Here is a 57,671-nt window from a genome sequence, read left to right on the forward strand (position 1 = left end):
ATCGGCAAGCCGTAACTGACGCGTTGTTGCAGGTCCTTGAAATTTGCCAGTACCGCCTGCGGATCCACCTCTTTATCGTGCTCGACGGCAATCCACAGCGCCGCTTCGAACAGCGCGGGCGGTGATCGTTGCAGGCAGTCGAAAAAACGTTGGCGGGGCGTCATCAAAATCTCCGGGACATGCCTCGTTTTAGCCTCCCCTGCGGCATTCGTCCAGTGCCGCGCAGGTTATGTCCGAAAGCCTGAATGGCGGCGCCGCTTATTCCGGTGCGCTTCTGCAAATTTTGGGCGCAAGCCTATACTGGCGACTACAAGAAGTGATTCGGGAGCCCCTACGATGTTCGCTCTCATGCAAAGCACTCGCCTTGAATCGCTGCATCTGAGCGTCGACTCGGTCACCGGGTTGAAGGCGGTCATTGCTATTCATAACAGCCGTCTGGGGCCTGCCCTGGGCGGGTGTCGTTACCTTGCCTATCCAAGCGACGAGTCCGCGGTCGAGGATGCCATTCGTCTGGCTCAAGGCATGAGTTACAAGGCGGCACTGGCCGGCCTGGCTCAGGGTGGCGGCGTGGCGGTGATTGTTCGACCGGTCCATGTGGAAAACCGCGCCGCGCTGTTCGAAGCGTTCGGGCGCTGCATCAATCAGCTCGACGGGCGCTATATCACGGCCATCGACAGCGGTACCTCCGTGGCGGACATGGATTGCATCGCCCAACAGACCCAGCACGTCACCAGCACCACTTCGGCGGGCGATCCGGCGCCTCACGCGGCGATGGGCGTATTCACCGGCATTCGTGCCACCGCCATGGCCCGCCTGGGCAGCGACAACCTCGAAGGCCTGCGCGTGGCCATTCAAGGCCTGGGCAATGTCGGTTATGCCTTGGCCGAGCAGTTACACGCTGCCGGTGCCGAACTGCTGGTCAGCGACATCGATCACGGCAAGGTGCAACTGGCGATGGAGCAACTCGGCGCTCACCCGATTGCCAACGAGGCGTTGCTCAGCACGCCCTGCGACATTCTCGCGCCGTGCGGCCTCGGCGGCGTGCTCAACAGCAACACCGTTACGCAACTGCGATGCTCGGCAGTGGCCGGTTCGGCGAATAACCAACTGACTCATCTGGATGTCGCGGATCAACTGGAACGGCGAGGCATTCTTTATGCGCCGGATTATGTGATCAATGCCGGCGGGCTGATTTACGTGTCGCTCAAACATCGTGGCGAAGAGCTGACGACCATCACCGCGCACTTGTCGAAAATCAGCTCACGGCTGACCGAAGTGTTCGCCCATGCCCAGGCTGAGAAACGTTCCCCGGCCCGGGTGGCGGACGAGCTGGCAGAGAAAGTCTTGTACCGGTAAAGGCTCGCCGCGCCCTTCACTTCGCTGGCAAATTCTAAAGACCTGACTACGCTGCAAGCGGGATGGCGCAACGCCACCCGCCCGGTTGATGAGGGCCTGCCAGCGTCTGGGGCAATCATGACTGGCGCACTGCTTTTTCGTGATTTCAAGGAGCGAATCATGTCTTCCAGTTCTTCTCTCACCTGCAATTTCACGATCAACTCCAGCCTTGATATTGGCGTGTCGTTTGTCAGCGACGATAACGGCGCCAATTACGGCGGGCAGATCACTATTTTCACCCCCGGCACCGCAGGTCCGGTGAGCACCGGTTTATGGGACAACGACGGCAACGTCTTCTTCACCCTCTACCAGTCTGAAAACCCGGCCATCAACTGCGTTATCAATTCGGGATCGACGCCCGGTACCTGGGACCCCTACGTGGAGGTCGCCCAGCAAAATGGCCTGATCTGCACCATCACCGGCCCGGTGCAGCAGCCCGGTGAAAACACGTTTGGTTATACCCTCAATGTCGCGCAGGGCACGGGCGTTGGTCAGGGTGCCGTTACGGGACAGGCAGCAGGATCGCCAACGCCGCAATACGTTGCGCGAATGACGCTTCCTGCAGGCGGTAAAGAGGCGTGGACGCTGATCATGCAGGGCAATACCCCGGTGCCCGATGAAATCAGTGTTGGCTCGCCGGTTGTCATGGCATGGGCGCGGTTTGACGACGGGACGCAGGTCGCCGGCGGTGTCTACAAATCGCCCACCCCGACAGACTACAACGTCAAGTTCATGTGGGTGCTGGACGCCAACGGTAATCAGTATCCGGGTTGGCCCATCGATGTCAGCGATCACGAGGACTTCCTCAACAATGGCTACCTGTTTTCACTGACGCCTGACAGTGAAGAGGTCTACCTGTTGAACGTCGTTGAACGGCCATGGGTGAAATCATGAGCACTTCTTACACCTTCTCCGTCAGCCTGTTCGACGCGAGCGCCAACCCGAACGGGTTGCAGGTTTGGCAGAGCGGCACGTTGACGTTCGACACCGATTCGGTGACAGGCGCATTGGCGCTACCGGATTTCTACCAGGATCCGATCCCGTACGAGGGAAGCACCGTATCGCCAGCAACGTTGGCGGGCACGATCATCGAGGCCTCGGGCAAAAGTGCCGAGGCACAGATCACCTTCACGGTGACCTATAACTTTGATGGTTTCCTTTACAACGGTAGCTATGTCGGCGGTTTGATCAGTGTGCTCGACTACGCTGCGCAAGAAACGTATCTCTACGTCATCCAGGGACTTTCTCCGCAGTCGCCATGGGGTGCGTCAATACGTGGAAGCTCGACAGCTGCAGACGAGCGAACGCCGCGAACGGTTTGAGCCGCGTTTTTCGCAGGCATGAAAAAGGCCCTGAGTCATTCGACTCAGGGCCTGTTCAATTCGGCTGTTGCTTACTTCGGCGTTTTAGCGGCTTTGGCTGGCTTGGTCGGCTCAGCTGTTTCTGCCACTTCAACCTGTTCCGCGACTTCAACAGGCGCGCTCAGCAGCTCGGACAACGCATCCGGCTGGCTCTTGAACGCCTTGGCGAACACATCGCGATTCTTCGCCATGTAGATCCCGGCTTCTTCCACTTGCTGCTCGGTCAGGGACGGAACGGCTTTTTGCAACACTTCAGCCAGCAATTCGGCCAGTTCGAGCATTTTGTCATGACGGTCAGCTTCGGCTTTATCCATGAACAAGCGCTCCAGATCTCGGCTGCTGCGGTATACCACTTCGACGGCCATTCACCACCTCACATGCCTTCACGATAGTTGTCTGTTTCGACCACTGTGTTTTTATACAGCGAAAAGGATAAGCGAATCCCTGCGCTTTGGGTAGTGGCTTTTTAATGTAGACCGAAATCAGCGTTTGTCAGGTGGACCGCGTTGCTCCATTCGCGGGCAAGCCTCGCTCCTACAGGGCAATAACGCTAGGTAGGAGCGAGGCTTGCCCGCGAAGGCGCCCGTCCAGACACCACAAAAGTGTCCACTGGCAGCCTATCGCCATCTCACCATCAGCCTCTGGCCTTTTTTCTGCATGCAGAACAACCGTCACGTCCAACCCGCATCATCCGCTCGAACCGAGCTAAGGAAGAATCATCGTGAAAATCAACTGGGCCGAGAACCTGCGGCAGAACGTGCACCAACTGGCCGAATCCCTGGGCAATCTGTTCGTCGAGACCTTCCACTACCTGGCGTTGTTCGCCATCGGTGCGGTGACCGCGTGGGCGGCGGTGATGGAGTTTCTGGGGATGATCGAAGCGGGGCACATCAAGATCGATGACATCTTGCTGCTGTTCATCTACCTCGAACTGGGCGCGATGGTCGGGATTTACTTCAAGACCAATCACATGCCGGTGCGTTTCCTGATCTACGTGGCGATCACCGCGCTGACGCGGCTGCTGATCTCCAACGTCTCGCACCACAATCCGCCGGACCTGGGCATCATTTACCTGTGCGGCGGGATTCTGCTGCTGGCGTTTGCGATTCTGGTGGTGCGTTACGCCTCGTCGCAATTCCCTTCGGTGAAGATCGAACACCCGCAACGCAAGACCGGTGCGGGTTCCAGTGAGCATCCCGAAGTGGAGAAGGGCGAGATTTAAAACCGCATGGCGGGGCGCGGGTGGGCTTTGGTCGATGGCGGCGGCGGGGTGCGATTGTCGCTGTCGGTCATGGCCTCGAGGATGGTCATTGCGCTGTGACCCTGCTCGATGGCGATGCCGAATTGAATACTTTGCACCAGGCGTTTGAGGCGCTTGGGGTCATTGCGTTGTTCGGCGCTGATCATTCGCTTGGCCACGACGCGGCCGCTGTTGGAGAGGGTCAGCATGATGCTGCCGTCCAGCCCCTGAATGCTCAGGTTGATCTGGTAATCCGGTGCAAAGGCATCGGTGATGAGCTGAAAAGGGTTGTCCATGATGCGTCACCGCCTGATTGAACGTGCAGTAGTTGACCGGCCATGATCGGGTTGGTTCGCAACACCGGACCATCGGCCTGTCGCTCGCGGAGGTATTCAAACATTCCTTTTTGCCTCGTCAGGGATGTAGCAAGGGGCATGCCGGAAAGATTGTCGAACAATGTAGGCGCGAGCTTGCTCGCGATGTTCGTCAACGATAACGCGTGTTTACCGGGTAAACGTGGCGCTCTCGAGACCATCGCGAGCAGGCTCGCTCCTACAAGAACGTTGCCCGTTTCAGGGCATGAATGAGTAGATGATCGCAGACAGTGCAATCAGACCGATCAACACCACAAACACGTTCGACGCCTGGCCCGAATACTGGCGCAAAGCCGGTACGCGGCGGATGGCGTACATCGGCATCAGGAACAACAGGCACGCAATGATCGGCCCGCCGAGGGTTTCGATCATGCCAAGGATGCTCGGGTTGAAAGTGGCCACGGCCCAGCAGCTGAGGATCATGAACAGTGCAGTCATGCGGTTCAGCCAGCTCGCCGACATCACCCGGCCACGGCCACGCAGGCTTTTCACGATCAGGCCCTGAAAGCCTTCGCTGGCGCCGATGTAATGGCCGAGGAAGGATTTGGTGATCGCCACCAGCGCAATCAGCGGCGCGGCGTAGGCAATGACCGGGGTCTGGAAGTGGTTGGCCAGGTACGACAGGATCGAGATGTTCTGTGCCTTCGCCGCCGCCAGATCAGCCGGGGACAGCGCCAGCACGCAGCTGAAACAGAAGAACATCACGGTCACCACCATCATCCCGTGGGCGATGGCGAGGATGCCGCTGCTCTTGCACTCGGCTTGCTCGCCGTACCGCTGCTTCTGATCGACAGCAAAGGCGGAGATGATCGGCGAATGGTTGAACGAAAACACCATCACCGGGATCGCCAGCCACAGCGTTTTGAAGAACAGTGGCATCGGCATGCCGTCACCGGCGGTGGCGAAGAACGCGCCGTTCCAGTTCGGAATCAGACTGATACCGAGCAGCAGCAACGCCGCGACGAACGGGTAAACCAGCACGCTCATGCATTTGACGATGACGCCCTGGCCGCAGCGGACAATCGCCATCAAACCAAGGATCAGCCCCAGCGACAGCACCGCCCGAGGTGGCGGGGCGATGTGCAACTGGTGCTCCATGAAACTGCTGAGGGTGTTGGTCAGCGCCACGCTGTACACCAGCAGAATCGGGAAGATCGCGAAAAAATACAGCAGCGTGATCAGCTTGCCGGCACCGATGCCGAAGTGTTCTTCCACCACTTCGGTGATGTCCCCGGAGCGTCCCGACAGCACGAAGCGAGTCAGGCCCCGGTGGGCGAAGAAGGTCATCGGAAACGCCAGCACCGCCAGGATCAGCAGCGGCCAGAAGCCACCCACGCCGGCGTTGATCGGCAGGAACAGCGTGCCGGCGCCAATCGCCGTGCCGTAGAGGCCCAGCATCCAGGTGGTGTCGTGTTTGCTCCAGCCCTTGTGGGCTGTTTCTGTATTGCGTGTCAGGTCTACAGCAGGATTATCGGCAGCAGGTGTACGTACATCGGTCATCGTTATTGGCCTCGTTATTATTCTTGCTCGGGCTCACGTGTTGCGGACGGTCGGGAATGCTCCTCAGCACTCCACCCAGCTGACAGCCAGGCCGCCCCGTGAAGTCTCTTTGTATTTGTCGTGCATGTCGGCGCCGGTATCGCGCATGGTGCGGATCACCCGGTCCAGGGAAATGAAGTGTTTGCCGTCGCCGCGCAGGGCCATTTGCGTGGCGTTGATCGCCTTCACGGCCGCGATGGCGTTGCGCTCGATACACGGCACTTGCACCAGGCCGCCGACCGGGTCGCAGGTCAGGCCCAGGTTGTGTTCCAGGCCGATTTCGGCGGCGTTTTCCAGTTGCTCGGGCGTGGCGCCCAGTACGTCGGCCAGACCGGCGGCGGCCATGGCGCACGCCGAACCGACTTCGCCCTGGCAGCCGACTTCGGCGCCGGAGATCGAAGCGTTTTTCTTACAGAGAATGCCTACGGCCGCGGCGCCCAAAAAGAACGCAACGACGTCATCGTCCGACGCGTCCGGGTTGAATTTCATGTAGTAGTGCAGGACGGCGGGAATGATCCCGGCCGCGCCGTTGGTAGGCGCGGTGACCATCCGTCCGCCGGCGGCGTTTTCTTCGTTCACGGCGAGGGCAAACAGGTTCACCCATTCCATCGCAGACAGTGTCGAAGTGATGACATTCGGCTTGCCGATTTCCAACAGGCTGCGGTGCAATTTCGCTGCGCGGCGCGGAACATTCAGACCGCCGGGCAGGATGCCTTCGTGGCGCAAACCCTGCTCGACACACTCGCGCATCACCGACCAGATGTGCAGCAAGCCCTGACGGATTTCGGCTTCGCTGCGCCAGGCCCGTTCGTTGGCCATCATCAACTCGGAAACCCGCAGGCCATGCTGATTGCAGAGCTTGAGCAATTCGGCGGCGCTGGAAAAATCATACGGCAGCACCACGTCGCTGGTCGGCGCGATGCCGGACTCGGCTTCGGCGGCTTCGATGATGAAACCGCCGCCGATCGAGTAGTACGTTTGCTCCGACAGCTCACCGGTGTCGCCGAAGGCTGTCAGCGACATGGCGTTGGGGTGGTAGGGCAGGCTCTCGTCGAGCAGCAGGAGATCGCTTTGCCAGTTGAAGGCGATTGTTTTTTGGCCGGCGAGATTCAGTTCGCCGGTATCGAGCAGTGTTTTGATGCGGCTGTCGATGCTGGTCGGGTCGATGCTGTCCGGCCATTCGCCCATCAGGCCCATGACGCAGGCGCGGTCGGTGGCGTGGCCGACGCCGGTGGCGGAAAGGGAGCCGTACAGGCGGATTTCCACTCGGCGTACGGCGTCCAGCAAATGCTGGTCAATCAGTGCCTGGGCAAAGGTCGCGGCGGCGCGCATCGGGCCGACGGTGTGAGAACTGGACGGACCGATGCCGACTTTGAAAAGATCAAAAACACTGATAGCCATGCTAAAGCCTATACAAGCAATGGAAGAGAAATCGCTGCCATTTTTGTAGGACAAGCGCAATGTCGGCGATACTGCCTACCTCGGTCCTACGTGACCAACGAAACTTCCTAAGACAGCCTTTAGCAGGACTAAACAATGAGTCGCCAATTGCACGCCCAGACTTACGTCTGGCTGCACGTGTTTTCCTGTGCCGCACGGCACTTGTCATTCACCCGCTGCGCCGAAGAACTGCACATCACGCCGGGGGCGGTCAGTCAGCAAATCCGACAACTGGAAGAACGGCTGGGGTTTCGACTGTTCCACCGGCGTGCCCGGGGCGTGGAGTTGAGCGCGCAAGGCCAGCGACTGGCCATTACGGTCAACGAGGCTTACGGCAGCATCGACGCGGAATTGCGACGACTGGACGCGGGAATGATCAGCGGGATTTTGCGGGTGCGGTCGATTCCATCGTTCCTGAGCAAATGGCTGACCCCGCGTCTGCCGCGCTTGCAGCAGCGTTTTCCGGACATTCAGCTGCGCCTGGTGGCCGAGGACAGCAGCGTGCCGTTGCATGAGGGCGACTTTGACCTGGCCATCGACCTGAACGACGGCAGCTACCCTGGCTTGTTATCCACAACCTTGCTCGACGAACAGATCTTCCCGGTGTGCGCGCCGAGCCTGTTGCGCGGACGGCCGCCGTTGCATGGCCCGGCAGACCTGTCGCACTTTCCGCTGTTGCACGACATTACGGCCTGGCGCGGCAGTTACGAGTACGCGGAGTGGGAGTTCTACCTCAACGCCATCGGTTTCGAAGGCGCGGACGTGCGGCGCGGGCACACGTTCAATCGCAATCACCTGACCATCGAAGCGGCGATTGCCGGCATGGGCGTGGCGATTGCGCGGCGAACGCTGTTGAACGATGAGCTGGAGCGCGGGACGTTGATTGTGCCGTTCGGTCTGGCGGTGCCCAATCACAAACGTTACGTGTTGCTGTATGCGCCGGGGGCGCTGAGCCATCCGGGCGTGCGCGCGGTGCATGACTGGCTGGTAGAGGAGGCGGGTGTTTTTCGCAGCCTGCACCCGCTGGCGGAGCGGCAGATGTGAGTAATTATGACAAAGAAGTGAAGCGACCCAACTCCCGACCTTAACAGCGCTTTTGCTCCTTGTCCGGCTTTTTTTGCGTATGAAAATTTATCTTTTTTCAGGGGTTGAATTGTTCGTCGTACAGACCGATTGTGTAACCAAGAGGTCACGGTGATGACGCCCAAGGGCCAGCCGAGGGGCCTCTCGCGAGCTAGCTGAAATAAGGGATGAACTATGCAAATCCAAGTCAACAGCGATAACCATATTCAAAGCAGCATCCGACTGGAGGAGTGGGTACGTACTACCATTGAGAGCACGCTCGAACGTTATGAAGAGGACCTGACACGCGTCGAGGTCCATCTGCGGGACGAGAACGGCGACAAGCCCGGTCCCCATGATTTGCGCTGCCAGCTGGAAGCGCGGCCAAAAGGCCACCAACCGATTTCTGTCACCCATAAAGCCGAAAACCTGGAACTGGCGATCGACGGTGCGGCTGAAAAACTCGAACATGCACTGGAACACCTGTTCGGCAAACTGCGGGGCAAACCACGTGCCGCTGTGGTGCCGTTCGAGAGGCGTGCAGCCGATGCGCTGCTGGAAGACGAGTTTCTCGAGAACGAACAGGCTGCACAAAACGGCTGACGCCTGATTTAACGTCCCAACGAAAAACGGGCCTGCATTGCAGGCCCGTTGTTGTTTGTGCCGATTATCGCGGCGCCGCGATTCCTTGTAGGAGCGTGGCTTGCCCGCGAAGAGGCCCGGAAGTCCAGCGCATATGTCGCTCGTTAAATCGCCTTCGCGGGCAAGCCTCGCTCCTACAGGGGTGAATTGCAGCGAGGCTGTTCAGTTTCAGATCAGAACGCCACCGACGTCTGCACATACACCGTCCGCGGTTCTCCGACGTACTTGCCCTTGTTGTTGTCATCGAACGAGCGTGTGAAGTACTGGTGGTTGAAGATGTTTTTCACCCCCACCGCCACATTCAAATCCGACAACTTCGGCCCGAAGTCATACGCCGCGCGGCTGCTGAACAGCATGTAGCCAGGAATCGTGCCCGTGCTGCCGTCGGCACTTTCTTTCGACGTATTGGCGTTGTCGGCAAACTGGTCGCTCTGATAGCTGCTGTCCAGGTTCAACTTCCACGCGCCCTCGGTATAACCGACGCCCACGGTGCCCTTGTGTTTCGAGGAGAACGGCACACGATTGCCCTTGTTCGGCCCGTCTTCGCGGATGGTCGCGTCCACATAGGCGTACGTGGCGTAGACATCGAAACCGGCCAGTGACGGGCTCAAATCATCGAGTGCGTAATTGACGCTGGTTTCGATGCCTTGATGGCGAGTCTCGCCCCGAGCGATCACCGAATCGTTGGTCTGATTACTTTCGTACTGATTGTCGAAGTTGATCAGGAACGCGCCGATTTCCGCGCGTAACGCACCGTTGTCGTAGCGGGTGCCCAGTTCCCAGGTGCGCGCCTTTTCCGGTTTGACTTCGCCGCTGGTCACGCGGTTTGGCATCTGGCTGTATTGCACGCTGCCGAACGAGCCTTCGGTGTTGGCGTAGAGGTTCCAGCTGTCGCTCAGGTGATAGAGCACGTTCAGCGCCGGCAGGGCGGTGTTGTAGTCGCCCTTGTATTTCTCGTTCGTCAGGTTGTTGGTCTGTTGCGATTCGATCATTTCGTAGCGGATACCCGGCGTCACAGTCCATTTGCCGATGTCGATCCGGTCATCGACGAAGAACGCGTTGGCCTCGGTGCCGCCGCGCGTATCGCGGTCGTTGCGGCTGTTGGTGGTCGGGTATTGGTTGCTGGCAATCGGCGTGCGATAGCGCAGTTCGTGGCCGGCCTCGTTGATGTAGCGATAGCCGACACCGACTTCATGGCTGGTCGGGCCGACATCAAAACCCTGGGCGAAGCGGGTTTCCAGGCCACGTACCCAGTATTCGCGCGGTGACAGCGACAGGAACGTGCCCTGATCCAGATAGCCGCTGCGCAGGGTTTTGGTGAAGAAGGTGTTGGCGGTGAATTCGCGGCGATCTTCCTGATAGCGATAGCCGAAATTGAACATCGTCCGGCGACCCCAGAACTGATCTTTCGGGCGGGTCGACTGGTACGGATCGGCATCGTAATCGGCAACGTTCAGGCCACCGGGCATGTCGGCCTTGCCTTCGTAATATTGGGCCATGGCGTTGAAGCTGTTGGCGTCGTCGAGCTGGTATTTGCCTTTGAGAATCAGGTCGTCGATCTCGGTGTCGCTGTGTTCACGCCAGTCGCCACCGCGTGTGCCGGAATACAACAACGCGCCGCCCAGGCCGTTGTCGCCAGTGCCGCCGGCCAGCAGGTTGCCGGTGGTCTTGAAACCGTCGTGGCTGGAGGAGGGGCTGGTTTCGGTCTGGAAACCGCCTTTCACCGTAGGCTCGTCGGGAATCGCGCGGGTCACGAAATTGACTACGCCGCCGACGTTTTGCGGGCCGTAACGCACCGCGCCGCCGCCGCGCACCACGTCGACCGCGTCCATGTTGCCCATGCTGATCGGCGCGAACGACAACTGTGGCTGACCGTAAGGTGCGAAGGGCACCGGGATGCCATCCATCAACACCGTCGAGCGCGATGCCAGGCGCGGATTGAGACCACGAATGCCGAAGTTCAGCGCCATGTCATGGCTGCCGGTGCCGTTGTTGTCCGGCGCGTTGACGCCGGGGATGCGGTTGAGCACGTCCCTGGCCTGGGTTGCGCCCTGGCGTTCGAATTCCTCGCGACGGATCACGTCACGCGCGCCGGGATGCTCGAAGACGTTGATTTGCTGCGCATCGCCGAGCCAGTCGCCGACCACTTTGGACGTGTCCAGCTCCAGCGCAGCATTGCCCACCGGTTGCAGGCTGAACGCGTTGTTGCCTTCGGCGCGGGCCTGCAGGCCGGTGCCTTCGAGCAAGGCGTTCAAGCCCTGTTCGGCGGTGTAGTTGCCCTCCAGGCCACGACTCTGCACACCGCTGGTGACTTGCGAGCCAAACGAAATCAACACGCCGGCTTCACGGCCGAACTGGTTGAGGGCGTTTTCCAGCGACGATGGCGCGATGTGGTACGGCTTGGCATCGTCTGCGTGGACGAGTGGCAACGCGCCGAAGCTCAGGCTGGCGCCCAGCAAGAGTTGGCGCAAGGTGCGGGCCAGCGGGGTGAGGCGGGTGGGGTGCATGGAGGACGATCCTGAGAAGGTGGAATCAAGGTGGCTTTCCTTCTCTGTCACGCCAGATCTGAAAAACGGCTCACGGTTGTGTGAATATTTTTTGGGGCTTTCGCAAGCAACCCCGCTGCCACAGGATTTCTGAACAAACACCGTAACTGTAGGAGCCTGGCTTGCCGGCGAAGGCGGTGTATCAGACAGACCGCGGCGTGCCGATCGTCGGAACGCCGCCCGCAGCAAGCCGGCTCCTACAAGAGTCAGGCGCGCGATTCGACGGTTACCCAATACCGCGTAAAGCGCTTCACCTTCACCGGCAAACTGATTTCCAGCAGATCCAGAATCCGCTCGCTGTCGTCCAGTGGATAAGTCCCGGAGATCAACAAGTCCGCAACTTTCGCATCGCAGTTCAACTGCCCGCGACGATAGCGGCCAAGTTCCTCAAGGAAATCGCCAAGACGCATGTGCGCAGCCACCAGCATGCCGTCCGCCCAGGCGCCGCTGTTGGCATCCAGAGGCGCGGGGTTGCCGACTCCGCGAGCATCAAAACTCAACTGCCGGACGCTTTGCAGTACCCAGGGAGAACCGCCATCAGGCGTCAATTCAACATGGCCTTCAAACACCGCGACCTGAGTGCGATCCGCAAACTGCCGAACGTTCAGGCGCGCCCCTTCGGTTTTCAACAGGCCTTGTGCCGTGCGCACTTGAAACGCTTTGGACGCCGTCAGCAGCATCTCGCCTTCAAGCAAACGGATCAGCCGTTGCTGACCCTCGACCCGCACATCCGCCGAACTTGCGGTATTGAGTTGCAATTGGCTGCCGTCTGCGAGCGCGATCTTGCGCCGCTGGCCAATGGGGCTGCGGTAGTCGGCCAGTAACGGTGGCAGCAGGTTGTGCTCGCGCATGCCCCAGGTGACGGCCGAACCGGCACCAAGAATCAGCAACAACTTCAGCGCCTGACGCCGGCTGCTGGACGTCGGTGCATTCAGGGCCGCATGCGCCAGCGGCGAAGACAAACCGCGCAGGCGCTGGTTGACCCGCTGAATATGCTCCCACGCCCGTTGATGCTCGCTGTGCGCATCGAGCCATTGCTGCCAGGCGTTTTGCTGGCGCGGGCTCAACGGCCCTTGATGCATTTTCATCAACCACTGCACCGCCTGCTCGGCGACTTGCGGTGAAAAATCCGGGGTGCCGTTCATAGGGCGAAGTAGCAGCGCATCGCCGCTTTATTCAGGTGCCGCTTGACCGTGGCGATGGAAATCCCCAGCTCGGCGGCGATCTGTGGGTACGTCAAGCCATCGACCTGGGCCAACAGAAATGCGCGCTTGACCAGGCGCGGCAAACCGTCGAGCAACTGGTCCAGTTCCATCAGGGTTTGCAGGATGATCGCCCGTTCTTCTTCCGACGGCGCGACCCTTTCCGGCATCTGCGCCAGGGCGTCGAGGTAGGCGCGCTCCAGATCCTGACGGCGGTAATGATTGAACAGCACGCGTTTGGCGAGGGTGGTGAGGAACGCTCGTGGCTCGATGATCTGCGGCGTGTCTCGTGCGGTCAGCACCCGCATGAACGTGTCCTGGGCCAGATCTGCCGCGCTGTCCGGGCAGCCGAGCTTGCGCCGCAACCAACCGGTGAGCCAGTTGTGATGGGCGTGATAAAGGACTTCGACGGTGTGGGCTGGCTGCAACGGTAACTCCGAGCGCGGTTTAATGCGTTAGAGAACAAGAATTGTTCGCATTGTAGAGGTGCGAACCCGCTCCGGCAATCGGCGCTGATCGTATCTCTTTTGCGTATGAGAATATTTATCATTAATATTGCCGCCCTGGCCTCGTGATTTTCCCCAGGCCTCACCGGTTTCAAGGTCGAAACATGAAAGTAATCCCCGTGTCCTATCGATTGGCCGTCACCTCCCGGGTGCTGGCCGCCGTGCTGGGCGGCTACATCGTTGCGGCGCTGGCGAGTGTCAGCCTGACGCTGTGGGTGCCAATGGCCCGCGCCGACGCTGTGGTGACCGGGATGATGACTTCGTTTCTGGCCTACCTCGGCGCAGTGATCTGGTGCTTCGCCTGCCGCAGCGCATGGCGGGCCTGGCTCGGGTTGATCGTGCCAAGCCTGGTGCTGGCGGCTATTTCGGGCCTCGCGTACTGGATGGGCCGCTCATGAAAGAGGGCTTTCGTCAGGCCATGGCCTGGTTGCACACCTGGGCCGGGTTGATCTTCGGCTGGTTGCTGTTTGCGATTTTTCTCACCGGCACACTCGCGTATTTCAAGGATGAGATCAGCCACTGGATGCAGCCGGAAATCCCTGCGCGTTCGGTGACCTCCGAAGCCAGCCTGACCGTGGCGCAAAACTACCTTCAGCAACACGCTGCCGGCGCCTCGCGCTGGCTCATCGACCTGCCCGATGCCCGCGAACCCGGCCTGTCGGTACGCTGGCAGCAGACCCCGGCCAAACGTGGCGAACGCGGCCAGTTCACAGAAAAACTCCTCGACCCGCAAACCGGCGCCGAAGTGCAGGGCCGGGCAACCACTGGCGGCGAGTTTTTCTACCGCTTCCACTTTCAGCTGCAAATGCCGTATCCGTGGGGTCGCTGGTTGTCGACCATCGCCGCCATGGTGATGTTCGTCGCGCTGATCAGCGGGATCATCACCCACAAGAAAATCTTCAAGGACTTCTTCACCTTCCGCCCGCGCAAGGGCCAGCGTTCCTGGCTCGACGGGCACAACGCGGTGGGCGTGCTGGTGCTGCCGTTTCACCTGATGATCACCTACAGCAGCCTGGTGATTTTCATGTCGATGGTGATGCCGGCGAGCATTCTTGCCGCGTACAACGGTGATGCGCGGGCGTTTTACGATGAGGTGTTCCCGGCCTCCACGGCTCCGGAACGTGCGGACAAACCAGCGCAGTTGGCGCCGCTGGCACCGCTGCTGGAAAAGGCGCGCGAGCAGTGGTCGGGCGGGCGCGTCGGGCGGCTGACGGTGAACAATCCGGGCGACGCGAATGCCTCGGTGGTGCTCGTGCGTGACGGTGCCGACCGTGTGGTCCATGACTTCGGCAGCGCGGTGACCTTCAACGGCGTGACCGGGCAATTGCTCGGCACGACCCCGGAGCAATCGCTGCCGAGGGCGATTGCCGGCAGTTTCTATGGTTTGCACATGGGCCATTTCGCCGGCCCGGTGCTGCGCTGGTTGTACTTCATTTGCGGGTTGGCCGGCACGGCGATGATCGGCACCGGGCTGGTGATCTGGCTCGGCAAGCGTCAGCTCAAACACGCGAAAAGTGCGGTGATGCCGTTCGAATTGCGACTGGTGGAAGTGCTGAATATCGCCAGCATGTCCGGGTTGATGGTGGCGGTGGCGGCGTTCTTTTGGGCCAACCGAGTGTTGCCGATCGACATGGCCGGACGTGCGGATTGGGAGGTGAACAGCTTCTTCATCGTCTGGGGTTTGAGTGTGCTGCATGCCATGGTCCGCCGGGGCCGCACGGCGTGGATCGAGCAATTGGCACTGGTGGCATTGCTGTTTGGCGCGATGCCGCTGCTGAACGCCATGACCACGCCGTTTCACTTGGGAAACACGCTGGCGCAGGGCGATTGGGCGATGGCCGGTTTCGATCTGACGTGCCTGGGCAGCGGTGTGTTTTTCGCCTGGGCTGCGTGGAAAATGCAGCGTTCGGGACAGGCCAGGATCGTCATCCGGCAGCGTGCACAACCGATCACCCTTGAGCGAGAGGCGAACTGAATGTTGCTGTCGCTGTTGCTCTGTTACAGCGGTTTCACCGCACTGTGTTTATCGATGGACCGACATCACGCCGAACTGTTGGGCGGCAAACCGACGGCCCATCGTCGCCGGTTGTTGAAACTGGGTGGCTGGCTGTTGCTGGTCTTGTCTCTGTGGGCGGCGGTGTCTTCGACCGGCTGGGGGCTTGGCCTGGTGGAATGGTGTGCGGTGTTGATGCTCAGCGCGTTGCTGCTGGTGCTGTTGATGCCGTATCGCCCGCGCTTGGCGCTGTCGATGGCTGCTTTGAGCCTGCTCGTCAGCCCCGTTGCCGCGTTTGCGCAGTATTGATCCGATGATGACTAGCCCTCCGGATTCCCATGACGACGAACCTCGCGGAGCACGTGCGCATTTCCTGCAAGTGTTCTTGTCCCAGCGTTCGCAGATGGAAGCGCTGGTGAACCGTCGCGTCGGCTGCCGGGCAACGGCGGCGGACCTGGTGCAGGATTTGTTTTTGCGCTTCTGGCGTCGGCCGCTGGTGCAGGTCGAAGAGCTCAGCACCTACCTGTTGCGTTGCGCTGGCAACATTGCCATTGACCACTTGCGCAGCGAAGGCACGCGGGTGCGGGTCACTGAAGGCTGGCAACCGGATCAACCGGACAGCCACGGCAGTGAGCCGCAAGCCGCGCTGGAGGCCGGCAACGATTTGCGTCATGTCGAAGCGGCGTTGCGGGCGTTGCCCGAGCGCACGCGGCAGATCTTTTTGCTCAATCGCATCCATGGCCGCAAATACGCCGAGATCGCCAAGGCCATGGGTTTGTCCCAAAGCGCCGTGGAAAAACATATGATGCGCGCCCTCGAAGCCTGCAAGGCCAGCCTGCGGGACCCCGAACCGCGCACGCCAGGGAAAGCACCGTGAATCACCTCGAACGCGTCACCCCGACGCCCGCTCAGGAACAGGCCGCTTTCGCCTGGCTGAGTCTGCTGCATGACCAGCCGAGCAGCGGTGATCAGGCTACTTTCAGCCATTGGCTGCAGGCCGATCCCGCGCATGCCGAGGCCTATGCCCAGGCGCAAGTGGTGTGGGAATTGAGCGAAGGCCCGGCGCGGACGCTGGCCAACGAAGACGCGTTTGCCTTACAGGGTTACCTCAATGCGATGAATCGCTCGCGGCGCAGCAGCGTTCGGCGCTGGTCCGGAGCGCTGGCAATGGCGGCGTGCCTGTTGTTGATGGTCAGCCTCGGTTCAGGCTGGCAGCCGATGCGCTGGGTGGATGATCTGGGCGCTGACTATGTGTCGGCACCGGGGGAAGTTCGCACCGTCACGCTGGCGGATCAATCCCAGGTCACGCTGGATGCCGACAGCGCCATCGCGGTGGATTTCAGTCGCGGTGAGCGTCACGTGCAGTTGCGTCGTGGCGCCGGTTTTTTCAGCGTGACGCACACCGGCGAGCCGTTTGTGGTTGAGGCTGAAAAGGGCCAGGCGCGGGTGCTGGGGACGCAGTTCGAAGTGCGTTTGCAACCTCACGGCGCGCAAGTGACGGTGTTGTCCGGCCGGGTCGGCGTGACGGCGGACAAGCATGCCGAGCAGCAGATTCTGACCGCCGGCCAGCAAGTGGCTTACGGCGACGGTACGGCGGAAAAACTGCATGCGGTGGACAGCGAAGCGCAGTTGGCGTGGCGTCAGGGTTGGCTCAATTACTACAAGGCGCCGCTGGCCGACGTGGTGCAGGATTTGCGGCGTTACTACCCAGGGCGGATTGTGCTGCTCAACGATGAGCTGGCGGCGCGGCGGGTCAGTGGCAGTTTTCCGAGCAAGAATCCGCAGGCGGTGTTGAGTTCGTTGCAGGGGGTGATGGGGTTTGAGCAGCAGGCTGTGGGGCATCTGATTATTTTGCGTTGAGGTAGCGGGCCTCTTCGCGGGCAAGCCTCGCTCCTACAGGTTTCACGATCCCTGTAGGAGCGAGGCTTGCCCGCGAAGGCGTCAAATCAAACACCCCATCACTCAAATAAAAATATTTTCAAAATGATGGTGAGGTAAACCCAAGCCCCATCCGTGTAGTGACTGAAACTGCGAGTCATTCGCATCCGTAGCGGTTCTACACAGGTCATGAGCAATGAAGTCCAGGGCAAAATCGGGTTCGGTCAAACAGTGGTTGGGTGCTTCGGCGCTGAGCATTTCGGCATTGGCATTGCTGCCATTGAGCGTGGCATTGGCCGCTGAAGCGGGCACGACGCAGCAGCGCACGCAGTTCAGCTTCGCGATGGCTGCCAAACCGCTGCCCCAGGCCCTGAGCGACTTCAGCCGGATCACCGGCATCAGCGTGGTCTACACCGATGAAGCGCCGTACGGCATGACCGCGCCAGCGGTCAGCGGGCAGATGAGCGCCGAACAGGCGATCCAGCGTTTGCTCAGCGGTTCGGGTTTGACCTTCCGTCGCACCGATGCGCACACCATGGCGCTGGAACCGCAGCCCACCGAAGGCGCCTTGAACCTCGGCGCCACCACCATCACTTCGGTGATGGATCAATCCATGAGCTACCAGCCACCGCCGACCAGTTCGGTGATGCGCTCCTCGGCCTTGCTCCAGGAAATCCCCCAGACCGTCAACGTCATCCCGGCCCAGGTCATTCGCGATCAGGCGCCGCGAAATCTGGATGATGCGCTGGCCAACGTCAGCGGCATCACCCAGGGCAACACGCTGGGCAGCACCCAGGATTCGGTGATGACCCGCGGCTTCGGCGACAACCGCAACGGCTCGATCATGCGCGACGGCATGCCGGTGGTGCAGGGCCGTGGCCTCAACGCCACGGTCGATCGGGTCGAAGTGCTCAAGGGCCCTGCCTCGTTGCTTTACGGTATCCAGGACCCGGGCGGCGTGGTCAACATGGTCAGCAAGAAACCTGAGCTGGAACAGTACAACGCGTTGACCGTGCGTGGCTCGACGTACGGCGACGGCAAAAACGGCAGCGGCGGCAGCTTCGACAGCACCGGCGCGCTCGGTGATTCCGGGTTGGCCTACCGCATGGTGCTCGACCACGAAGACGAAGATTACTGGCGCAACTTCGGCACCCACCGCGAGACGCTGGTGGCGCCGTCCCTGGCCTGGTTCGGTGAAAGCACCAAGCTGTTGTTCGCCTACGAACACCGTGAATTCCTCACCCCGTTCGACCGTGGCACGCTGATCGACCCACGCGACAACCATCCGCTGGACATCTCCCGCGAGCGTCGCCTGGACGAGCCGTTCAACAACATGGAAGGGCGCTCGGACCTCTATCACTTCGAGGCCGACCACGAGCTCAACGACAACTGGAAAGCGCACTTTGGCTACAGCTGGAACCGTGAAACCTACGACGCCAGCCAAGTGCGCGTTACCGCCATCGACACCAAGAAAGGCACGCTGACCCGCAGCATGGACGGCACGCAAAACGCGATCAGCACCGACCGCTTCACCACGGCCAGCCTCGAAGGCAAAGTGAATGCGCTGGGCATGCAACATGACCTGGTGTTCGGCGTCGATGACGAGTACCGCAAGATCTACCGAGAAGACCTGATCCGCCAGAAAAGCCTGACCACTTTCAGCTACCTCAACCCGGTCTATGGCCGTGAAGTCGCCGGCACCTCCGTCAGCCCGGCGGACAGCGCACAGACCGATCTGCTGCGCAGCGATTCGCTGTTTCTGCAGGACTCGATCCACCTCACCGACCAGTGGATTCTGGTGGCCGGCGGCCGTTTCCAGGAGTACGACCAGTACGCCGGCAAAGGCGTGCCGTTCAAGGCCAACACCGACAGCAACGGGCAAAAATGGGTGCCGCGTGCCGGCCTTGTCTACAAGTACACCGACGCGTTGTCGTTCTACGGCAGCTACACCGAATCGTTCAAACCGAACTCGACCATCGCCCCGTTGAGCGGCAGCAGCACCGTGCTCGACGGCAGCATCGCGCCGGAAGAAGCCAAGTCCTGGGAAGTCGGCGCCAAGCTGGATATTCCGGGGCGTGTGACGGGTAACGTCGCCCTGTTCGACATCAAGAAGCGCAACGTGCTGGTGGCCAATGCCGAAGGTCCGGTGACCCTTTACAGCGCCGCCGGCGAAGTGCGTTCCCGGGGGCTGGAAGTGGACCTGAGCGGTCAGCTCAGCGACCGCTGGAGCATGATCGGCAGCTATGCCTACACCGATGCCGAAGTCACCGAAGACCCGGACTACAAAGGCAAAAAACTGCAAAACGTGGCGAAGAACACCGGCTCGCTGTCGGCGGTCTATGACTTCGGCACCATTGTTGGTGGCGATCAATTGCGGGTCGGCGCGGGCGCGCGATATGTCGGTGAGCGGGCGGGTAACGCGGTGAACGATTTCGACCTGCCGAGCTACACCGTGGCCGATGCATTCGCCACCTACGACACCAAGGTCGAGGGGCAGAAGGTCAAGTTCCAGCTTAACGTGAAGAACCTGTTTGACCGCACTTACTACACCTCGGCGGCTAGCCGGTTCTTTGTGTCGATGGGGGATTCGCGGCAGGTTTCGTTGTCCAGCACTTTGGAGTTCTGATCACAGACCGCGTTATCGTTCTTCGCGGGCAAGCCTCGCTCCTACAGGAATCGTGTCGAGTCCAATTTTCGCAATCAACACACATCCCTGTAGGAGCGAGGCTTGCCCGCGAAGGCGGCTTCCGGGTCAGCGCAAAAACGCCTGCCGATACTCGCCAGGCGTCCCACCGAGAACCTGCCGAAACCGATTGGTGAAATGACTCGCACTGGCAAACCCGCACGCCAATGCAATCTCCCCCAACGGCTGCGATGTCGAACGCAACAACTCCCGCGCCCGACTCAGTCGCCTTGCCAACACATACTGATGTGGCGGCAAACCAAAGCTCTCCCGGAACATCCGCGCAAAGTGATACTCCGACAGCGCACACAACCCCGCTAACTGCCCGAGGCTGATGGCTTCGGCCAACTGATTGTCGATGAACTCGACCAGCTGCCGGCGCTGGTGCGCCGCCAATCCGCCCTTGAGCCGCAAGCCGTCGCGCATGCCGACCTGGCCGAGCAACACGTGGCTGAGCATTTCATGGGCCAGGCTGCTGGTGAGCAGGCGTTCGCCGGGTTCATTCCAGTTGAGCGTGAGCATCTGGCGAAAGCGCCGGGCTTGCTGCGGGTCGTCGAGAAAAGTCCCTTCGCGCAACTGCAATTCGCGAGGTTCGCGGTCCAGCAACGTGACGCAACCGAGGGCGAACTGTTCCGGGCTGAAATACAGATGGGCCAGACGAATGTCGCCATTGATCACCCAGCCTGACTGATGGTCGGCCGGCAGAATGCACAGTTTGTCCGGACCGCCCTTGGTGCCGGGCTGGTCGCGGCGAAAAGTGCCGGTGCCGCCCGCGATGTAACAGGACAACGTGTGATGGCTCGGCGCTTCGTAATCCTGGGCGTCGTGATGGTTGCTCCACAAGGCTGCAGCCATGCCGTCACCGAGCTCGGCGCTGTGCTCGAGGCGAGCATTGGGCGAGCGGTTGAGGGCTTGAAAGACTTGCAGGGAATCAAGTGTCCTGTCTCGCAAATACTGTTCCTTTGTGACGGTGTCTGTTGCCGTCATGCTGCGTTGCCGCTCCTCGCCATAGCGAGCTATGACTCGTCGCGGCGCCTTGCCTGACAGCAACAGCCCCTCGTCACAAAGGAACGTATTCGCGAGACAGGACACTCGTGCGGGCATGATCGTTTCTCCAACGCTTCGCATCCTACTCCGTAGACGTTGGCCTGCCAGCCTCCGGGCCGACAAAAGCGCAAGTTTATGCAAGTACGAAAAAGTTTGGCGCAGGACACTGGGCACCTATTGAGGAGCCTTCGCCATGAACCTTTCGCTGTATTTGCTGACCGTGCTGATCTGGGGCACCACCTGGATTGCCTTGAAATGGCAACTGGGCGTGGTGGCCATTCCGGTGTCGATCGTCTATCGCTTCGGCCTCGCCGCGCTGGTGCTGTTCGTGATGCTGTTGCTCAGCCGCAAGCTGCAAGTGATGAACCGTCGCGGACACCTGATCTGCCTGGCGCAGGGCCTGTGCCTGTTTTGCATCAACTTCATGTGCTTCCTGACGGCCAGCCAATGGATCCCCAGTGGCCTGGTAGCCGTGGTGTTTTCCACTGCCACGCTGTGGAATGCCCTGAATGCGCGGGTGTTCTTCGGCCAGAGAATCGCCCGCAACGTCCTGTTGGGTGGCGCGCTCGGTTTGTTCGGGCTGGGTTTGCTGTTCTGGCCGGAGCTGGCCGGCCACACCGCCAGCCCGGAAACCTTGCTGGGCCTGGGCCTGGCCTTGTTGGGCACGCTGTGCTTCTCGGCGGGCAACATGCTGTCCAGCCTGCAACAGAAGGCCGGGCTCAAGCCGCTGACAACCAATGCCTGGGGCATGGCCTATGGCGCGGCGATGCTGTCGGTGTGGTGCCTGGTCAAAGGCATTCCGTTCGAGATGGAATGGAATGCGCGTTACATCGGCTCGCTGCTGTACCTGGTCATTCCGGGTTCGGTGATCGGCTTCACCGCCTACCTGACGCTGGTCGGGCGCATGGGCCCGGAGCGCGCAGCCTATTGCACGGTGCTGTTCCCGGTGGTGGCGCTCAATGTCTCGGCGTTTGCCGAAGGCTACCAATGGACCGCACCGGCGCTGATGGGCCTGGTGTTGGTGATGCTGGGCAACGTGCTGGTGTTTCGCAAACCCAAGGCACCGATGGTGCAGGGGAGCGGCAAGCTGGCTTGAATATGTTGCGGATCGGGTGCGTGTGCACTCAGCGCTCGATCCGGATGGCCACATAGATCATTAACGGCATGATGAAATCAACGATATGTCGGGCCCAATCTTTATAGTTCCATTGTTGTGATTCATCCATGTTGAACCATTCGACACCCATAACCTGAAAACACACGTAGTAGATGAATACGGCAATCAGTAAGCCAATCAGTGCATATTTCTTTGCCTCGTGAAACTTTTTGGCGCTGGTGTTTATATTCTTGAATAGTTGGTAAGTGCCCATCATGCAAAAGGCTGTGAAGAGAACTTCGAGTGTAATGATCAGCCAGTAAATCCTGTGATGGGCCATGGGTGAGGTAATGGCGCGATAACTGTATTTCTCTGCCTCGCGGGTGGTGTCCATGCTGAGGATGTGGGCGATGTAATTGTAGTTGGTGGGGTAGTCGGTGAAGTTGCTAAACAACATTAAAAAACCAAAGAAGCTTATAAACAGCATCAGTGTGGCTTTGCTGATTCTAATTGTTTGATCGGTCGTCAAGTGGTTCAAAGTAATAGTTCTCCAGAACGGGTTCCCGTCAGGGCGGGTAAGTAAGGAGAGTCTATAGCGAAGTGTATTTGTTAAGGGCTGGACTAAATTACAAGTTGTGTATTTGTTGTCTTGTGACGTGTGAGGCTTAGTTGTAATCGGGCAGGCGCTTTAATCGCCTGCCCGTTTTTTTTCAGCCTTTCCAGACTTGCGGGTTCACCAGGTCCTGCGGTCGTTCACCCAACAAGGCGCTGCGCAGGTTGGCCAAGGCGCGATTGGCCATCGCTTCACGGGTTTCATGGGTGGCGGAGCCGATGTGCGGCAAAGTCACTGCGTTTTTCAGTTGGAACAGCGGCGATTCGGCCAGCGGTTCTTTCTCGTAGACATCCAGCCCGGCGCCACGGATCTGGTTGTTTTGCAGTGCTTCGATCAGCGCGGGCTCGTCCACCACCGGGCCGCGTGCGATGTTGATCAGAATCGCGTCCGACTTCATCAGCGCCAGTTCACGGCGGCTGATCAGGTGTTTGGTCTTTTCGCTGAGCGGCACCACCAGGCAAACGAAATCGGCTTCAGCCAGCAACTCATCGAGGCTACGGAACTGCGCACCGAGCTCTTGCTCAAGTGCCGTTTTGCGGCTGTTGCCACTGTAGATAATCGGCATGTTGAAACCGAGCCGACCGCGCCGGGCGATGGCGGCGCCGATGTTACCCATGCCGACGATGCCCAGGGTCTTGCCATAGACATCGGTGCCGAACAGCGGGGCGCCGACGGTGGCTTGCCATTGACCGGCCTTGGTCCAGGCATCGAGTTCGGCGACGCGGCGGGCGCTGCTCATGATCAGGGAGAAGGCCAGGTCGGCGGTGCTTTCGGTCAGCACATCCGGCGTGTTGGTCAGCATGATCCCGCGCTCGTTGAAGTACGCGACGTCGTAGTTGTCGTAGCCCACCGAGACGCTGGACACCACTTCCAGGCTGCTCGCGTTCTCCAGTTGTGCGCGACCGAGCTTGCGACCCACGCCAATCAAACCGTGGGCATGGGGCAGGGCCTCGTTGAATTGGGCGTTGATGTCGCCTTTTTTCGGGTCAGGCACGATGACGTCGAAATCCTGCTGGAGGCGTTCGATCATGGCGGGAGTGACGCGGCTGAAAGCGAGGACGGTCTTTTTCATGGGAGGCGGGCTCGTCGGGCGTGGAGAATGCCAAGCACGCTAACATTCTTCCGCGCTTTTGTGCGAGTGCCCGGATGGTTCGGATGCACGCATTTCCCCTGTTGGATGGGTGATGCGCAAAAGGCACTTCGTACGCAAATTTGTAGGAGCCGGCTTGCTGGCGATCCAGGCACCTCGGTCCGTCTGATGCACCGCGTTGCCTGGATCGCCGGCAAGCCGGCTCCTACAGATTGGGGGGGCCTAATCCTGCGGGTCGATGTTATCCAGCGCGCGGTTGACGGCCAGTTCGCCGAGCATTATGACTTGTTGAATGCCCAGCAGGGTGTTGCGGTGGGGGCCGTCGAGAAATCCGGCGAGGTCGCTGGCCATGACGCTGGCGGAGGCGAGGGATTCGCTGGCGTGGACCAAAAGGGTTTCGGTGTTGATGTCGGGGACGACGGTGAATAGATGGCTGGGGGTGTGGGGCGGGATCAAGGCTTTCAGGGTGAATGAGTTTTGGGGGGAGGTGATTTCCGCATCTGGCGGATTGGGTGAGGGCTTTTTCATGGCAACGATCCTTAGAGGCTAGGAGCTGCCACTTTTCGTTTTCCAGACAAAGGGTGGCAGCTGTACGCAAGCTGGAAAAACCGAGAAGGATCAAACCCGGCAGACCCGAAGGTCTCCCACGTACAGCCGCCATAACTCAACGTACAGCGCTGAAAAAGCGCCGCATTATGTCATGTGCGGTGATCCTGTTCTTCGGGTTTTCCAGGCCCGGTCGCTGATTTCTCAGCGACGCCCAAAGCCTACCCATCTCGCTTCCCACCCGACAACCGACAGAACGCGTCGGAAACAGCCTAGGACACCACGCTTTTTGTAGGAGCGAGCCTGCTCGCGATAGCGATCATTCATTCAACATGAATGTCGACCGACACAACGCTATCGCGAGGAGGAGTCAGCGGTTTGCTGCAGTCCCATGTCTGCATGGTGTAGAACGTTTAAACTATTGCAGTTTTAAACTGCTTTCCCCAATCTCTGGCAATATTTTCACGTACTCCATACCTTGACCATTCACGATGTTGCCCACAACTTGGCGCGAGTTGTGTTCGAAGGTGTAATTGAAGGCCGCCTCTAATGTGCCATTTTCTTTGTCAAAAGTGATGTCTACGTAACCTTCATCAGGTTTAGCTGGGTAAGGCTTACCGCTATTCCCGTTATTCGATATTTCTGAAAAAAGCGGGGGGGCGGCTTCACTGTTTGAGTTGAAAAAATGTCGTCCATTTACAATGTCTATCTGGAACGTTAAGGACATGTAGTTCCATTCGGTTGGAGAGATTGGGTGTTTGCCCATGAATATAACGTGTTTTTTGTCGGTTTCAAATTTGAAGGCCTCTCCTTCAAATTTTCCTAGCTCATTAAGGTCAGCGGTCATTTCTCCTGAGGTTGAGGTATTTTTTGGCAGATCTGCTTTGGAAATGCTCATTAGCGTATTCCTTTACATTAGGGTGGAAGTTGAAAATTCTCTGCCTGAAGTTCAACTGTCGTCTACTGTCATGATTTACAGGTTTTTAAGGATTCCTATATCTATTGGAAATATAAATATCGTTGAGTAGCCTTTTTTAATCCGGCCGAAATTAACAAGCTGCTTCAGAAATAAGAGCGACTTGCCCCGAAGGCGGGAGAGTCATGCATCGTTGATGTCGACTGAAGCTCCGCTATCGCGAGCTTGCTGGCGATCCAGGCACCTCGGTCCGTCTGATGCACCGCGTCGTATGGATCGCCAGCAAGCCGGCTCCTACAGATTTGGGGTGTCTAATCCTGCGGGTCGATGTTGTCCAGCGCGCGGTTGACGGCCAGTTCGCCGAGCATGATGACTTGTTGAATGCCCAGCAGGGTGTTGCGGTGGGGGCCGTCGAGAAATCCGGCGAGGTCGCTGGCCATGACGCTGGCGGAGGCGAGGGATTCGCTGGCGTGAACCAAAAGGGTTTCGGTGTTGATGTCGGGGACGACGGTGAATAGATGGCTGGGGGTGTGGGGCGGGATCAAGGCTTTCAGGGTGAATGAGTTTTGGGGGGAGGTGATATCCGCATCTGGCGGATTGGGTGACGGCTTTTTCATGGCGTATTCCTCTTGCTTGATGGAGCCGCCATTTTTCGTTTCCAGACGAAAGGGTGGCAGCTATGCGCGGGCTGGAAAACCGAGGCAAGAGCAAAACCCGGCAGACCCGAAGGTCTCCCACGCACAGCCGCCATAACAAGTGCTAACGGGCAAAAAAAGCGCCGTAGTATGTCATGAAGTCCGGCATCTATCTCTTGAACCTCGGGTTTCCAGGCCCGGTCGCTGATTTCTCAGCGACGCCCAAAGCCTAACCATCTCGCTTCCCACCCGACAACCGACAGAACGCGTCGGAAACATCCTAGGACACCACGCTTTTTGTAGGAGCGAGCCTGCTCGCGATAAACGTGAGAACACTGCGGGGTGTCAGGTTTACAGCGTTATCGTTCACGACCATCGCCGGCAAGCCGGTCTCGCTCCCACAATGAATGCCAATCGACAGACAGGGATCAGTTTGCCAATCTTGCCCCACCCAGGCTCCCGCTCAACTCATACGCCGCCAGTTCCGCCTGATGCGCCGCCAATATCTCCGGCAACGACCCGCGCAAATACTCGACCCAGGTTTTGATCTTCGCATCCAGATACTGCCGCGACGGATAGATCGCATACAGATTCAGTTCCTGCGAGCGGTAGTTCGGCATCACCCGCACCAGCGTGCCGTTGCGCAGCCCTTCGATCGCTGCATACACCGGCAACACGCCGACGCCCATGCCGCTGATGATCGCGGTTTTCATCGCATCGGCGGAGTTCACCAGAAACGGCGAGCTGTTGATGGTGACCATTTCCTGGCCTTCCGGGCCGTCGAAATTCCATTTCTCCAGCGGAATCACCGGGCTCACCAGGCGCAGGCACGCGTGGTTCAGCAAATCGCTGGGCTTGTGTGCGCAGCCGTTGGCTTTCACGTAGGCCGGGGAGGCGCAAACGATGCTGTAGGTGATGCCCAGGCGCTGGGAGACGAAGCCCGAGTCCGGCAGTTCGCTGGCAAGGACGATGGACACGTCGTAGCCCTCGTCGAGCAAGTCCGGCACACGGTTGGCCATGGTCAGGTCGAAGGTCACGTCGGGATGGGTCTTGCGGTAGCGGGCGATGGCGTCGATCACGAAGTGCTGACCGATGCCGGTCATGGTGTGCACCTTGAGTTGCCCGGCCGGGCGCGCGTGGGCATCGCTGGCCTCGGCTTCAGCCTCTTCGACGTACGCCAGGATCTGCTCGCAGCGCAACAGATAACGCTTGCCGGCCTCGGTCAGGGCGATGCGACGAGTGGTGCGGTTGAGCAGGCGGGTTTGCAGGTGGGCTTCCAGGTTGGAGACCGCGCGCGAGACGTTGGCCGTGGTGGTGTCGAGTTGCACGGCGGCGGCGGTGAAGCTGCCGGCCTCGGCCACGTAGCTGAAGGCGCGCATGTTTTGCAAAGTGTCCATGGGGTGCTCTCGGGTGCGATGGCAAATTGTGACACGAAGTTTCAGAGACTGAGACCCCGACCAAGGGATTATCGCGTTAACGGTAACAAAGATTCACAGGAATCCCAGCTTATCGCCATCAAACCCGCCCCCTAGAATTGCGCCGTTCCTTGTAGGAGCGAAGCTTGCTCGCGAAGAACGATAACGCGGTTTAACAGATGGACCGCGTTATCGTTCTTCGCGAGCAAGCTTCGCTCCTACGGGATCCAGTCCACTTTCTCAGGAAATCGCCGCAGTGCCGCGTCGCATCAGCAGAGCGCTTCAGACGCTCAGTGTTTTGGCTTTAACCCTGGCAATCAGCGGCTGCATCGGAACCGCAGGTATTGCCCCGCAGGGCAAGGCACTGGAGGCCAATTCACTGGCCACCGACGACGCCATCCAGAGCGCCGCGCAGGACGCTCACTGGCCCACCGCGCAATGGTGGCAGGCGTATGGCGACCCGCAACTGAACCGCTGGATCGACCTCGCCCTGCAAGGCAGCCCGACCATGGCCATGGCGGCGGCACGGGTGCGTCAGGCCAAATCCATGGCGGGCATCGCCGAGTCTGCCGAGTCGCTGCAGGTCAATGGCGGGTCCACCCTCAAGCGCCACAACTGGCCCACCGATCAGTTCTACGGGCCGGGTGAGCTGGCCAACGCGACGACGTGGGACAACAACGCCGCGCTGGGCTTCAGCTACGCCCTCGACCTCTGGGGCCGTGAAAGCAACGCCACCGAGCGCGCCGTCGACATGGCGCACATGAGCGCCGCCGAAGCGCGTCTGGCCCAGCTCGAACTGCAGAACAACATCGTGCGCGCCTACATCGAACTGTCGCTGCATTACGCGCAACGGGACATCGTCGCCGCGACCCTGCAACAACAGCAGCAAATTCTCGACCTCGCGCAGAAACGCCTGAGCGGCGGTATCGGCACCCACTTCGAAGTCAGCCAGGCCGAAACGCCGCTGCCGGAAACCCACCGCCAGCTCGATGCGCTCGACGAAGAAATCGCCCTCAGCCGCAATCAGCTTGCCGCACTCGCAGGCAAAGGCCCGGGCGACGGCGCGCAGTTGCAGCGACCGACGTTGGCATTGGGCACCGCGCTGAAACTGCCATCGTCGCTGCCGGCGCAATTGCTCGGCCAGCGTCCCGACGTGGTCGCCAGCCGCTGGCAAGTGGCGGCTCAGGCGCGGGGCATCGATGTGGCTCACGCGGGTTTCTACCCCAACGTCGATCTGGTCGGCAGCCTCGGCTACATGGCCACCGGCGGCGGTGCGCTGGAGTTTTTGACCGGCAAGAAACTCAACTACAGCGTCGGCCCGGCGATCTCGTTGCCGATCTTTGACGGTGGCCGGTTGCGCGCCGAGTTGGGGGAAGCCTCGGCCGGTTATGACATCGCCGTGGCCAAGTACAACCAGACGCTGGTCAATGCGCTGAAAAACATCTCCGACCAGTTGATCCGCCGCGAATCCATGGACAAGCAGCAAACCTTCGCCGCCGAATCCGTGGCCACCGCGCAGAAGACTTACGACATCGCGATGATCGCTTATCAACGCGGGCTCACCGATTACCTCAACGTGCTCAATGCCCAGACTTTGTTGTTCAAACAGCAGCAGGTTCAGCAACAGGTTCAGGCTGCGCGGCTCAGTGCGCACGCCGAGTTGGTGACGGCGCTCGGTGGTGGTCTCGGTGCGGGTAATGACGTGCCGAATGCTGAGAAAACCCAGCCCCCGAAAACCCCGGTTCTTTTGCGTTGAACACAAAACCTGTGGGAGTGAGCCTGCTCGCGATGAGGGAGTGTCAGTCGACATCGATGTTGAATGTCAGACCGCAATCGCCGGCAAGCCGGTCTCGCTCCCACAGGTTCTGCGTCTTGATCGAATTTCTATGAGCAGGATTTCATGACTCCCTTGCCCGCACCGCTGCGCTGGCTGTATTCCCTTGAATGGCGCCGGGGTTTTTTCGACTGGGCACGCAGCGACGGCGTGACCTGGGTCTACATTTTCAAGGTGTTGTTCGCCGCGTTCCTGACCCTGTGGCTGGCCATGCGTCTGGAATTGCCGCAACCGCGCACGGCAATGATCACCGTGTTCATTGTCATGCAGCCGCAAAGCGGCCAGGTGTTCGCCAAGAGTTTTTATCGCTTCCTTGGCACGCTGACCGGGTCGGCGGTGATGGTCGCGCTGATTGCCTTGTTCGCACAGAACACTGAGTTGTTCCTCGGTTCGCTGGCGATCTGGGTCGGCATCTGCTCGGCCGGTGCGGCGCGTTCTCGCAACTTCCGCGCCTACGGTTTTGTGCTGGCCGGGTACACCGCCGCGATGGTCGGCTTGCCGGCACTGGCGCACCCGGAGGGCGCGTTCATGGCGGCGGTCTGGCGCGTGCTGGAAATCTCGTTGGGGATTCTCTGCGCCACGCTGGTCAGCGCTGCGATCCTGCCGCAAACCGCCAGCGCGGCGATGCGCAACGCTTTGTATCAGCGCTTCGGTGTGTTCGCTTTGTTCGTCACCGATGGCTTGCGCGGTCGCAGCAAACGGGACGCTTTTGAAGCGAGCAACGTGCGCTTCATCGCCGAGGCGGTCGGCCTGGAAGGGCTGCGCAGCGTCACCGTGTTCGAAGACCCGCACATGCGTCGGCGCAACGGTCGGCTCAGTCGCTTGAACAGCGAGTTCATGGGCGTCACCACGCGGTTCAATGCCCTGCACCAACTGCTCGAACGCTTGCGCAGCAGTGGCGCCGATCATGTGGTCGCGGCAATCAAGCCGGGCTTGCAGGACCTCGCGGAAGTGCTCGACGGTTTCAGTGGTCGCGCGTTGACCAGCCCTGACGCCGCACGTTTGGTGATTGCGCTGAGCGCCTACAAGGAAGCGCTGCCGGCGCGTGTCCGCAGCCTGCGCGCGACGTTTCAGGAGAGCGAGCCAAGCGACGCCGAGCAGCTCGATTTTCATACCGCGTATGAGCTGCTTTATCGCTTCGTCGACGACCTGCACGGTTATGCACAGACCCACGCGTCCCTGGCCGATCACAGTCATGAACGGGAGCAGTGGGACGAGCCTTTCACCCCGCAAACCAACTGGATGGCGTCCGCCGCTTCGGGGATTCGCGCGGCGTTTATTCTGGTGGTGCTGGGCAGTTACTGGGTCGCCACCGCGTGGCCGAGCGGGGCGATGATGACCCTGATTGCCGCCGCCACCGTGGGCCTTTCGGCGGCCACGCCGAACCCGAAACGCATGGCGTTCCAGATGGCCTGCGGCACATTCCTGGGGGCGCTGATCGGCTTCGTCGAGATGTTTTTCATCTTCCCGTGGATCGATGGTTTTCCGTTGCTGTGCGTGATGCTCGCGCCGGTGATCGTGCTCGGTTCGTTCCTGACCTCGCGCCCGAAATACGCCGGTGTCGGCCTCGGTTTGCTGATCTTCTTCAGCACCGGTTCGGTGCCGGACAACCTCACCATCTACAACCCTTACACCTTCATCAACGACTACATCGCCATGGTGCTCGGCATGCTGGTGTGCGCCGCCGCCGGCGCAATCATCCTGCCGCCGAACAGTCGCTGGTTATGGCGCCGGTTGGAGCAGGATCTGCGCGGGCAAGTGGTGTATGCGATCAGCGGCAAACTGAAGGGCCTGGCGTCGAGTTTCGAAAGCCGCACGCGGGACTTGCTGCACCAGGCTTATGGCCTCGCCGCCGGTCAGCCGCAGGTGCAACGGGACTTGCTGCGCTGGATGTTCGTGGTGCTGGAAGTCGGTCACGCGATCATCGAGTTGCGCAAGGAGCAGGCGATTCTGCCGGTGCATCCGGCGTACGCCGAATCGCAGCCGTGGCGCCAGGCCATCCGAGTGATGGGCCGTTCGCTGGTGCGGCTGTTTCTGCAACCGGGCCAGAGCAATCTGCAGCGCTGCCTGATCGCGGTGGACCATGCGATCAGCCGTGTGCAAGCCACCGACGAGCCCTTCGCGCCGCACTTCGACACCTCGGCGTTGCGCCGGGTGAAGAGCTACCTGCATTTCATCCGCACCTCATTACTCGACCCGCAATCACCGCTTGCCGCCTACGCAATGACCACGCCCCAAGGACTTGAACATGCCTCGTGAAATCGCCTTCCACGGCGTGTACATGCCGACCATGACGCTGATGTTTTTCATCGCCGCGGTGCTGGCCTGGGCGCTGGACCGGTTTCTGTCCGGGTTCGATCTGTACCGTTTTTTCTGGCACCCGGCGCTGCTGCGCCTGAGTTTGTTTACCTGTCTGTTTGGTGCTTTGGCGCTGACTGTCTACCACTGACTCTCTATCTCTGAAGAAGGCTCTGATGAAAAAGCTTTTCAGCCTGCTCGCCACTCTGCTGGTGCTGGCCCTCGCGCTGTGGATTGGCCGAACCCTGTGGGTGCATTACATGAACACACCGTGGACCCGCGACGGCCGGGTGCGCGCCGACATCATCAACGTTGCCGCCGACGTCACCGGTGAAGTGGTGGAAGTGCCGGTGCGCGACAACCAACAGGTGAAGAAGGGCGATCTGCTGATGCGCATCGACCCCGAGCACTACCGCATCGCGGTCAAACAGGCGCAGGCACTGGTGGCTTCTCGCAAGTCGACCTGGGAAATGCGCAAGGTCAACGCCCATCGCCGCGCCGACATGGATGCCCTGGTGATCTCCAAAGAAAACCGCGACGACGCCAGCAATATCGCAGACTCGGCCCTCGCCGATTACCAACACGCGCAAGCGCAACTGGAAGCCGCCGAACTGAACCTCAAACGCACCGAGGTGCGCGCGGCGGTGGACGGTTACGTGACCAACCTCAACGTGCATCCCGGCGACTACGCACGCATCGGCGAAGCGAAAATGGCCGTGGTCGATATGAACTCGTTCTGGGTCTACGGCTTCTTCGAAGAAACCAAACTGCCGCACGTGCGGGTGGGCGATAAGGCCGACATGCAACTGATGAGCGGCGAAGTGCTCAAGGGGCATGTGGAGAGTATTTCTCGCGGGATCTACGACCGCGATAATCCGGAAAGCCGCGAGCTGATTGCGGACGTGAACCCGACGTTCAACTGGGTACGCCTGGCACAGCGGGTGCCGGTGCGGATTCACATTGATGAAGTGCCGGAAGGGGTGTTGTTGGCGGCGGGGATTACGTGCACGGTGGTGGTTAACCAATAGTTAGACCGAGTTGCCTGCATCGCCAGCAAGCCGGCTCCTACAAATAGGTGTCGTACACACATTTTTGTGTTCGGCGCAAACCTGTAGGAGCCGGCTTGCTGGCGATTCAGGCGCCTCGGTCTTACAGGTCACTCCTTGCAGAAAGTCTCATGCAAATGCCGCCAAACCACCTTTCCACCGGCCTGCTTCTCAAACACCACCGTCGAACGCCGGTCCGTCTGCTGGCCGGTCGCATCGGTCTGCTGCTCGCGATAACTCACGGTCGCGCCGTTGTCGGACAGCGCAATGCCACGCAACTCGCTGAGCTCAATCCTGAACCCGAGCTTCTTCCCGCCCGCCATCCGGAACAACTCGCCAAGCGCGTCGAAATCCAGCACGCGGCCCAACGGCGAGACCATGGAAAACTGCGGTGAAAAACGGGCGAGCAATTGTTCAAGTTCGGTGACGTTTCGTTCTTCGGCCAGCCATTGCTCGATGGCGACATGGGCCTGGATCACTTCGTCAAAGTATTCGGTGTAGTCGGTCATGTTACTTCCTGAAAATTTTGCAGAGTCTGATCTGACGCTTTCGCGGGCAAGCCTCGCTCCTACAAGGCTCGCGCAAAACCTGTAGGAGCGAGGCTCGCCCGCGAAGAACGATAACGCGGTCTCAAAGCTGCCCACTCAACCCGAACCGCTTCATCAACCCCGACTCCAGCAACCCTTTGGGCAGCAACCCGGCCAACAACGGCAACGCCCGGCTGCCATTGCCCAAACGAATCAGGCGCGGCGGTTTGTCCTGCTGCACAGCCTTGAGCAAACCGGCGGCAAACTCACTGGCCGGCGTCGGGTTGTCCTGGGACGCCTTGGCCCGTGCACGAATGCCTTCGCGCAGCGGAAACCACGGTGACTGTTCGCTGATCAACTGCTCCGCCTCTGCCCCGGCATTCTTGGCAAAACTGGACGCGATGGCGCCCGGTTGCACCTCCATCACTCGCACACCGAACGGCGCCAGTTCCATGCGCAACGCATCGCTCAAGGCATGCACTGCGGCTTTCGAGGCGCAGTAAGCACCGGCAAACGGCGTGACCAGGACCCCGGAAACGCTGCCGATATTCACCACTATCCCTTTGGCCCGGCGCAGCACCGGGAAGAGCGCGCGCGTCACACCGACAATCGCAAATACATTGGTTTCGAACTGCCGCTGCATGGCCGGCACACCGCCGTCCAGCAGCGGCCCCATGGCGCCATAACCGGCGTTGTTGATCAGCACATCGAGGCCGCCATGTAGCTGGTTGATCTGCCCGGCCAACGCTTCAAGTGCCACGCCATCGTTGACGTTCAGCTGCACGGCGGTGAAACCGGCCGCCGTCAACGCGGCAACGTCTTCAGCCTTGCGGGCGCTGGCCCAGACTTTATAACCGGCACCTTTAAAGGCATCCGCCAGAGCGCGGCCAATGCCGCTGGAACAACCGGTAATCAACGCAACGGGCATGGCGCGGTCCTTGTGCAAAGGGAAGAGTGGGGATCAGTCGGAGAAACTACCCTGCAAACGCTCGGCGCGAAACTCCAGGGTTTGCGGGCGATAACCGGGACGCAGCGGCGGCATGGGCAGGCAATCTTCCCAGTTCGCCCCGGCTTGCAGTTCGCCTGGGCCGCGATAACGCGGTGCGGCGTATTGATTGTCGGCGAGGTTGACCGTATCGCCCGGCGCGTAGGCTGCGACGCGCCAGCGCAGTTCGGTCAGCGGCACGTCGTTGCCGTTGTTCATCTTCAATAGCAAAGGGCGATCCGCCGGGCAGTGTTCCGGCGCGTAAGTGATGCGTAACTCAAGGCGCGCCAATTGCTTGACCTCGCGATTGTCCAGCCAGACCACCCAGGTGGCCACCAGCCCCAGTCCGATGGCGGCCGCCACCGAAACGGGCAGGGCCTTGGACGGGTAGCGCAGCAACAGGATCAGCCAGGTGATGACCAACAGGACGCCGATGAACATGTCGCACAACCTCGCAGGAGAGAGGCTCATCCTACCTAAGGGCGGGTGTGCTTGGCGATGGGCGTGGTGAGGGCGACCGTTTGTCGAGCCTGTAATTTGTGACAGTAGCCATGCATGGGTTTTCAGCATTAGCTGGTGCAAATCGACATGAAGACGCCTGATGCAGCCTCAGCTGGCTTTCCTGCACCGCGACACGCCAAGCATGACGGTCGTTGAACCGCGGGGGCTGGCCGTGCGTTCGGTGGATTATTACCGTGCCGCGCAGGGTGAAGTCGCCGAAGCTCGGGTCAACCGCACGGTTCATGACCCCGCTGGGCGGGCGATTGCGCAGTGGGATCCGCGGTTGTTCCTGGAGACTTCTGCACCGGCCAACCTCAGCAGCATCCTGTCACTGTCCGACACTGCGTTGAGTACCGTCAATGTCGATGCCGGCTTGAGCGTGAGTCTTTTCGGCGAGGCGGATCAACCGGTTCAATCCTGGGATGGCCGGGGTTCGCAACGCTGGATGCACTATGACAATCGACTGCGCCTGACCGCGCTGTTCGAGCAAACCGCGGGGGGCGAAGCGGTTTGCGCAGAGCGTCTGACTTATGCCGCGAACGATCCCGTTTCCGTCGATCACAACCAGTGCGGCCAATTGATCCGGCATGACGACCGGGCAGGCACGCAGCTGTTCCCGACGTTTGGATTGACCGGCGGGTTGCTTGAGCAGACTCGACGCTTTCTACATGCGTTGGCATCCCCCGATTGGCCCGAGTCCGTGGACGAGCGCGATACCTGGCTGGAACCGGGATCTGGCGCGACCACTCGCTCGCGCTTCAACCCACTGGGCGAGGCTGTTGAACAGACCGACGCCCAAGGCAACCGTCAGCTTTTCAGCCACACCGTCGCCGGCCAGTTGCGCGAGGTGCGACTGCAACTGCGCAGCGACACCACGCCAAAAACACTGGTCAGCGCCATCCAGTACAACGCCCATGGCCAGACCGAACGGGAAGTGGCGGGCAACGGCGTGATCACCACGCTCGAATACGCCCCGGAAGACGCTCGCCTGATTCGCTTGCACGCCAGGCGCGGCAACGACGTCCTGCAAGATTCCCATTATGAATACGACCCGACGGGCAACGTGCTGCGCATCGAAGACGACGCCGTACCGACTCGTTACTTCGCCAACCAGCGTATCGACCCGGTCTACCGATTTGTCTATGACAGCCTCAATCAGTTGATCCGTGCGACGGGCTGGGAGGCCGGCAGCGCGAACAGAGGCCCACAGTTTTCAGCCTTCGACGATCCCGCGCCACGGGGCAATTACTGGCAGAGCTATCACTACGATCGGGGCGGCAACTTGTTGGAACTTATCCACGAGGGGCCGCAAGACCATGGACATCGTCTGGTCGCCGCGCCCTTCAGCAACCGTTGCCTGCCAGTGGTCGAGGGCGTGGAACCCGGCGAAGAGGATTTTCGCCGGGGCTTCGACGCCAACGGCAATCTGCTGACGTTGCAACCGGGACAAACCTTGAGCTGGGACCTGCGTAACCAGTTGTGTGAAGTGCGGCCGGTAAAACGAAACGGCGCCCAGAACGACAGTGAGGGTTACAGCTACGGAGCCGACGGCATGCGCGTGCGCAAAGTCCGCTCGACGCAGACCAATGCCCGTACGGTTTTGGTTGAAGTGCGTTATTTGCCAGGCCTGGAAATGCGTACCCACAGCGGCACCGGCGAAGTGCTGCATGTGATCAACGTCCAGGCCGGGCGCAGCAGCGTGCGGGTGCTGCACTGGGAAACGGCGCCGCCAAAGGACAGTGCCAATGATCAATACCGGTTCTGCCTGAATGATCATTTGGGGTCCTGCACCCTGGAACTCGACAGCGATGGCGAAGTGATCAGCCAGGAGCGTTATCACCCGTTCGGGACTACCGCCTGGTTTGCCGGGAGGGGGGAGGTTGAGGCGAGTCGTAAAACGGTTCGGTATTCGGGGAAAGAGCGGGATGCGACGGGGCTTTATTATTATGGGTTGCGGTATTACGTGGCGTGGTTGCAGCGGTGGTTGAATCCGGATCCGGCGGGAATTATCGATGGGCTTAATCAATTTTGTTTTGTCGGAAACAATCCGTTGAACTTCATTGATCATTCCGGACTAACCCGACGTCGCGCGGACCAGGCCTATTTCGATATGCAACAAGAGGAGGGGCATTGGGAGCAGTGGTTGGAGAAGCAGGGAGGGCGAGTTTTGAAGTTGGGGGGCATAGAAATGATGCAAGAAATCAGTGGGGATAATTTGATGAGTGCTAGAAAGGACGTCTTGACGCCTAACGAGAGTGAGTTCCTTGAAAATTTTGTTGAAGCGGGTAAGAAGAGCTACATAGTTCACTTTGCGGGAAGCGAAATCCCTCAGGATAAAAGAGGCAATATTGTATTGAGGTCGCGTAAAAGCTTGCAAAAAAAAGGAATTAAATTTAATACTGGTAACAGTAAGCCGGGTGATATAGATGACGTTGGAAGTTTTGATTTTGTTCACTTTTCACTCAATCTTGTTCCTCTTGCAAAGCTCGAAAGCAGGTTTGGAAAGCATCGATATCAAATGGCACTAGTCGATGCAAATAAATCACCCTACGTTAAATATGCTCATGTGCAGTTGAACGACACTCTTTATTTTGCTAAGCGTCAGACTAAACGTTATCCAGACTATCTTTCTGAAGCTGACGTTGAATTACTTAAAAAACAAGTGGTGGCCAAAGATCCTACCGAATTGATATCTAGTCCGGAACATGCTATCGAATTGCTGGGGCGTAGAATCATTCGCGACGTGAGGCTGCTAAGTTCTGCTGCTCAGGAGAAAATCATGTCTTTAAGGGAAGGGCGTGAACTGGATGAAGTTCTTAATACATTTTATAGGCCGCAATTTGCTGTTCCCAAAAAAATAGTTATGAATAAAACAGATTTCGAACATAAAAATATGGGTGAGTGAGCTGGGGTTTTGGCCAACTTACGCAAGTGGGGAGACGATTCTGTCGCAATGAAAATCGACTTTTTATCGCACCGACAGTCGTGACTGTAGCTTTTTTATTAGCCATATATGGATTTGAGCATTTGCTGATCGTCATTCTTCGAGATGAATTGTCATGGAAACTCAAGTAACGGCCATGCACCGCCATACCCCAAAGTTGATTGCCATCGATCCGCGTGGTCTGGCCTTACGCTCAGTGGATTATTACCGTGCCGCGGAGGAGGCGGTCGCCGAAGCTCAGGTCAATCGCACGGTTCATGACCCCGCTGGGCGGGCGATTGCGCAGTGGGATTCGCGGTTGTTCCAGATGGCTTCGGCACCGGCCAATCTGGTTACGATTCATGGCCTCTCCGGCACGGCCTTGTGCACCCTCAGTGTCGATGCGGGCTTGCGCGTGAATCTTTTCGGCGAGGCAGATCAACCGGTTCAATCCTGGGACGGCCGGGGTTCACAACGTTGGATGCACTACGACAATCAACTGCGATTGACCGCGCTGTTCGAGCAAACGGCGGAGGGCGAAGCGATTTGCGCAGAGCGTCTGACTTATGCCGCGAACGATTTGGCGTTTGCCGACCACAACCAGTGCGGCCAACTGATCAACCACGCAGACCTTGCCGGTGCTCTGCAGCTCAACGACTACGGATTGACCGGCACGCTACTCGAGCAACAGCGGCGTCTCGATGACATCGCGCAGTCTTTTTCAACGCACTCACGCTTCAACCCACCGGGTGACCTGCTGTCCCGAACCGATGCCCAAGGCAACGAACAACGCTTCAGCCAGACCGTGGACGGTCAGTTGCGCGCCGTGGATTTACGTCTGAGCCACACGACCCAGCGCCTGCCGATGGTCAGCGCCATCACCTACAACGCCCACGGCCAGGTCGAAAGGGAAGTCGCCGGCAATGGCGTGATCACCACCCTCAAATACGCCGCCGAGGATGGGCGTCTGCAACGGCTGCTGTCCCGGCTCGGTCAGAACCAGCCGTTGCAGGATCTGCGTTACAGCTACGACCTGGTCGGCAATGTGCGAAGCATCGAAGACGCCGCGCTGCCGATCCGCTACTTCGCCAATCAGCGTATCGAACCGGTCAGCCATTTTTGGTACGACACGCTTTACCGATTGATCACGGCCACAGGCTGGGAGGCCGGCTCGGTCAAACACGGTCCGTCGTCGGCAATGACGGCGGACCCCGCCATGCCCGGCAATTACCGCCAGACCTACCGTTATGACGCTGGCAACAACCTGCTCGAACTGACCCACGTCGGCCCGCAAAACCCCGGCCATCGTCTGGTCGCCGATGCTCACAGCAACCGCTGCCTACCGGTGCGCGAGGGTATCGAGCCGACTGAACAAGACTTCCGTGACAGTTTCGACGCCAATGGCAACCTGCTGAAGCTGCAACCGGGGCAAACGTTGCGCTGGGACGCGCGCAATCAATTGTGCGAAGTCCGCCCGGTGGCGCGTGATACCGAAAACGACAGCGAGCATTACATTTACGGAGCCGACGGCCTGCGCGTGCGCAAAGTCCGCTCGCTGCAAACCAATGCCCAAACGAACATCATCGAAACCCTGTATTTGCCCGGTCTGGAAACTCGCACCCACAGCGGCACCGGCGAAGTGCTGCATGTCATCGACGTAACGACCGGGCGTGGCAGCGTGCGGGTGCTGCACTGGGAGGCGGGAAGACCGAACGAGATCAGCAACGACCAGCAGCGCTACAGCCTGACGGACCATCTGGGGTCGAGCACGCTGGAGCTGGATCAGGACACCAACGTCATCACCCAGGAAAGGTATTACCCGTTTGGCGGCACGGCGTGGAGTAACGGTGAGGCGGTGCAGGTCAGCTACAAAACGGTGCGGTATTCGGGCAAGGAACGGGACGCGACGGGGCTTTATTACTATGGCTTCAGGTATTACGTGCCTTGGTTGCAGCGTTGGTTGAATCCAGATCCGGCGGGCGCGGTTGATGGATTGAATTTCTATGCCATGGTTCGAAACAATCCAATGGTGTTGCGAGACTACAACGGTTTGGCAGGTGACGAATTATCCAAAGCATCTTTCCATGAGCTTGACCTTTCAACCCAAGGCTGGAAACAGCACTTGCTTGAAACTCAACTGTTGAATTTCCTGTTGCAGCGCCATGACAAGACGAAGGGAGGCTACGAAGAAACCTATGACTATCGCGTTTTTGAAGTGGGCGATCCGGAGTACGCCTTGACTGGACAGGAAATCGTTGAGGCATTGGAGGGCTACCGCAAGACGTACCTGGACTTGGCGAATCGTGCATCCACTGCTGGAAAGTCGGAGTTGGAACTGTCGATGATAGAGCTTTCAAATCAAGCAGGGCGGATGCGTGATGTCGCTAAGGGCATTGATGGATCAACTGCTTCGGCAGCGGCGAACAAGCCTCGCTTCTTTGCATTGATGAAAGCAAAGCCGGAAAACGGAAAGCGAGAAATCCTGGCCATTCAGAAAATATCGATAAGTCAGCGTACCGCTGGTGAAGACAGGGCGTTTGTCAGTGGCGTTATTCAGAACCCACTCATTCGACCCGAGGTGAGGGGCGGTTTTAGCGATCTGCCTGGAAGAGAGTCGATACCTGTACTGAGGCGGGTGCGAACCTTCGTCACGGTTCGGAGTTTGAACGAGGTGGGCAAAAGCACAAACATGAAATATGTGCTGTTTGGCTCCTCAACCCAAAGAGATTCGGACGTGGCGCAAAGGATCAAGGCAAAGCCTATCAACAGGCCTCTTTTGAGGTTAAACCTGAACCCTTGATGATTTTCATAAAAAAGCCCCCACCCAACCCACTGCGGATAGGGAACGCAGTGACCTGGACGGGGGCTTCTTTTTACCGATGACTTACTGCGCGATGGTTTTCACCGAAACCCCACGCTCAATCGGCGTAGACCGACCATAGATATCTTCAAACCGCTCGATATCGTCCTCACCCAGATAGCTGCCCGATTGCACTTCAATAATCTCAAGTGGAATCTTGCCCGGGTTGCGCAAACGGTGAACCGAAGCGATCGGAATGTAGGTCGACTGGTTCTCGCACAGCAGGAACACGTTCTCGTCGCAGGTCACTTCAGCGGTGCCGCTGACCACGATCCAGTGTTCAGCGCGGTGGTGGTGCATTTGCAGTGACAGGCACGCGCCCGGTTTGACCGAGATGTGCTTGACCTGGAAGCGACCGCCCATGTCCACCGAGTCGTAGGAGCCCCACGGACGATAGACTTCGCAGTGGTTCTGGGTTTCGCTGCGGCCCTGTTCGTTGAGGGTGTTGACCATCTGTTTCACGCCTTGGACCGAGTCCTTGTGCGCGATCATCATGGCGTCCTTGGTTTCGACGACCACGATGTTTTCCAGGCCGATCACCGACACCAGTTTGCCGTTGCCGTGGATCATGCAGTTTTTGCTGTCCTGAATGACCACGTCGCCTTTGGTGACGTTACCGTTGGCGTCTTTCTCGTTCACTTCCCACAGCGACGACCAGCAACCGACATCGCTCCAGCCGGCAGTCAGCGGTACGACGCAGGCGCGCTGGGTTTTTTCCATGACCGAGTAATCGATGGAATTGTCCGGGCAGCAGGCGAAGGTGGCTTCGTCGATGGTGACGGTGTCGGCATCCTGTTGGCTGCGTTCCAGGGTCAGCAGGCAGGTGTCGTAGATGTCCGGATCGTGCTTTTTCAGCTCTTCCAGGAAGCGGCTGGCGCGGAACAGGAACATGCCGCTGTTCCAGAAGTAGCCGCCGGACTGGACGAACTCGGTGGCGCGTTTCACGTCCGGTTTTTCAACGAAGTGCGAGACGCGGCTGACGCCTTCCGGCAGCAACGAGTCGTTGGTCGACTTGATGTAGCCGTAGCCGGTTTCCGGTTTGGTGGCCGGGACGCCGAACAGCACCATTTCGCCGTTTTCGGCGGCGACGGTGGCCAGGGCCAGGGCGCGTTGCAGGGCTTTCTGGTCTTCCAGTACGTGGTCGGCTGGCAGCACCAGCATCAGTTCGTCGCGACCTTCGTTGACCAGCATCATCGCGGTCAGGGCCACGGCCGGCGCGGTGTTGCGGCCGAACGGTTCCATCAGGATGCGCTGGGTTTCCAGCTTACGGTTGCTCAGTTGCTCGTTGACGATGAAGCGGTGGTCTTTGTTGCAGACCACGATCGGGGTGTCCATGCCTTCGAACACCAGGCGTTCCAGGGTTTGCTGGAACAGCGTGTGTTCGCCGGTCAGGGCGAGGAATTGTTTAGGAAACTGCTTACGGGAAAGCGGCCAAAGACGTGAGCCACTACCACCTGACAAGATCACCGGAATCATGTTGTTACTCCTTGAAAATCGTATGGGTCAGAGCTACTGCGTTCTGTCGTTTCACTCTTGTTTTTGTTTCGTGTCCCGATTGACATCTCGGTCCCTTGTAGGAGCATGGCTTGCCAGCGAAGGCGGTCTCGAGGGCCTCTTCGCCGGCAAGCCGTGCTCCTACAGGGCACGGGTCAACCGGGTAAATTTGTTAGCGCGTCGAAACCGGGCGTTTTACCCAGACTGGCGACAGGCTGCTGCCGTTGCCGGTGACGTACAGCACCGCCGCTTCACCGCGTTCCAGGGCAACCGGTTTCACGTCGCCCACTTTTGTGGCGCCATCGTATAGCGCCAGGCTGACTTTGACCGGGTTGATTTCACGCTCGCCACGGCCCTTGGCGGCCACGGACGGGACCACTTCGGTCTTGCCGTCGGCGGTTTTCAGGGTCAGGGCCTTGTCGCTCAGGTTCTGTACGCGAACCAGGGATTTCTGCTTGTTCTTGAACGGCGGCTCTTCGATCAGTTGTGGCGCGCCGCTGGCGTTGTTGACCAGGGTGTAATAGTGATCGCCGGCCAGTTTCACCGGCAGGGTCTGGCTGCCGACCTTGGCGCTGTAGTCGCCGCCCGGCATGAAGCTGAAGTCAGTGCTGGACAGCGGCGCGACGTCGCTCAGGCTGGTGCTGCCGACGGTGGCGCTGACTTCAGCGTTACCGGCGTTATAGACCCGTACGAAGCTCGAGCCTTTAGGCGCGGTCGGACCGTAGAGGGCCGAGTCACCGGCGGCGAAGGCGTTCATGGACAGCACGCTGAAGGTTGCGGCCAGAGCAAAGGTCTTGGCGAGACGGCGAGGAGTAGTAGTGAAAGTCATGGTGTACCTCTCTTTCAGTTTTGCGCCCGGTCGGGCGTCTCGGATTTAGTGTTTACGGCTACGTTTTGTTGGCGGGCGCCGGCTTCTTTGAGCGCTGCGACCCACTGCGGGTCGGCGTCGCCGATTTCGTTGTTTACAGGCAGATAACGTTCAGGAAACTCCCAGATCAGCACCTGTGGCGGGCTGTTCTTGAAGGCATCGCTTTTCAGGTAGCTGAGCATCGGCAGAATCGGGCCGTGGCCGTCTTCGGCGTAATTGACCACGTCGCTGTTCAGCGCTTCTTTCAGCGCGCCGACGAAGTTCCAGTTCGGGTTGGCGCTGTAGCTGGTGCCGATCAGGGCCACCGGCACTTCGGTGTTGGCGAACAGCGCGTCATCACCGCCAGCCTGATCGTCGGCCACCACGGTGTTGCGCTTCTGCAGCGGCTCGGTCGCCGGCATCAGGTTTTCGAACAGTGGGTCAAGCGGCAGGAACAAACGCAGGTCACCCTTGTGGGTCACTTTCTCTGCCGGCTCGGTGACGAAGCGTTGAGGCTCGCCGCTGAGCGGGGTTTTCTCGGCAATGGTTTTGGCCAGGGTCTGGGCGGCGATTTGCGCGCCTTCCGGGGTCCAGTGGGTGTCGGTGCGCAGGAACACTTGCTGACCGTCGAGCTTGGCCTTCAGCAGGGGGCCGTACAGGTCGGGTGCGAGGATCTTGTTGGCCGCCAGACGAGCGTGGAAGTCCTCATAAAGATTGGCGTGAATGCTCGAAGGCTTAACTTCGCCCAGGTGTTCCGGATACAGGCGAGTCTTGGCCGGCACGATCGCCATCACCAGTTTCACGCCTTTCTCTTTCAGTTCCTGGCGCACGCCTTCGACCAGCGCGTAGTTGCCTTGCAGGTTCAACTCTTCGTTGACGATCGGGTTGAATTCTTCATCGCTGTACAACCACTGATCGCGACCGAGCACGACGCCCGGACGACCTTCGTTGAACAGTTTGAAATCCAGCGCGGCCCAGAGGTTGGTGCCCAGGCGCTTGATCGGGAACTCGTCGTCGTAGTGCGTTTCGACAGCCTTGGCCCAGCGGCCATTGAGCACCGTCGCATCGGCGTTGGTGCTGAAGCCGAAGAAGCTGCGCGTCGACCACAGGCCCAGGACCAGCAGGGTCACCAGGAACAGGGCGATGTAGAAGATGCGTAATGAGCGGGTCATGGTCAGATCCCTCAGAACTGGAAGTAAAGGAACGGCGAGAAGCTTTGCGCCGAGAGTTTGAAAATCGAGGCAATGAACAGCACCAGTACCAGCGTGCGCATCACGTAACGCGACCAGTCCGCCGTCCAGTAAGCCGGCTGCACGGTGGCTTCAACGCCAACGGTGTAGCCCGGTTGGTGGATGCTGGCCGGGTTGTCGCCCGGTACGGCTTTGATCATTCCTGGTGTCGCACCGGCAGGGCCATCGGCCTCGACGTTGACCGCAGGTTTGGTCTTGACCGGTGGCTGGTTGCTGTAGAAATCACGAATGCCGAAGAACGCCAGGGTTGCGTACGCCACCACCAGAGTCGCCACTTGCAGACCGGTGAGGTTGGCCTCGTTGAGTTCCGACAGCGACCACTCGCCGAAGCTGAACATCGCGCCGTACATGCGGCCGGCGACGTGCAGGTTTTCGGCGCGGAAGATCACCCAGCCCATCACTACCAGCAGGAAGGTCAGCGCCCAGCGGATCGGGTTGATGCTGCGCGGCGAAGTGTTCAGGCCCAGGGCTTTTTCAATTGCCAGCCACATGCCGTGCCACGCACCCCACACGATGTAGGTGATGTTCGCGCCGTGCCACAGACCACCCAGCAGCATGGTCAGGAACAGGTTGCGATAGGTCATCAGCGTGCCTTTGCGGTTACCGCCCAGCGTGATGTACAGGTAGTCACGCAGCCAGGTGGACAGGCTGATGTGCCAGCGACGCCAGAACTCGGTGATCGACTGGCTGATGTACGGCTGCTTGAAGTTTTCCATGAAGCGGAAACCCATCATCAAGCCCAGGCCGATGGCCATGTCGCTGTAACCGGAGAAGTCGAAATACAGCTGCGCGGTGTACGCCAGCGCGCCGAGCCAGGCATCGCCCGTGGTCGGGTTCTGCAAGGCGAAGCAATGGTCGGCCACCACCGCGAGGGTGTCGGCGATGAAGACCTTCTTGATGAAGCCCTGCATGAACCGCGTGCAGCCCTCGGAGAACTTGTCGAGGGTGTGGGTGCGGTTGTTGAACTGGTCGGCGAGGTCGCGAAAACGCAATACCGGGCCGGCAATCAGGTGCGGGAAGATCGCCACGAACGCCGCAAAGTCGATCAGGTTGCGCGTTGCCGGGGTGTCACCACGGTAGACGTCGATGATGTAGCTGATGGACTCGAAGATGTAGAACGAGATCCCGATCGGCAACAGCACGTGGGTCAGGATGAACGGCGACAGACCCACCGACGTCATCATCGCGTTGATGCTGTCGACACCGAAGTTGGCGTACTTGAAGTAGCCGAGAATGCACAGGTCGACGGCTACGCCGAGCAGCAGCCAGCGCTGGGCCGGTTTGGTCCGAACACCTGCGGCGCCGACTTTGAGGCCGATCCAGTAGTTCCACAGCGTGACGGCGGCGAACAACGCCAGGAAGTCCACGCGCCACCAGGCATAGAACACATAGCTGGCGATCAGCAGCAGCAGGTTGCGATAGCGTATTCCGCTCAAGTAGTACATGCCGAGAAAGATCGGCAGGAACAAAAACAGGAACACGTTGGATGAAAATACCATCCCGGTCTCTCCATGTTTAACCAACAGTCAAGGGCCGCAGCCCCCCCAAACCCCCCCACGAAAAAACGGGGGGGCAAAACACTCAACACTTGCCTGACACTGATCCAATGTGGGAGCCAGCCTGCTGGCGATTCAGGCAGCGCGATGTATCAGTTGAACCGCGTTGATCCCATCGCGAGCAGGCTCGCTCCCACAGGGGATTGGCGTTTGGCTCTAAGAACCTTTGCCTTTTTCGTTCGCCGGGTCGTAGACCTTGGTCAGGTCACCCCCGAGGCGGAAGGTCTTGAACGGCTGCATCTCGTGCTTTTTCTCGAGCACATCCGGCGAGCAGGTGTAGAGCGTGCAGAACGGTTCGAGCCAGGCGAATTTCGAGTCGACCTTGAGGTCGGTCATGTCCTGTTCCTTGCCGTTCTTGTTCTCGAAGATGTCGGGGTCTTTAACCCCGGCGAGCACCCGATCACCCAAACGTTTCAGCGCGCCGTTGTTTTCCTGACGCAGATCCACACCGTTGACCTGGGCGAAACTGGCGATCATCGCCAGCGGTGGCAGGGCGTAGTTGTGATAGGCGAGGGCGCGTTGCTGGCGCTTGAGTTCGTTGGGCAAGAAGCCTTGGGCGTCGACCTGATTGGCGCCGACCTTGTATTCCTTCACGGCCCAGTCGAACAGGTCGCGGCGGTTGGTGGCGACGGACGTTGCCATCACCGACCAGGCGGCCCAGTACGAGTGGTTGTTGGTTTGTTCCAGCGGCAGATTGTCCCAATCGCTGACCACCTGATCGGCCATTTTGCTGAACCAGGCTTCAATCAACTGCGACTCTTGCTGATGGTTCGCCAACGGATGCGAGTCGGAGAATTTCAGGCGGATGTACGAAGACGCCATGCTGCCCAACGCCCATTTGCGCATCGATTTGCCGGTGTGGTTGAAGTCTTTGGACATCAACGCATCGGCCTTGGCCCAGGCGGTCAACCAGTTCAGCGTGCATTCGAGCTGTTCCGGGCGACCGTCACGCATGAACTGCATCACGCGCTTGCTGGTGCCGCGCTCGATCTTGGTGATGTCGGCCGTGGTGTCGCGGAAGGCTTTTTCCGATACCTCGTTCAGGGTCGAACGGGCCTTGTCGGAACCTTCGTATTTGCTGCGAAATTGCAGCGCGCCGGTATACGGCGTCGGCATCGCGTCACAGCCTTCTTTGCTGTCGCCGGTTTTGACTTTTTCAATCGGCGCGAAGTAACCCTGTGGCGGACGCAGCGGCGCGGCGGCCTGGGTGGCGCCGGCGAACATCGCCAGCGTCAGCAGGGAGGGCGCGAGTAGCTTTTTCAAAGTTCGGGTTTGCATGATTGCCTCATTGCCCGACCGAAGCAGTACGCTGCTCGGCACTCGGGAACACGTTGCGTTTGCAGATTTTCGCTTCGACTTTCTGCTGCGCGGCACCTGCTTCAGGACCCTGGATTTCGACGGCCAGCAGATTCTGCGAGGCCCAGTCTTCGTCCGTGCGCAACTCAAAGGCGAAACGCCCGTCGGTGTCGGAGGTTTCCGGTTTTTCGATCTTGATGTCCTCGTGGCGACCGTTCATGTACCAGAGGGTGGCTTGCAGGGTTTTCACCGACGGATCGGCGAAACGGATGTCGACCTGGTGACTGCTGTTTTGCAGGTTCAGGTTCTTGCTGTTGACCATCAATTCGTTCTTGCCCGGTTTCAACGTGGTGCTGCCGGACATCTGTGCATCCTTGCCTTCGCAACCGTTGTCCAGCAGCGCCATCATCTGGCGGTAGATGGTTTCCTGGTCGAGGCGATAGAGCGGCGAGAATTCCCAGATCAGAATCTTCGGTGGCTTGGTCTGGAACTCTTCGCTGCCCAGGTACTGCAGCATCGAACCTTCCAGGCCACCGCCGGGGAACGCCACGTTGAGGATGTCGGCGCCGATGGCCTCTTCGAGGAAACCGGCGAAGTTGTAGTTCTTGCCACTGTGGCTGGTGCCGACCAGGGTGATCTCCGGGTTGCCGGAGTCACTGAACAGATCGCCATCCGCTGCTTCGCCTTTTGGCTCGGTGGTGAATTGATCCATGTACTGGATCGCGTAGCTGGTGCCACAGAGTTGACCGGCCATGTTGTGTAACGTTCCGGTCTTGCCCATGCGACCCGACTTGTGGCTCTCGAATTCACGCTTGGGAATGCCGGCAAACTCAGGCAGTTGCTTGATTTTCTCGCCGACGATTTTTGCCGTGCGCTGGGCGCCATATGGCGTCCAGTGCTGGTCGCCACGGAAGTAGAAGTCGTGGGCGGGCAGGGTGTCGGGCAGCGACTCGTTGGTCAGCGGCGACAGGTCCGGCACCACGTAACCCATGGCGGCGAAACGGCCGAGCATGGTCTTGTAGTTCCTCAGCGCCTTGTCGAAATCGAACCTGGCCTTGTCTTCCGGATTGAGCTTGTTGCGGTTTACCAGGCCACGAGTGGGTTGGTAAACAATCACCAGCTCCACGCCTTTGCTCTTGAACGCATCGTGCAGTTCTTTCATGCGTTTGTAGCCGGCGGGGGTGGTGTCGAATTCGGTGCGCAAGTCTTCTTGCGTACGGAACAACCAGTCACCCTGAGCTTGCACCAGCGTGGTGAAGTTCTGCTGGTAACGCGTGGTGTAGTTCTTCGCGTCGTGGGCTTCGGGGCACAGGTTGCAGCACGGTTCGGCGCTGAATGTCGGCGCTTTGGCTTCATCTGCACGAACGCCGCCGCTGGCCGCGAGAATGCCGGCGGTCAGGGCCGACAGGCTGAGTAATTTGATCAAGTGTGGGTGCATAAAATTATCCTCAGTCCCGCATTTCGGTCTGGCGTTCGACAGGGTCGATCAGCACGGCTTTCTGCTGGCGTACCAGCAGGTCGAGAATTTCATCCTGACGCTCGCCGAGAATCCCGCTGAAGCTGATGCCGCTGGATTTGGTCGGGGCAAGCATGGACACGCGATACAGCTCGACGCTCAGCGGCGAGTCGATGGACAGCGGGCCACTGCCGTTGCCGGCCAGTTCGCCGCCGACAACGATCAGCGACACCTGGGCGTCGAACGGGTCGAGCTTGATGTCCCGGTCGGTGTCGCTCAGGTCCTTGATGTGGCCGTAGACGCCGGTCAGGCCGTTGGCCATGGACAGGTTTTCGTACAGGCGAATGTTCACGCTGTTACGAATGCGAATGCCGTGGCGACGGTTGCTGATCACCTTGTTCGCCCACAGCAGGTTGTCGGCACTCTCGTAGAGGGTGATGCCGTCGGTGTGGTTCTTGTAGATCTCGTTGTAGGCGATGATGTTGTTGACGCTGTTCCGGTCGATCACCAGGCCCGACAACTTGTTGTCGTAGCTGCGATTGTTGAAGATGAAGCTGTCGTTGACCTCACGGGAAATAATGATCCCGTGCTTTTTCTTGGTCCCGTAGACGGTGTTGTCGGCGATGATCAGGCCGTGCGAGCGGTCATGCGGGTCGATGCCGTAGACGATGTTGTCTTTGTAGGTGTTGCCCTTGACCACGAAGTCGCGGGTTTCGTAGCAGTAGAAGCCGTACCACATGTCCGAGAACTCGGAGCCGATGATCCAGCCGGTCGGTTCAGGGCGCTTGAGCACCTTGGCCATGTTCGGCGTGTACTGGGAAATACTCACGCCGTAGGACTTACTGTTGGCGTAGCCGAAACTGGCCATCTTGCTGTTGGCGATGTAGGTCTGGGTGCCGCCCCAGGCCAGCAGGAACGGACGGAATTCCTTCGGCGACTTGAACGTCGCCGGGCCGTTGTCCTTCTCGCGCCAGCCAGTGATTTTGGTGTCGCGCACAAACAGCTGGCCGTCGTTGACCAGGAATGAACCGGCCTCTTGGGACAGGCGCAATTCCTGGGTCTGCTTGTCGATTTCGAGGATGCCTTTCTCACCGACCACAATCGGCAATTTCGCCAGGAACACGCCCGGCGAGGTTTCGCTGAAGTACTGCTTGGGCAGCTTCTTCGCCAGGTCCTTGAGGTTCATGTAGCCGTCGTCGATGAAGATCGCCTGCGGGATGCCGTGCTGACGCACCACCCATTCGGCCATCTTGTTGTCGCCGCCGATGAAGTCCTTCAGCGCGTTCTCTTGCATCATCCGACGCACACTGATTTTGCCGGCCTTGGTGCGCACGATTTTCGCGGCGATGGCGTCGGCGGTGTAGCCGGCGGTGTCTGGCAGTGTCGGCTTTTCCAGTTCCAGCGGCGCGGTCGGGGCGCTGCTGACGGTGTAGGTCTTGGCCTGTTGCAGTTCCTTGGCCATGGTTACCGGCTTCAACGGGTTAGGAGCCGCCGGTTCCACGTTGGCGAAGCAAGCCGAGCTTGCCAGCAGCATCGCGCCGGCCAGCAAGGTCAACGAGCCTCTCTTCGGACTGTTCATGTCAGGAACTCCCTTAGCGGTTCGCATCAGAAGCGCCAGATCACGTCGATGAACGCGCGGTGCATGTACGAGTCGACTTCTTTGCCATAGGCATCGCCCGGCTTGAACACGCCGCCACGCAAGCGCACCAGGGCCGACGGTTCGTCGATAGACTGGCTCAGCGCGGCAGGCAACAGGCCTTGCTTGAAGTACTTGGTGACCACAAGGTCCATTTCCTGGCCGAGGTCTTTGTTGCCATCTTCCAGCGGCAGGGACGTGCTGGAGAGAATCGCGCCGGTTGGGTCGGTGTCGTTCTCGACGGCGTTGATGCCGTTGCTGCCGACCGGCTTGTTGCCGTCGACGCGCCAGAACTTGTGGTAGATCACGCTGGCGTCGTACTCGTCGTTGAGCATCCACGAACCGAACAACGTAGCGGTCTGCATGTTGTTCATTTCGCCACGGAACGCTTCGCCGAAACGGTGAACCCGCGAGCGAGTACCGGTGTAGTTCGAGCGGTTGCTTTCCAGGCCGTTCTGTTCGTAATCGGCACTGGCGCGGGCATAGGCTGCACCCACTTGCCATTGCGGATCGAGGCGCAGGCGCACGCCGATATCGGTGGCCCAGCCGTTGAGGTCTTCACCGCGCTTGGCTTCCGTCGGGCGCGAGCCATCGGCGTTCAGCTGATTCACCGTGTCGGTGTCGCCGCTCATGCCGGTGATGCTGCCCCAGTAATTGACGGTGTTGGTGTTGCGGTAGTTGTAGGCGTCGCTGTCAGCGGTGAGGCCGAGCCAGCTGATGTCGCCGTTCTGTTTCTTGTCCAGCGAGTCACCGGGCACGCCCGGTTCCGGGTAGTCGAGCTTGCCGTCGTCGTGGGTGTGATGACCGCGAATGCCGACCCAGTTGCCCGGTGTCCATTGATACGCCGTGTCGGCGTAAACGTGCAGGCGGTCTTTGTCTTTCGGCGCCAACTCTTTGAGGTCGGTGCGGTATTCGCTGAAGCGTTCGGCGACGCCGACGTTGGCGCGCAACAGCGTGGTGTCGAAGGTCCAGTTCAGGGCTTCGATGTTGGTGTCGCGCCATTGGCCGTCGTCGTTGCGCAGGCGTTGACGACCGAGTTTCAACTGCTCGCCCGGATACGGCGTCAGGCCGCTGTAGCCGACCCAGAATTCGCGCATCGCCAGGTAGTTTTTCTTGGTCTTGCGATCACCGTTGTCGGTGGTCTGGGTGCCGTCGCTGTCGGACTGCTGCAAGGTGTCGGTTTCGATGATGTCGGTAGACGTCACGGCCTGACCCATGGCGTAGGCGCTCCACGCGCCGCTTTCGCCGTAGACCCAGGGACGCAGGTCGAGACCGACGCCATTGACGTCGCCGCCGCTGGCAGTGCCGAGGTCACGGTCGTCTTCGGACTGGCCGGTGATTTTTACGTCCAGACCGAAATTCTTGGTTTCGGTGATTGCCGCCAGGGTCGGGCAAGACCAGATCAGCGCAAACGTCAGGCCGATGCCGGCCTTCATGAATGGATTCAACTTCATAGGGATTCCTCGCCGTCTTCTTCTTGCAGGGCATGCAGTTCCAGCGTGTTCTGGCTCAAGGCGCCACGAACGGCCTGTTCTTGTTTCAACAGGCGTTGGGCCTCGACCAGCTGGGCAGGCGGCAGTTGGGCTTCGAGAGTTTGCGCAAGCTCGGTGGCCTGCGGGGTGTTCTGGGCCTTGGCCAATTGGCTGAAGACATAAGCGTTAAGCGGGTCGGGCTTGGTGCCCTTGCCTTGGGAAAACAGCTGGGCGATGGCGAAGTCGGCGCTGTTCTGACCGTTGCGCGCAGCGGTCAGCAAGTGATCCAGTGCCTTCTGCGAATAGACCTTGCCCAGGTAACCACGACGGTAGATCTGGCCGAGGTAGTAATCGGCGGCGACTTCCTTGCCGACGGCTTTCTGGAAATGTGCTTCGGCGACTTTCGCGTCCGCCGGCACCCATTTGCCTTCGTAGTAGAGCTTGCCGAGCAACAGTTCGGCGCGCGGCTGGTCAGCAGCGCGGCCGTTGTCCAGGTACTTCATCATCGTGTCTACGTCGCCGAGTTCCGGGAAGTCGTAGAGCAATTGCGCCAGGCTGACCCACGAAGCGGGGTAGGCGGGGGCGATGTCTTCGAGCAGCGCCTGAGCGGTTTTTTCGTCGGTCTTGCCCAGGCTTGCATCACCGAGCACACGAGCAACGCTGTCCACGCGCTGAGCGGAAACGGTGCCACGGGTATGTGCCGCTTGCATCTGCTTGATCAGCTCGGCTTGCTGTTCCGGTTTGCCTTGTTTCTGGTAAACCGTGGCCAGCTCGACGTAGCAGATGTCGGTGGTGTTCAACGCCGCTTTGCAGATCGTTGCGACTTCGTCCAGGTGCTGGTCGTAAGTGCCTTGGGTGCGATAGAGCAGCACCTGGGCCAGGCCGGCTTCCGGTTTGCCTTCGGCGCGCCATTGGCTGATCTGCTGTTGCGCGTTGACGTTGGGGAAACTGTGCGGGTATTGCAGGTACAGCATCGCCAGCGGGATCAGCGTGTTGCCTTCGCCATTGGCCGAAGCCTTTTTCAACAGGGCTTCAGCTTCGTGCTGTTCGGCTTCGGTGGAGCCGGGTTTGGCCACCAGCAAGCGACCCAGGCGAGCCTGCGCTCGCGGCGAGACGTCGGCCGCCGCGCGGTAAGTCGCCTCGGCCTGCTTGAGCTGCGCCGGGTCGCGGCTGTCGACCTGGATATCGGCGAGGCCTACTTGGGCCTCGCTGTAGCCCAGGTCGGCCAGTTGCTTGTAGTTCTGCTGAGCCAGCGCGGTGTCGCCGCGCTTGAGCGCTTCATTGGCCAGACGCTGGTCGGGCAGACCGGCGCAACCGGCCAGGCTGACTGCCAATGCCAAGGCACACACTGTTCCAATGTGGGAGCCAGCCTGCTGGCGATTCAGGTTGCGCGGTGCATCAGTTGAACCGCGTTGATCCCATCGCGAGCAGGCTCGCTCCCACAGGGTCTGCGGTGTGTTCAAGGTAGGAGTCGTCACAGGCATGTCCTCGACTTAAAGACCGGAAGCCATGGCTTTATCGATCAGCCAGTTCAGGTTCGGGCCACGGTCGCTGTTCACTTCAACCGGGCGACCGGCGAACTTGCTGTCCAGCGGTTCGTCCGGCTGGATCAGCACGCGGATGTCGGACGACAGGTCGGCGCTTTTCAGGCTGGTGCTGCTAACGATCTTGCCGGTGCGGGTCTTGTCTTCGCCGGCAATCTGGAAGTTGACGTTGGTGCCTGGACGCACGTCGCTGAACTGGCGATAGGAGAAGCGCGCTTCAACGTTGGCTTCGCTGTTACGCGGCACCAGCTGGAAGATCACGTCGCCCTTGCTGGCGTACTGGCCGTCGGCAACCAGTTGCTGCGCCACGGTGCAATCGCATGGCGAGGTCAGGGTGCCGGTCATTTGCTTGCCGAACAGTTCTTCAACCTTGGCCGGTTGCAGCTGATTGTCGTCAAGATGGCCCTTGAGTACGTCGAGCATGCTGGTGCTGAACGTCGCCAGTGGCGCGCCTTTGGCGGCAACGCCGTCGGCCTTGATCAGGCTTTGCACGGTGCCGTCACGCGGCATGGTGATGCTCATGCCCGGCACACTGACCAGACCGGCCTGCGCGTGGCTGACGAAGTACATGCCGTACACCGATTTGAAAATGAAACCGAACGCCGCCAGACCGACGAGGAAAATCCCCAGGCTGAAGGTCACGGCACGCAGACGACCGAACGCGGTCATGCCGTGGCCGCCATCCTTGACTTTGCGCGCCTTGGTGAAGTTGTCGCGCTGCAGGGTCGCCAGCACTTCACCCATGCTGACGATGTCGCCGGCCAGGTGCGAAGTGATCAGGTGGCGCAGGGTCGAGATGTCTTGCGGTTCCAGGTTCTGGAACTGGCAACCGGCACGGCCGGTCTGGCGGTCGAAGGAGCGCACTTGCATCTCTACGTCCATGGCCAGGCCGAGGTTATCGATGACGAACTGCAGGCGAGCCTTGTGCACATCGCCGACCTTCAGCGGCAGCTGACCGGCGTTGAACGCCAGGCCGCCGGCGGAGAGGTCGAGGACACGGGCTTCAACCGGCGTGCGGTCCGGGCCGAAGAAACGCAGCTTGGCCGGAATTTTCACTCGGGCGTGTTGGCGCTGGGCTTCGGATTCATGCACTACATTGGCGTTGACGGCGGTATTCATAGGGGCGATTTCCTGGTTAATTCAATAAGGGGGCGGTCAGACCATCATCAGCAGCACGGCGACAAAAATGCTGCCGGCGGAGAAGGTCATGGTCCGAGACGACCAGGTGTTGAACCAACGTTGAAAGCTGGCGAGATCACGGGTCAGGGAAGTGGGCTGGCGAGTCCAGGACTGTTGGTCGAGGCGGAAGAACACGTAGATTTTCACCAGCGCGCCGACGATCTGGTTGTAATAGAGAATCGCCGGGTAAGCCGGGCCGATCCGGTGACCGGAGCAGGACAGCAGCAGGGTCAGGATCAGGCGGGTGATGCCGATCCACAGCAGGTAAACGAGGATGAACGCGGTGCCGTACTTGAACGACGCGATGAGCGCGACGGTCAGGCCCAGCAAGGACGTCCACATCGATACACGCTGATCGAACAGCACCACCGAGGTGAACAGGCCGAGGCGCTTCATCCCCAGGCCCAGGGCGCGGGAGTTCTGGCGCAGGTTATTGCCGTACCAGCGGAACATCAGTTTGCGGCTGGCCTTGATGAAGCTTTTTTCCGGCGGGTGTTCCACGGTGTGGATCGCCGCGTCGGGCACGTAGAACGTGTCGTAGCCCAGGCGCATCAGGCTGAACCAGCTCGACTTGTCGTCACCGGTGAGGAACTTGAAGCGGCCCAGGCGCCAGTGTTGCAGCGAGTCGCTTTCCACATCGGCGATGAAGTCCGGGTTGGTGACCACGGTGGCGCGGAACACCGACATGCGGCCGGTCATGGTCAGTACGCGTTTGGACAAGGCCATCGAGCACATGTTGATGTGGCGCTGGGCGAAACGCAGTTTGTGCCACTCGCTCATGATGTAGCCGCCGCGCACTTCGCAGAATTCGTTGGTGGTCAGGCCGCCGACATTGCCGAACAGCTGGAACCACGGCACGGTCTTGAGCACGACGCCTTCGGCGAGCACGGTGTCGCCATCGATCACGGCCACCACGGCGCGGTCGTCCGGCAGGTGACGGGAGATGGCGCGGAAACCGTAGGCCAGGCCATCACGCTTGCCGGTGCCGGGAATGCGCACGAAGTCGAGCTTGACGCGCTCCGGTGGATTCATCTTGGTCCACAGGCTTTTCACCAGCTTCTCATCGGACATTTCCACGATGGAGCAGACCATGGTGGTCGGCAGGCCGCAGTCGATCGCTTCACGGATCACCGAGGCGTAGACCTGGGCGGTGGTCAGCGCGTCGATACGGAAACTGGTGACCATCAAAAACACATGGGACGGGTCTGCCGCTTTACCCAGCTTGCGCACTTTGCGCCGCAGGTGCGGGTAGACCACGTACAGAAACAGCATGCCGCGCAGAAAGTGCGTGGCACCCATCGAGTAGCGCCAGATACCGACGATACCGATCAGGAAAATGAAGTCCTTCGACTCGGAGTCGAACGTGGACACAGGCAACGCCCTGGCGATGCCCATCAAAATACTTAAGTAAAACAGCCAACCGGCGGCCTGAAGTAGGCCGTGCTTTAGCCTGTGCATAATCTGCATCCGTCTCGATCTCGGGCGAGGCCCGAATGGGTTAAGGCAGGCGTAAAAACTGTAGGAGCGAGGCTTGCCCGCGAAGGCTGCCTGCCTGACACACCGGGGCGCCTGGTTCGCCGGCAAGCCTGGCTCCTACAGAGCGCGGCGTGTTACCAGCAGATGCCTTCGGTGCGGCCACTCACGCTGGTGGCTTTCGACATGAAGCCGACCAGGTCGATCACTTGCTTGCCGTGCGGAGCGTTCTGCGCCAGGGCGCGGAATTTCTCGTCACGGTTGCCGAGGATGATCACGTCGGAGTTGTTGATCACTTCGTCGAAGTCGGAGTTGAGCAAGGACGAGACGTGAGGAATCTTCGACTCGATGTAGTCCTTGTTCGCACCGTGAACGCGGGCGTATTCGACGTTGGCGTCGTAGATGCTCAGGTCGTAGCCTTTGCCGATCAGCATTTCTGCCAGATCAACCAGCGGGCTTTCGCGCAGGTCGTCGGTGCCGGCCTTGAAGCTCAGGCCCAGCAGGGCGACTTTGCGTTTGTCGTGGCTGGAAACGATGTCGAAGGCGTTCTGCACCTGGGATTCGTTGCTGCGCATCAGCGAGTTCAGCAGCGGTGATTCCACGTCCAGGGCGCCGGCGCGGTAGGTCAGGGCGCGCACGTCTTTGGGCAGGCACGAACCGCCGAAGGCGAAACCTGGGCGCATGTAGTACTGGGACAGGTTCAGTGTCTTGTCCTGGCAGACCACTTCCATCACTTCACGACCATCGACGCCGCACGCCTTGGCGATGTTGCCGATCTCGTTGGCGAAGGTCACCTTGGTGGCGTGCCACACGTTGCAGGTGTACTTGATCATCTCGGCAACGGCGATGTCCTTGCGGATGATCGGCGCGTCGAGTTCTTCGTACAGCGATTGCAGAACGTCGCCGGACGCCTTGTCGAATTCGCCGATGACGGTCATCGGTGGCAGGTCGTAGTCGGCGATCGCGGTGCTTTCGCGCAGGAACTCAGGGTTCACCGCCACACCGAAATCAACACCGGCTTTCTTGCCGGAGCAGTCTTCGAGAATCGGGATGACAACGTTTGCGACAGTGCCCGGCAAAACGGTGCTGCGAACCACGATGGTGTGGCGGGTGGTCTTGTCACGCAGGACAAAACCGATCTCGCGGCACACGGCTTCGATGTAGTTCAGTTCCAGGTCGCCGTTCTTCTTGCTCGGCGTGCCGACGCAGATCATCGACAGGTCGGTGTCGCGAATCGCTTCCGCGAAGTTGGTCGTACCGCGCAGTCGACCGGTCTCGATACCCTTGGCCAGCAGTTCGCCCAAACCTGGTTCAACAATCGGTGATTTACCGGCGTTGATCATATCGATCTTGTCTTTGGCGACATCGACGCCAACGACGTCATGGCCCCGTGCAGACAGGCAACCGGCACATACTGCACCGACGTAACCCAAACCAAATATGCTGATGCGCATCGCATTTACCTCTCGTTAACAAGACTGTGTTCAACAAGCCATTACATGGCCGGAATTAAGTGTGTTCAGCAGTTGTAGTGCGCTCGGAAGTGCGGCAGTCAGGCGCCACAATGCCGTGTACAGGCATACTAAGTTCCGAGTGTCTAAATAAGTGCACTCAAGGTGTGCGTAACCAGGCCTTATTATTATGACTTGCCCTGTTATGCAGCCGAGTCCTCTGGTCGAGGTCCTTCGTGCAAAGGTCTTGCGCGCTCAATGCCAGGCCGAAAGCCCGTAAATCAAGCGGTTTGGTGCTCAGGTGAGCACGTTTATAGGGGCGCTGCCTTGGCCGTGTAGGGGATAGTAGTGATGCGTTATCTCCTTTCCTTCAGATGTTGCCCAAATCAGGGATTATGTAGCCGAAGTTATTGTGACAACTTCGCTACGTGAATCTCTTCTCTGCGTAAGTTATCTCGTACATGTTCAGAGATAATGGTTACCGGTGGTATGAGCTACGCATTTGGACATAGTTCCAGTCCACCCATCGCGAATTCTGAAATTTCTTGAAATATTGAAAAAGATGGCACTGCTTTCATATTGATAGCAACGGCTGTTTCACCCTTGATACATAGGGTCGTCGTTGGATTAGATAGTTTTATGCCACTACTGATAATTTTTTTTAGTGCCACTACTGAAAAAAATCACGAAAGTCGAGTGAAACTAAAGTTAGGATTTTGATTGCTTGAAAAATGGCGCCAAATAACTGACGAAAAAGGCGGGGGATTGTTTGGAGATTTGAAGGCGGTGCACGACGCTTTTGCGGTCGTGCACCGACCGGGTGC

The 57,671-nt window shown here is 59.6% G+C and carries 48 protein-coding genes and 1 pseudogene (1 of these 49 cut by a window edge); 19 read left to right on the forward strand and 30 right to left on the reverse strand.

What is annotated here, in order from left to right; genetic code table 11:
* Positions 1–164: the start of a SirB1 family protein gene (locus tag KGA82_RS13680; RefSeq protein ID WP_008025317.1), read on the reverse strand. 640 nt of this gene lie to the left of the window's left edge; only the first 164 of its 804 coding nucleotides appear in the window; its start codon is at positions 162–164; its stop codon lies beyond the left edge, outside the window.
* 172 nt (positions 165–336) lie between these two features.
* Between KGA82_RS13680 and KGA82_RS13685 the strand changes: the two genes are divergently transcribed.
* The 3 genes from KGA82_RS13685 (at position 337) to KGA82_RS13695 (ending at position 2,717) form a co-directional block, all read left to right on the forward strand.
* Complete coding sequence (locus tag KGA82_RS13685; RefSeq protein ID WP_008025318.1) at positions 337–1,356, forward strand: Glu/Leu/Phe/Val dehydrogenase family protein; 1,020 nt, start codon at positions 337–339, stop codon at positions 1,354–1,356.
* A gap of 117 nt (positions 1,357–1,473) precedes the next feature.
* Positions 1,474–2,289 carry a hypothetical protein gene (locus tag KGA82_RS13690; protein WP_223450730.1) on the forward strand — a complete coding sequence of 272 codons (816 nt, stop codon included), beginning with the start codon at positions 1,474–1,476 and terminating at the stop codon, positions 2,287–2,289.
* Complete coding sequence (locus tag KGA82_RS13695) at positions 2,286–2,717, forward strand: hypothetical protein (RefSeq protein WP_223434769.1); 432 nt, start codon at positions 2,286–2,288, stop codon at positions 2,715–2,717. Before KGA82_RS13690 ends, KGA82_RS13695 begins: the two co-directional genes overlap by 4 nt.
* 164 nt (positions 2,718–2,881) lie before the next feature.
* Here the strand turns inward: KGA82_RS13695 and KGA82_RS13700 are convergent.
* Positions 2,882–3,121, reverse strand: a pseudogene (locus tag KGA82_RS13700) (YebG family protein); the annotation flags it as partial.
* Between the two features lie 356 nt (positions 3,122–3,477).
* Here KGA82_RS13700 and KGA82_RS13705 point away from each other — a divergent pair.
* Complete coding sequence (locus KGA82_RS13705; RefSeq protein ID WP_008025322.1) at positions 3,478–3,978, forward strand: phosphate-starvation-inducible protein PsiE; 501 nt, start codon at positions 3,478–3,480, stop codon at positions 3,976–3,978.
* Here KGA82_RS13705 and KGA82_RS13710 read toward each other — a convergent pair.
* From KGA82_RS13710 to KGA82_RS13720, 3 genes are all read right to left on the reverse strand, one after another.
* Positions 3,975–4,292 (reverse strand): DUF3509 domain-containing protein, encoded by a 318-nt coding sequence (locus KGA82_RS13710; RefSeq protein WP_008025323.1) that lies wholly within the window; start codon positions 4,290–4,292, stop codon positions 3,975–3,977. The two genes, KGA82_RS13705 and KGA82_RS13710, sit on opposite strands and share 4 nt — an antisense overlap.
* A 276-nt stretch (positions 4,293–4,568) precedes the next feature.
* Positions 4,569–5,870 carry an HAAAP family serine/threonine permease gene (locus KGA82_RS13715; RefSeq protein WP_223450732.1) on the reverse strand — a complete coding sequence of 434 codons (1,302 nt, stop codon included), beginning with the start codon at positions 5,868–5,870 and terminating at the stop codon, positions 4,569–4,571.
* Positions 5,871–5,933: 63 nt separating this feature from the next.
* Positions 5,934–7,310 carry an L-serine ammonia-lyase gene (locus KGA82_RS13720; protein ID WP_223450738.1) on the reverse strand — a complete coding sequence of 459 codons (1,377 nt, stop codon included), beginning with the start codon at positions 7,308–7,310 and terminating at the stop codon, positions 5,934–5,936.
* Between the two features lie 135 nt (positions 7,311–7,445).
* Between KGA82_RS13720 and KGA82_RS13725 the strand changes: the two genes are divergently transcribed.
* Complete coding sequence (locus tag KGA82_RS13725; protein WP_008025326.1) at positions 7,446–8,393, forward strand: LysR substrate-binding domain-containing protein; 948 nt, start codon at positions 7,446–7,448, stop codon at positions 8,391–8,393.
* Positions 8,394–8,606: 213 nt separating this feature from the next.
* Positions 8,607–9,014 (forward strand): HPF/RaiA family ribosome-associated protein, encoded by a 408-nt coding sequence (locus KGA82_RS13730; protein WP_008025327.1) that lies wholly within the window; start codon positions 8,607–8,609, stop codon positions 9,012–9,014.
* Between the two features lie 212 nt (positions 9,015–9,226).
* Here KGA82_RS13730 and fecA read toward each other — a convergent pair whose 3' ends face one another.
* The 3 genes from fecA to KGA82_RS13745 all read right to left on the reverse strand — a co-directional run bounded on the left by fecA (position 9,227) and on the right by KGA82_RS13745 (position 13,229).
* Positions 9,227–11,560, reverse strand: a complete 2,334-nt coding sequence (fecA, locus tag KGA82_RS13735) for a TonB-dependent Fe(3+) dicitrate receptor FecA (RefSeq protein WP_223450740.1) — start codon at positions 11,558–11,560, stop codon at positions 9,227–9,229.
* A gap of 245 nt (positions 11,561–11,805) precedes the next feature.
* Entirely contained in the window at positions 11,806–12,744 is a 939-nt protein-coding gene (locus tag KGA82_RS13740) for a FecR domain-containing protein (RefSeq protein WP_223450741.1), read from the reverse strand.
* Positions 12,741–13,229, reverse strand: coding sequence for a sigma-70 family RNA polymerase sigma factor (locus KGA82_RS13745; protein WP_192227764.1), 489 nt, complete (start codon positions 13,227–13,229; stop codon positions 12,741–12,743). The genes KGA82_RS13740 and KGA82_RS13745 overlap by 4 nt, the downstream gene beginning before the upstream one ends.
* 182 nt (positions 13,230–13,411) lie before the next feature.
* Here KGA82_RS13745 and KGA82_RS13750 point away from each other — a divergent pair, with 182 nt between their 5' ends.
* From KGA82_RS13750 to KGA82_RS13775, 6 genes are all read left to right on the forward strand, one after another.
* Positions 13,412–13,705, forward strand: coding sequence for a DUF3649 domain-containing protein (locus KGA82_RS13750; protein WP_192227765.1), 294 nt, complete (start codon positions 13,412–13,414; stop codon positions 13,703–13,705).
* Positions 13,702–15,282: a PepSY-associated TM helix domain-containing protein gene (locus KGA82_RS13755; RefSeq protein ID WP_223450743.1), complete on the forward strand. Its 1,581-nt coding sequence runs from the start codon at positions 13,702–13,704 to the stop codon at positions 15,280–15,282. The genes KGA82_RS13750 and KGA82_RS13755 overlap by 4 nt, the downstream gene beginning before the upstream one ends.
* On the forward strand, positions 15,283–15,609 hold the full coding sequence (locus tag KGA82_RS13760; RefSeq protein WP_223450745.1) for a DUF3325 domain-containing protein: 327 nt from the start codon (positions 15,283–15,285) through the stop codon (positions 15,607–15,609).
* Positions 15,610–15,613: 4 nt separating this feature from the next.
* Positions 15,614–16,177 carry an RNA polymerase sigma factor gene (locus KGA82_RS13765; RefSeq protein WP_008041802.1) on the forward strand — a complete coding sequence of 188 codons (564 nt, stop codon included), beginning with the start codon at positions 15,614–15,616 and terminating at the stop codon, positions 16,175–16,177.
* Positions 16,174–17,160, forward strand: coding sequence for a FecR family protein (locus tag KGA82_RS13770; RefSeq protein WP_223450752.1), 987 nt, complete (start codon positions 16,174–16,176; stop codon positions 17,158–17,160). The genes KGA82_RS13765 and KGA82_RS13770 overlap by 4 nt, the downstream gene beginning before the upstream one ends.
* A 214-nt stretch (positions 17,161–17,374) precedes the next feature.
* Positions 17,375–19,804, forward strand: coding sequence for a TonB-dependent siderophore receptor (locus tag KGA82_RS13775; RefSeq protein WP_223450754.1), 2,430 nt, complete (start codon positions 17,375–17,377; stop codon positions 19,802–19,804).
* A 126-nt stretch (positions 19,805–19,930) separates the two neighbouring features.
* Here KGA82_RS13775 and KGA82_RS13780 read toward each other — a convergent pair whose 3' ends face one another.
* On the reverse strand, positions 19,931–20,848 hold the full coding sequence (locus KGA82_RS13780) for a helix-turn-helix domain-containing protein (RefSeq protein ID WP_223450756.1): 918 nt from the start codon (positions 20,846–20,848) through the stop codon (positions 19,931–19,933).
* Positions 20,849–21,101: 253 nt separating this feature from the next.
* On the opposite strand from KGA82_RS13780, the gene KGA82_RS13785 reads away from it, so the two are divergent.
* Positions 21,102–22,004, forward strand: a complete 903-nt coding sequence (locus KGA82_RS13785) for a DMT family transporter (RefSeq protein ID WP_223434757.1) — start codon at positions 21,102–21,104, stop codon at positions 22,002–22,004.
* A gap of 28 nt (positions 22,005–22,032) precedes the next feature.
* On the opposite strand, the gene KGA82_RS13790 is transcribed toward KGA82_RS13785, so the two are convergent.
* The 6 genes from KGA82_RS13790 to KGA82_RS13815 all read right to left on the reverse strand — a co-directional run bounded on the left by KGA82_RS13790 (position 22,033) and on the right by KGA82_RS13815 (position 27,201).
* Positions 22,033–22,542 (reverse strand): DUF2165 family protein, encoded by a 510-nt coding sequence (locus tag KGA82_RS13790; protein ID WP_223450758.1) that lies wholly within the window; start codon positions 22,540–22,542, stop codon positions 22,033–22,035.
* A 172-nt stretch (positions 22,543–22,714) separates the two neighbouring features.
* Positions 22,715–23,689 (reverse strand): 2-hydroxyacid dehydrogenase, encoded by a 975-nt coding sequence (locus tag KGA82_RS13795; RefSeq protein WP_008041788.1) that lies wholly within the window; start codon positions 23,687–23,689, stop codon positions 22,715–22,717.
* Between the two features lie 240 nt (positions 23,690–23,929).
* Complete coding sequence (locus tag KGA82_RS13800; RefSeq protein ID WP_223450760.1) at positions 23,930–24,235, reverse strand: DUF6124 family protein; 306 nt, start codon at positions 24,233–24,235, stop codon at positions 23,930–23,932.
* A 436-nt stretch (positions 24,236–24,671) separates the two neighbouring features.
* Entirely contained in the window at positions 24,672–25,151 is a 480-nt protein-coding gene (locus tag KGA82_RS13805) for a hypothetical protein (protein WP_223450762.1), read from the reverse strand.
* Between the two features lie 329 nt (positions 25,152–25,480).
* Entirely contained in the window at positions 25,481–25,786 is a 306-nt protein-coding gene (locus tag KGA82_RS13810) for a DUF6124 family protein (RefSeq protein WP_192417328.1), read from the reverse strand.
* A gap of 446 nt (positions 25,787–26,232) precedes the next feature.
* Entirely contained in the window at positions 26,233–27,201 is a 969-nt protein-coding gene (locus KGA82_RS13815; protein ID WP_008025343.1) for a LysR family transcriptional regulator, read from the reverse strand.
* Positions 27,202–27,475: 274 nt separating this feature from the next.
* Here KGA82_RS13815 and KGA82_RS13820 point away from each other — a divergent pair, with 274 nt between their 5' ends.
* The 4 genes from KGA82_RS13820 to KGA82_RS13835 all read left to right on the forward strand — a co-directional run bounded on the left by KGA82_RS13820 (position 27,476) and on the right by KGA82_RS13835 (position 32,379).
* Positions 27,476–28,975, forward strand: a complete 1,500-nt coding sequence (locus tag KGA82_RS13820) for an efflux transporter outer membrane subunit (protein WP_223450763.1) — start codon at positions 27,476–27,478, stop codon at positions 28,973–28,975.
* Positions 28,976–29,119: 144 nt separating this feature from the next.
* Entirely contained in the window at positions 29,120–31,312 is a 2,193-nt protein-coding gene (locus tag KGA82_RS13825) for an FUSC family protein (RefSeq protein WP_223450765.1), read from the forward strand.
* Positions 31,302–31,502, forward strand: coding sequence for a DUF1656 domain-containing protein (locus tag KGA82_RS13830; protein ID WP_008025348.1), 201 nt, complete (start codon positions 31,302–31,304; stop codon positions 31,500–31,502). The genes KGA82_RS13825 and KGA82_RS13830 overlap by 11 nt, the downstream gene beginning before the upstream one ends.
* A gap of 25 nt (positions 31,503–31,527) precedes the next feature.
* Entirely contained in the window at positions 31,528–32,379 is an 852-nt protein-coding gene (locus KGA82_RS13835) for an HlyD family secretion protein (protein ID WP_192420814.1), read from the forward strand.
* A 128-nt stretch (positions 32,380–32,507) separates the two neighbouring features.
* Here KGA82_RS13835 and KGA82_RS13840 read toward each other — a convergent pair whose 3' ends face one another.
* The 3 genes from KGA82_RS13840 to KGA82_RS13850 form a co-directional block, all read right to left on the reverse strand.
* Positions 32,508–32,906 (reverse strand): DUF4440 domain-containing protein, encoded by a 399-nt coding sequence (locus KGA82_RS13840; protein ID WP_207285239.1) that lies wholly within the window; start codon positions 32,904–32,906, stop codon positions 32,508–32,510.
* Positions 32,907–33,027: 121 nt separating this feature from the next.
* On the reverse strand, positions 33,028–33,852 hold the full coding sequence (locus KGA82_RS13845) for an SDR family oxidoreductase (RefSeq protein ID WP_223450767.1): 825 nt from the start codon (positions 33,850–33,852) through the stop codon (positions 33,028–33,030).
* 33 nt (positions 33,853–33,885) lie between these two features.
* Positions 33,886–34,350 carry a hypothetical protein gene (locus KGA82_RS13850; RefSeq protein WP_008044486.1) on the reverse strand — a complete coding sequence of 155 codons (465 nt, stop codon included), beginning with the start codon at positions 34,348–34,350 and terminating at the stop codon, positions 33,886–33,888.
* A gap of 160 nt (positions 34,351–34,510) precedes the next feature.
* On the opposite strand from KGA82_RS13850, the gene KGA82_RS13855 reads away from it, so the two are divergent.
* Complete coding sequence (locus KGA82_RS13855; RefSeq protein ID WP_223450769.1) at positions 34,511–37,315, forward strand: RHS repeat domain-containing protein; 2,805 nt, start codon at positions 34,511–34,513, stop codon at positions 37,313–37,315.
* Positions 37,316–37,469: 154 nt separating this feature from the next.
* On the forward strand, positions 37,470–40,133 hold the full coding sequence (locus KGA82_RS13860; RefSeq protein WP_223450770.1) for an RHS repeat domain-containing protein: 2,664 nt from the start codon (positions 37,470–37,472) through the stop codon (positions 40,131–40,133).
* Between the two features lie 84 nt (positions 40,134–40,217).
* On the opposite strand, the gene KGA82_RS13865 is transcribed toward KGA82_RS13860, so the two are convergent.
* The 12 genes from KGA82_RS13865 to KGA82_RS13920 all read right to left on the reverse strand — a co-directional run bounded on the left by KGA82_RS13865 (position 40,218) and on the right by KGA82_RS13920 (position 56,850).
* Entirely contained in the window at positions 40,218–41,669 is a 1,452-nt protein-coding gene (locus tag KGA82_RS13865) for a mannose-1-phosphate guanylyltransferase/mannose-6-phosphate isomerase (protein WP_223450771.1), read from the reverse strand.
* Positions 41,670–41,859: 190 nt separating this feature from the next.
* On the reverse strand, positions 41,860–42,516 hold the full coding sequence (locus KGA82_RS13870) for an alginate O-acetyltransferase AlgF (protein ID WP_008025358.1): 657 nt from the start codon (positions 42,514–42,516) through the stop codon (positions 41,860–41,862).
* A 14-nt stretch (positions 42,517–42,530) separates the two neighbouring features.
* Positions 42,531–43,706, reverse strand: coding sequence for an alginate O-acetyltransferase (locus KGA82_RS13875; RefSeq protein WP_008025360.1), 1,176 nt, complete (start codon positions 43,704–43,706; stop codon positions 42,531–42,533).
* An 11-nt stretch (positions 43,707–43,717) separates the two neighbouring features.
* Positions 43,718–45,283 (reverse strand): MBOAT family O-acyltransferase, encoded by a 1,566-nt coding sequence (locus tag KGA82_RS13880; RefSeq protein ID WP_008025362.1) that lies wholly within the window; start codon positions 45,281–45,283, stop codon positions 43,718–43,720.
* 213 nt (positions 45,284–45,496) lie between these two features.
* Positions 45,497–46,618, reverse strand: coding sequence for a mannuronate-specific alginate lyase (locus tag KGA82_RS13885; RefSeq protein WP_008025363.1), 1,122 nt, complete (start codon positions 46,616–46,618; stop codon positions 45,497–45,499).
* Positions 46,619–46,625: 7 nt separating this feature from the next.
* Complete coding sequence (locus KGA82_RS13890) at positions 46,626–48,074, reverse strand: alginate O-acetyltransferase (RefSeq protein ID WP_192227782.1); 1,449 nt, start codon at positions 48,072–48,074, stop codon at positions 46,626–46,628.
* 10 nt (positions 48,075–48,084) lie between these two features.
* On the reverse strand, positions 48,085–49,671 hold the full coding sequence (algG, locus tag KGA82_RS13895) for a mannuronan 5-epimerase AlgG (RefSeq protein ID WP_223450779.1): 1,587 nt from the start codon (positions 49,669–49,671) through the stop codon (positions 48,085–48,087).
* A 26-nt stretch (positions 49,672–49,697) separates the two neighbouring features.
* A complete protein-coding gene (locus KGA82_RS13900; protein WP_223450781.1) occupies positions 49,698–51,182 on the reverse strand; it encodes an alginate export family protein in 1,485 nt (494 codons plus the stop codon).
* Positions 51,179–52,678: an alginate biosynthesis TPR repeat lipoprotein AlgK gene (gene algK / locus KGA82_RS13905; protein ID WP_411741515.1), complete on the reverse strand. Its 1,500-nt coding sequence runs from the start codon at positions 52,676–52,678 to the stop codon at positions 51,179–51,181. Before algK ends, KGA82_RS13900 begins: the two co-directional genes overlap by 4 nt.
* Positions 52,679–52,693: 15 nt before the next feature.
* Positions 52,694–53,863 (reverse strand): alginate biosynthesis protein Alg44, encoded by a 1,170-nt coding sequence (locus KGA82_RS13910; protein WP_008025372.1) that lies wholly within the window; start codon positions 53,861–53,863, stop codon positions 52,694–52,696.
* Between the two features lie 36 nt (positions 53,864–53,899).
* The gene (gene alg8, locus KGA82_RS13915) at positions 53,900–55,381 is read right to left on the reverse strand and encodes a mannuronan synthase (RefSeq protein WP_411737733.1); all 1,482 of its coding nucleotides are present in this window, start codon (positions 55,379–55,381) and stop codon (positions 53,900–53,902) included.
* Between the two features lie 152 nt (positions 55,382–55,533).
* Positions 55,534–56,850, reverse strand: coding sequence for a nucleotide sugar dehydrogenase (locus KGA82_RS13920; RefSeq protein ID WP_008044520.1), 1,317 nt, complete (start codon positions 56,848–56,850; stop codon positions 55,534–55,536).
* Between the last annotated feature and the right edge of the window lie 821 nt (positions 56,851–57,671).

This window comes from Pseudomonas sp. BF-RE-22, from assembly GCF_019956155.1.
In the GTDB taxonomy this organism is placed as follows: Bacteria; Pseudomonadota; Gammaproteobacteria; order Pseudomonadales; family Pseudomonadaceae; genus Aquipseudomonas; species Aquipseudomonas migulae.

Coding starts and splice junctions, on each gene's coding strand:
- KGA82_RS13685 (WP_008025318.1), top strand. CDS start 337: ATGTTCGCTCTCATGCAAAGCACTCGCCTTGAATCGCTGCATCTGAGC.
- KGA82_RS13690 (WP_223450730.1), top strand. CDS start 1,474: ATGACTGGCGCACTGCTTTTTCGTGATTTCAAGGAGCGAATCATGTCT.
- KGA82_RS13695 (WP_223434769.1), top strand. CDS start 2,286: ATGAGCACTTCTTACACCTTCTCCGTCAGCCTGTTCGACGCGAGCGCC.
- KGA82_RS13710 (WP_008025323.1), bottom strand. CDS start 4,292: ATGGACAACCCTTTTCAGCTCATCACCGATGCCTTTGCACCGGATTAC.
- KGA82_RS13715 (WP_223450732.1), bottom strand. CDS start 5,870: ATGACCGATGTACGTACACCTGCTGCCGATAATCCTGCTGTAGACCTG.
- KGA82_RS13720 (WP_223450738.1), bottom strand. CDS start 7,310: ATGGCTATCAGTGTTTTTGATCTTTTCAAAGTCGGCATCGGTCCGTCC.
- KGA82_RS13725 (WP_008025326.1), top strand. CDS start 7,446: ATGAGTCGCCAATTGCACGCCCAGACTTACGTCTGGCTGCACGTGTTT.
- KGA82_RS13730 (WP_008025327.1), top strand. CDS start 8,607: ATGCAAATCCAAGTCAACAGCGATAACCATATTCAAAGCAGCATCCGA.
- fecA (WP_223450740.1), bottom strand. CDS start 11,560: ATGCACCCCACCCGCCTCACCCCGCTGGCCCGCACCTTGCGCCAACTC.
- KGA82_RS13740 (WP_223450741.1), bottom strand. CDS start 12,744: ATGAACGGCACCCCGGATTTTTCACCGCAAGTCGCCGAGCAGGCGGTG.
- KGA82_RS13750 (WP_192227765.1), top strand. CDS start 13,412: ATGAAAGTAATCCCCGTGTCCTATCGATTGGCCGTCACCTCCCGGGTG.
- KGA82_RS13755 (WP_223450743.1), top strand. CDS start 13,702: ATGAAAGAGGGCTTTCGTCAGGCCATGGCCTGGTTGCACACCTGGGCC.
- KGA82_RS13760 (WP_223450745.1), top strand. CDS start 15,283: ATGTTGCTGTCGCTGTTGCTCTGTTACAGCGGTTTCACCGCACTGTGT.
- KGA82_RS13765 (WP_008041802.1), top strand. CDS start 15,614: ATGATGACTAGCCCTCCGGATTCCCATGACGACGAACCTCGCGGAGCA.
- KGA82_RS13775 (WP_223450754.1), top strand. CDS start 17,375: ATGAAGTCCAGGGCAAAATCGGGTTCGGTCAAACAGTGGTTGGGTGCT.
- KGA82_RS13780 (WP_223450756.1), bottom strand. CDS start 20,848: ATGACGGCAACAGACACCGTCACAAAGGAACAGTATTTGCGAGACAGG.
- KGA82_RS13785 (WP_223434757.1), top strand. CDS start 21,102: ATGAACCTTTCGCTGTATTTGCTGACCGTGCTGATCTGGGGCACCACC.
- KGA82_RS13795 (WP_008041788.1), bottom strand. CDS start 23,689: ATGAAAAAGACCGTCCTCGCTTTCAGCCGCGTCACTCCCGCCATGATC.
- KGA82_RS13800 (WP_223450760.1), bottom strand. CDS start 24,235: ATGAAAAAGCCCTCACCCAATCCGCCAGATGCGGAAATCACCTCCCCC.
- KGA82_RS13805 (WP_223450762.1), bottom strand. CDS start 25,151: ATGAGCATTTCCAAAGCAGATCTGCCAAAAAATACCTCAACCTCAGGA.
- KGA82_RS13810 (WP_192417328.1), bottom strand. CDS start 25,786: ATGAAAAAGCCGTCACCCAATCCGCCAGATGCGGATATCACCTCCCCC.
- KGA82_RS13815 (WP_008025343.1), bottom strand. CDS start 27,201: ATGGACACTTTGCAAAACATGCGCGCCTTCAGCTACGTGGCCGAGGCC.
- KGA82_RS13825 (WP_223450765.1), top strand. CDS start 29,120: ATGACTCCCTTGCCCGCACCGCTGCGCTGGCTGTATTCCCTTGAATGG.
- KGA82_RS13830 (WP_008025348.1), top strand. CDS start 31,302: ATGCCTCGTGAAATCGCCTTCCACGGCGTGTACATGCCGACCATGACG.
- KGA82_RS13835 (WP_192420814.1), top strand. CDS start 31,528: ATGAAAAAGCTTTTCAGCCTGCTCGCCACTCTGCTGGTGCTGGCCCTC.
- KGA82_RS13840 (WP_207285239.1), bottom strand. CDS start 32,906: ATGACCGACTACACCGAATACTTTGACGAAGTGATCCAGGCCCATGTC.
- KGA82_RS13845 (WP_223450767.1), bottom strand. CDS start 33,852: ATGCCCGTTGCGTTGATTACCGGTTGTTCCAGCGGCATTGGCCGCGCT.
- KGA82_RS13850 (WP_008044486.1), bottom strand. CDS start 34,350: ATGTTCATCGGCGTCCTGTTGGTCATCACCTGGCTGATCCTGTTGCTG.
- KGA82_RS13855 (WP_223450769.1), top strand. CDS start 34,511: ATGCAGCCTCAGCTGGCTTTCCTGCACCGCGACACGCCAAGCATGACG.
- KGA82_RS13860 (WP_223450770.1), top strand. CDS start 37,470: ATGGAAACTCAAGTAACGGCCATGCACCGCCATACCCCAAAGTTGATT.
- KGA82_RS13865 (WP_223450771.1), bottom strand. CDS start 41,669: ATGATTCCGGTGATCTTGTCAGGTGGTAGTGGCTCACGTCTTTGGCCG.
- KGA82_RS13870 (WP_008025358.1), bottom strand. CDS start 42,516: ATGACTTTCACTACTACTCCTCGCCGTCTCGCCAAGACCTTTGCTCTG.
- KGA82_RS13875 (WP_008025360.1), bottom strand. CDS start 43,706: ATGACCCGCTCATTACGCATCTTCTACATCGCCCTGTTCCTGGTGACC.
- KGA82_RS13880 (WP_008025362.1), bottom strand. CDS start 45,283: ATGGTATTTTCATCCAACGTGTTCCTGTTTTTGTTCCTGCCGATCTTT.
- KGA82_RS13885 (WP_008025363.1), bottom strand. CDS start 46,618: ATGCAAACCCGAACTTTGAAAAAGCTACTCGCGCCCTCCCTGCTGACG.
- KGA82_RS13890 (WP_192227782.1), bottom strand. CDS start 48,074: ATGCACCCACACTTGATCAAATTACTCAGCCTGTCGGCCCTGACCGCC.
- algG (WP_223450779.1), bottom strand. CDS start 49,671: ATGAACAGTCCGAAGAGAGGCTCGTTGACCTTGCTGGCCGGCGCGATG.
- KGA82_RS13900 (WP_223450781.1), bottom strand. CDS start 51,182: ATGAAGTTGAATCCATTCATGAAGGCCGGCATCGGCCTGACGTTTGCG.
- KGA82_RS13910 (WP_008025372.1), bottom strand. CDS start 53,863: ATGAATACCGCCGTCAACGCCAATGTAGTGCATGAATCCGAAGCCCAG.
- alg8 (WP_411737733.1), bottom strand. CDS start 55,381: ATGCACAGGCTAAAGCACGGCCTACTTCAGGCCGCCGGTTGGCTGTTT.
- KGA82_RS13920 (WP_008044520.1), bottom strand. CDS start 56,850: ATGCGCATCAGCATATTTGGTTTGGGTTACGTCGGTGCAGTATGTGCC.